General features: G+C 59.7%; 46 protein-coding genes and 3 pseudogenes (1 of these 49 running past the window's edge). 24 read left to right on the forward strand and 25 right to left on the reverse strand.

What is annotated here, in order from left to right:
* Positions 1-126: 126 nt before the first annotated feature.
* Positions 127-315: pseudogene (locus tag AC19YQ_RS15865) on the forward strand (hypothetical protein); the annotation flags it as partial.
* Positions 316-518: 203 nt separating this feature from the next.
* On the opposite strand, the gene AC19YQ_RS15870 reads toward AC19YQ_RS15865, so the two are convergent.
* From AC19YQ_RS15870 to AC19YQ_RS15895, 6 genes are all read right to left on the reverse strand, one after another.
* Complete coding sequence (locus AC19YQ_RS15870; RefSeq protein ID WP_326397943.1) at positions 519-824, reverse strand: YkgJ family cysteine cluster protein; 306 nt, start codon at positions 822-824, stop codon at positions 519-521.
* A 96-nt stretch (positions 825-920) separates the two neighbouring features.
* Positions 921-1,949 (reverse strand): hypothetical protein, encoded by a 1,029-nt coding sequence (locus AC19YQ_RS15875; RefSeq protein WP_133076820.1) that lies wholly within the window; start codon positions 1,947-1,949, stop codon positions 921-923.
* Positions 1,950-1,960: 11 nt separating this feature from the next.
* Complete coding sequence (locus tag AC19YQ_RS15880) at positions 1,961-2,584, reverse strand: hypothetical protein (protein ID WP_133076821.1); 624 nt, start codon at positions 2,582-2,584, stop codon at positions 1,961-1,963.
* Between the two features lie 48 nt (positions 2,585-2,632).
* Positions 2,633-4,189: a hypothetical protein gene (locus AC19YQ_RS15885; RefSeq protein WP_133076822.1), complete on the reverse strand. Its 1,557-nt coding sequence runs from the start codon at positions 4,187-4,189 to the stop codon at positions 2,633-2,635.
* 1 nt (position 4,190) lies between these two features.
* Complete coding sequence (locus AC19YQ_RS15890) at positions 4,191-5,240, reverse strand: helix-turn-helix transcriptional regulator (RefSeq protein WP_133076823.1); 1,050 nt, start codon at positions 5,238-5,240, stop codon at positions 4,191-4,193.
* 127 nt (positions 5,241-5,367) lie between these two features.
* Positions 5,368-5,511, reverse strand: coding sequence for a hypothetical protein (locus AC19YQ_RS15895; RefSeq protein WP_326397944.1), 144 nt, complete (start codon positions 5,509-5,511; stop codon positions 5,368-5,370).
* A 263-nt stretch (positions 5,512-5,774) separates the two neighbouring features.
* Here AC19YQ_RS15895 and AC19YQ_RS15900 point away from each other — a divergent pair, with 263 nt between their 5' ends.
* The 8 genes from AC19YQ_RS15900 to AC19YQ_RS15935 all read left to right on the forward strand — a co-directional run bounded on the left by AC19YQ_RS15900 (position 5,775) and on the right by AC19YQ_RS15935 (position 13,554).
* Entirely contained in the window at positions 5,775-6,272 is a 498-nt protein-coding gene (locus AC19YQ_RS15900; protein WP_133076824.1) for a GNAT family N-acetyltransferase, read from the forward strand.
* A gap of 162 nt (positions 6,273-6,434) precedes the next feature.
* On the forward strand, positions 6,435-7,295 hold the full coding sequence (locus tag AC19YQ_RS15905) for a MurR/RpiR family transcriptional regulator (protein ID WP_133076825.1): 861 nt from the start codon (positions 6,435-6,437) through the stop codon (positions 7,293-7,295).
* 38 nt (positions 7,296-7,333) lie between these two features.
* Complete coding sequence (gene ddpX, locus AC19YQ_RS15910; protein ID WP_133076826.1) at positions 7,334-7,885, forward strand: D-alanyl-D-alanine dipeptidase; 552 nt, start codon at positions 7,334-7,336, stop codon at positions 7,883-7,885.
* Between the two features lie 150 nt (positions 7,886-8,035).
* A complete protein-coding gene (locus AC19YQ_RS15915) occupies positions 8,036-9,616 on the forward strand; it encodes an ABC transporter substrate-binding protein (protein WP_133076827.1) in 1,581 nt (526 codons plus the stop codon).
* Between the two features lie 75 nt (positions 9,617-9,691).
* Positions 9,692-10,708 (forward strand): ABC transporter permease, encoded by a 1,017-nt coding sequence (locus tag AC19YQ_RS15920; RefSeq protein WP_133076828.1) that lies wholly within the window; start codon positions 9,692-9,694, stop codon positions 10,706-10,708.
* Between the two features lies 1 nt (position 10,709).
* Positions 10,710-11,591 (forward strand): D,D-dipeptide ABC transporter permease, encoded by an 882-nt coding sequence (ddpC, locus tag AC19YQ_RS15925; protein ID WP_326397945.1) that lies wholly within the window; start codon positions 10,710-10,712, stop codon positions 11,589-11,591.
* 2 nt (positions 11,592-11,593) lie between these two features.
* Positions 11,594-12,583, forward strand: coding sequence for an oligopeptide/dipeptide ABC transporter ATP-binding protein (locus AC19YQ_RS15930; RefSeq protein ID WP_133076830.1), 990 nt, complete (start codon positions 11,594-11,596; stop codon positions 12,581-12,583).
* Positions 12,583-13,554, forward strand: a complete 972-nt coding sequence (locus AC19YQ_RS15935; RefSeq protein ID WP_133076831.1) for an oligopeptide/dipeptide ABC transporter ATP-binding protein — start codon at positions 12,583-12,585, stop codon at positions 13,552-13,554. The genes AC19YQ_RS15930 and AC19YQ_RS15935 overlap by 1 nt, the downstream gene beginning before the upstream one ends.
* Positions 13,555-14,023: 469 nt before the next feature.
* On the opposite strand, the gene AC19YQ_RS15940 is transcribed toward AC19YQ_RS15935, so the two are convergent.
* The 3 genes from AC19YQ_RS15940 to AC19YQ_RS15950 all read right to left on the reverse strand — a co-directional run bounded on the left by AC19YQ_RS15940 (position 14,024) and on the right by AC19YQ_RS15950 (position 18,472).
* Complete coding sequence (locus AC19YQ_RS15940) at positions 14,024-16,180, reverse strand: methyl-accepting chemotaxis protein (protein WP_133076832.1); 2,157 nt, start codon at positions 16,178-16,180, stop codon at positions 14,024-14,026.
* 173 nt (positions 16,181-16,353) lie between these two features.
* Positions 16,354-17,055, reverse strand: coding sequence for an FCD domain-containing protein (locus tag AC19YQ_RS15945; protein WP_133076833.1), 702 nt, complete (start codon positions 17,053-17,055; stop codon positions 16,354-16,356).
* Between the two features lie 97 nt (positions 17,056-17,152).
* On the reverse strand, positions 17,153-18,472 hold the full coding sequence (locus AC19YQ_RS15950) for an L-fuconate dehydratase (RefSeq protein WP_133076834.1): 1,320 nt from the start codon (positions 18,470-18,472) through the stop codon (positions 17,153-17,155).
* Between the two features lie 152 nt (positions 18,473-18,624).
* On the opposite strand from AC19YQ_RS15950, the gene AC19YQ_RS15955 reads away from it, so the two are divergent.
* The gene (locus tag AC19YQ_RS15955) at positions 18,625-19,581 is read left to right on the forward strand and encodes a LysR family transcriptional regulator (RefSeq protein WP_500595476.1); all 957 of its coding nucleotides are present in this window, start codon (positions 18,625-18,627) and stop codon (positions 19,579-19,581) included.
* On the opposite strand, the pseudogene AC19YQ_RS15960 reads toward AC19YQ_RS15955, so the two are convergent.
* The 10 genes and pseudogenes from AC19YQ_RS15960 to AC19YQ_RS16005 form a co-directional block, all read right to left on the reverse strand.
* A pseudogene (locus AC19YQ_RS15960) lies at positions 19,568-20,911 on the reverse strand (MFS transporter). The gene AC19YQ_RS15955 and the pseudogene AC19YQ_RS15960 overlap by 14 nt on opposite strands.
* Positions 20,912-20,981: 70 nt before the next feature.
* Positions 20,982-21,941 carry a sugar kinase gene (locus AC19YQ_RS15965; RefSeq protein WP_133076837.1) on the reverse strand — a complete coding sequence of 320 codons (960 nt, stop codon included), beginning with the start codon at positions 21,939-21,941 and terminating at the stop codon, positions 20,982-20,984.
* A gap of 1 nt (position 21,942) precedes the next feature.
* Positions 21,943-23,472 carry a UxaA family hydrolase gene (locus AC19YQ_RS15970; RefSeq protein WP_500595477.1) on the reverse strand — a complete coding sequence of 510 codons (1,530 nt, stop codon included), beginning with the start codon at positions 23,470-23,472 and terminating at the stop codon, positions 21,943-21,945.
* Positions 23,473-23,502: 30 nt separating this feature from the next.
* Positions 23,503-24,642, reverse strand: a complete 1,140-nt coding sequence (locus AC19YQ_RS15975) for a mannitol dehydrogenase family protein (RefSeq protein ID WP_326397946.1) — start codon at positions 24,640-24,642, stop codon at positions 23,503-23,505.
* A 10-nt stretch (positions 24,643-24,652) separates the two neighbouring features.
* Positions 24,653-25,663, reverse strand: a complete 1,011-nt coding sequence (locus AC19YQ_RS15980; protein WP_133076840.1) for a zinc-binding alcohol dehydrogenase family protein — start codon at positions 25,661-25,663, stop codon at positions 24,653-24,655.
* A 250-nt stretch (positions 25,664-25,913) separates the two neighbouring features.
* Positions 25,914-26,711, reverse strand: coding sequence for an ABC transporter ATP-binding protein (locus AC19YQ_RS15985; RefSeq protein ID WP_500595478.1), 798 nt, complete (start codon positions 26,709-26,711; stop codon positions 25,914-25,916).
* Positions 26,708-27,769 carry a FecCD family ABC transporter permease gene (locus tag AC19YQ_RS15990; protein ID WP_133076842.1) on the reverse strand — a complete coding sequence of 354 codons (1,062 nt, stop codon included), beginning with the start codon at positions 27,767-27,769 and terminating at the stop codon, positions 26,708-26,710. The genes AC19YQ_RS15985 and AC19YQ_RS15990 overlap by 4 nt, the downstream gene beginning before the upstream one ends.
* Positions 27,766-28,839 carry an ABC transporter substrate-binding protein gene (locus tag AC19YQ_RS15995; RefSeq protein ID WP_405046750.1) on the reverse strand — a complete coding sequence of 358 codons (1,074 nt, stop codon included), beginning with the start codon at positions 28,837-28,839 and terminating at the stop codon, positions 27,766-27,768. Before AC19YQ_RS15995 ends, AC19YQ_RS15990 begins: the two co-directional genes overlap by 4 nt.
* 71 nt (positions 28,840-28,910) lie before the next feature.
* The gene (locus tag AC19YQ_RS16000) at positions 28,911-29,591 is read right to left on the reverse strand and encodes a Fe2+-dependent dioxygenase (protein ID WP_133076843.1); all 681 of its coding nucleotides are present in this window, start codon (positions 29,589-29,591) and stop codon (positions 28,911-28,913) included.
* A 24-nt stretch (positions 29,592-29,615) separates the two neighbouring features.
* Entirely contained in the window at positions 29,616-31,994 is a 2,379-nt protein-coding gene (locus AC19YQ_RS16005; RefSeq protein ID WP_133076844.1) for a TonB-dependent receptor, read from the reverse strand.
* A 211-nt stretch (positions 31,995-32,205) separates the two neighbouring features.
* Between AC19YQ_RS16005 and AC19YQ_RS16010 the strand changes: the two genes are divergently transcribed.
* The 3 genes and pseudogenes from AC19YQ_RS16010 (at position 32,206) to AC19YQ_RS16020 (ending at position 35,131) form a co-directional block, all read left to right on the forward strand.
* Positions 32,206-32,916: a response regulator gene (locus AC19YQ_RS16010; RefSeq protein WP_133076845.1), complete on the forward strand. Its 711-nt coding sequence runs from the start codon at positions 32,206-32,208 to the stop codon at positions 32,914-32,916.
* A pseudogene (locus AC19YQ_RS16015) lies at positions 32,913-34,299 on the forward strand (ATP-binding protein). The gene AC19YQ_RS16010 and the pseudogene AC19YQ_RS16015 overlap by 4 nt, the downstream one beginning before the upstream one ends.
* A 151-nt stretch (positions 34,300-34,450) precedes the next feature.
* Entirely contained in the window at positions 34,451-35,131 is a 681-nt protein-coding gene (locus AC19YQ_RS16020; RefSeq protein WP_133076847.1) for a GntR family transcriptional regulator, read from the forward strand.
* 663 nt (positions 35,132-35,794) lie between these two features.
* Here AC19YQ_RS16020 and AC19YQ_RS16025 read toward each other — a convergent pair.
* Positions 35,795-37,108, reverse strand: coding sequence for an oligosaccharide MFS transporter (locus AC19YQ_RS16025; RefSeq protein ID WP_133076848.1), 1,314 nt, complete (start codon positions 37,106-37,108; stop codon positions 35,795-35,797).
* 176 nt (positions 37,109-37,284) lie between these two features.
* Positions 37,285-38,610, reverse strand: coding sequence for an alpha-glucosidase/alpha-galactosidase (locus AC19YQ_RS16030; protein ID WP_500595479.1), 1,326 nt, complete (start codon positions 38,608-38,610; stop codon positions 37,285-37,287).
* Positions 38,611-38,757: 147 nt separating this feature from the next.
* On the opposite strand from AC19YQ_RS16030, the gene AC19YQ_RS16035 reads away from it, so the two are divergent.
* The 8 genes from AC19YQ_RS16035 to AC19YQ_RS16070 all read left to right on the forward strand — a co-directional run bounded on the left by AC19YQ_RS16035 (position 38,758) and on the right by AC19YQ_RS16070 (position 46,707).
* A complete protein-coding gene (locus AC19YQ_RS16035; protein WP_500595480.1) occupies positions 38,758-39,690 on the forward strand; it encodes an AraC family transcriptional regulator in 933 nt (310 codons plus the stop codon).
* Positions 39,691-39,973: 283 nt separating this feature from the next.
* Positions 39,974-40,792 carry an ABC transporter substrate-binding protein gene (locus AC19YQ_RS16040; protein WP_133076851.1) on the forward strand — a complete coding sequence of 273 codons (819 nt, stop codon included), beginning with the start codon at positions 39,974-39,976 and terminating at the stop codon, positions 40,790-40,792.
* Between the two features lie 10 nt (positions 40,793-40,802).
* Positions 40,803-42,575, forward strand: a complete 1,773-nt coding sequence (gene lhpI, locus AC19YQ_RS16045; protein WP_500595481.1) for a cis-3-hydroxy-L-proline dehydratase — start codon at positions 40,803-40,805, stop codon at positions 42,573-42,575.
* A complete protein-coding gene (locus AC19YQ_RS16050) occupies positions 42,568-43,233 on the forward strand; it encodes an amino acid ABC transporter permease (RefSeq protein ID WP_133076853.1) in 666 nt (221 codons plus the stop codon). Before lhpI ends, AC19YQ_RS16050 begins: the two co-directional genes overlap by 8 nt.
* A 10-nt stretch (positions 43,234-43,243) precedes the next feature.
* Positions 43,244-43,894: an amino acid ABC transporter permease gene (locus AC19YQ_RS16055; RefSeq protein WP_133076854.1), complete on the forward strand. Its 651-nt coding sequence runs from the start codon at positions 43,244-43,246 to the stop codon at positions 43,892-43,894.
* A complete protein-coding gene (locus tag AC19YQ_RS16060) occupies positions 43,887-44,609 on the forward strand; it encodes an amino acid ABC transporter ATP-binding protein (RefSeq protein ID WP_133076855.1) in 723 nt (240 codons plus the stop codon). The genes AC19YQ_RS16055 and AC19YQ_RS16060 overlap by 8 nt, the downstream gene beginning before the upstream one ends.
* Positions 44,610-44,675: 66 nt before the next feature.
* Complete coding sequence (locus tag AC19YQ_RS16065) at positions 44,676-45,704, forward strand: trans-3-hydroxy-L-proline dehydratase (RefSeq protein ID WP_500595482.1); 1,029 nt, start codon at positions 44,676-44,678, stop codon at positions 45,702-45,704.
* Positions 45,705-45,789: 85 nt separating this feature from the next.
* Complete coding sequence (locus AC19YQ_RS16070; protein ID WP_019827259.1) at positions 45,790-46,707, forward strand: dihydrodipicolinate synthase family protein; 918 nt, start codon at positions 45,790-45,792, stop codon at positions 46,705-46,707.
* A gap of 242 nt (positions 46,708-46,949) precedes the next feature.
* Here AC19YQ_RS16070 and AC19YQ_RS16075 read toward each other — a convergent pair whose 3' ends face one another.
* From AC19YQ_RS16075 to AC19YQ_RS16090, 4 genes are all read right to left on the reverse strand, one after another.
* Positions 46,950-47,957, reverse strand: a complete 1,008-nt coding sequence (locus AC19YQ_RS16075; RefSeq protein WP_133076857.1) for an Ldh family oxidoreductase — start codon at positions 47,955-47,957, stop codon at positions 46,950-46,952.
* Between the two features lie 128 nt (positions 47,958-48,085).
* Positions 48,086-48,505: a hypothetical protein gene (locus AC19YQ_RS16080; RefSeq protein WP_133076858.1), complete on the reverse strand. Its 420-nt coding sequence runs from the start codon at positions 48,503-48,505 to the stop codon at positions 48,086-48,088.
* Positions 48,506-48,585: 80 nt separating this feature from the next.
* Positions 48,586-50,706: a bifunctional mannitol-1-phosphate dehydrogenase/phosphatase gene (mtlD, locus tag AC19YQ_RS16085; RefSeq protein ID WP_500595484.1), complete on the reverse strand. Its 2,121-nt coding sequence runs from the start codon at positions 50,704-50,706 to the stop codon at positions 48,586-48,588.
* A 500-nt stretch (positions 50,707-51,206) separates the two neighbouring features.
* On the reverse strand, positions 51,207-52,553 hold the full coding sequence (locus AC19YQ_RS16090) for a hypothetical protein (protein ID WP_500595485.1): 1,347 nt from the start codon (positions 52,551-52,553) through the stop codon (positions 51,207-51,209).
* 155 nt (positions 52,554-52,708) lie between these two features.
* Between AC19YQ_RS16090 and AC19YQ_RS16095 the strand changes: the two genes are divergently transcribed.
* The 3 genes from AC19YQ_RS16095 to AC19YQ_RS16105 form a co-directional block, all read left to right on the forward strand.
* Positions 52,709-54,898, forward strand: a complete 2,190-nt coding sequence (locus AC19YQ_RS16095) for a TonB-dependent siderophore receptor (protein WP_133076860.1) — start codon at positions 52,709-52,711, stop codon at positions 54,896-54,898.
* A gap of 879 nt (positions 54,899-55,777) precedes the next feature.
* Positions 55,778-57,022, forward strand: coding sequence for a multidrug efflux RND transporter periplasmic adaptor subunit MexE (gene mexE / locus AC19YQ_RS16100; RefSeq protein WP_326397954.1), 1,245 nt, complete (start codon positions 55,778-55,780; stop codon positions 57,020-57,022).
* A 15-nt stretch (positions 57,023-57,037) separates the two neighbouring features.
* Positions 57,038-57,671 carry the start of an efflux RND transporter permease subunit gene (locus AC19YQ_RS16105; protein ID WP_133076862.1) on the forward strand. It continues 2,546 nt past the right edge of the window, so the window shows 634 of its 3,180 coding nt (coding positions 1-634); it begins with the start codon at positions 57,038-57,040; its stop codon lies off the right edge, out of view.

Below are 57,671 nucleotides of genomic sequence, written 5' to 3' on the forward strand. Positions count from 1 at the left end.
AGAACGGCTGCCACTGGCGACCTCGGTTGAAGATTACGAAGCGCTGTTGCCGTGGAACTGCTCGCTGGTGTCGCCTAACTAGGCGCGTTACCCATCTTTAAGTTGGTGGGGTTTATGGAGCGCTTACTGCTCACCTACGGCGCCAGCCCGATGGTGATGATTGCCAGCGCAGTGCTCGGCGCCTTGATCGCTCCGCCCCTGGCGTGCGCCATCGCCCGGCGGGTGCCCGGTTACATGCACTCCTATATCGGCAATGTCTTGTCGATGGCAATCAGCACCTTGCTGATCGTGCCGGTGATTGGCGTACTGGTGTAGTCCACCGCGACAGGTTTCACCCCCGATAGCCGGGAATTTCCATTGGTTGGAATGGCTTTCGGGGGGGGGAGACTGCGGGCTCCAGTACTCGCAGCCAAATCTTTAAGTCTTGCACGCGGCGCTAGCAGAACTTGAGTTGTACTGTGCATCACCCCAAATACTTGTGCTCCCTGCCGGGAGTACAGGGCCAGAAATGGCTAGCCCTAAACAGACCGTACTTTAATGCGCTGCAGAGCCGCCTGCTCCTCTTTCGCCTGTAGAACACCACACACGTGCAGGTTCATTTCAACAAAAGACTCCCAGGTAAACTGTTTGGCGTAATGGATCGCGTATTGCAGGTCCACACGGCAAATGTCCGGGCGTTCGTTGTAAATGCTGCAGCCCTTGCGCCCGGCATCGTAATGCCTGCATGTACCGTCGCCCCGATCCAGAAACCGGGTTTCAGCGGCCATGTGCACATGCTGGCAGCACAAACCGCATTGGGTACAAGGGAAGACTGAAGTGGACATGGGCAGACTCTTGGTTGTGAAGTTTCATCGCGCAGGATGGCCCCAAACCTGTTGGCCTTTGCACAGTTGCCCGCACAGTGCGCGGGCAACTGCTTGTCATGCGGCCGGTGTATCCAGGGTTTCTTTTTGTCCACTGGCAACGGCTGCAACGTCTTCGATGCGCTTTTGCGTGGCCAGGATCAAATTGCCGTCTTTATCCAGAATCGCAGTATCGATCATGGCTTTGAGCAGTTGTACCAGCTTGACCGAGCGGAACACCACGCCCTTGCTTTCAACCGAGAATGTCGGGTAATCAACACCGTGGTTGTCGATCACTTTCTTCAATTCACCCACGCTGCGACGCAGCTGTGAACTGGTCGTCGAGAAAGTGCTGTTCGCCAGTGAAGTAACTTGCTCGATCGCTCGCAGTTTACCTGCCATCAAGTCGGCTTGATCACGGAGGGTTACGGCCTGTTCCATATTGCTATTGGCGATGTTAAGGGCTTCTTCACCCTTGTTGCCCAGTACATGACCAAAAATTGCCAGTGCAGGACCGGCGACGATACCGCCCAGTACCATCATGCCCCCTGCCATACCCCATCCACCGGCAGCCAGGGAGCCACCACCCAGCCAGGCCAATGTGGCGTTGGTGGCTGCAACGCCGCTGAGCGATGAGATGGCTGTACCCGTGCTGGCGGTCGCCAACAGCATCGTGCCGTTATAGGCGCCAAACGCCAGTGCGGCACCGCCACCCACTCCTGTCCCCAATCCAAGACCGGCGTCTTTGAGCGCTTGATAATCTTGACGCAAACCGGCAAGCGCCTTGTTGGAAAAATCCCCTGCCGTGAGTTTGTCCAGTTCAGGGTTCTGGGACAGTTCGACGTTTTTCAGACGCTCGAATGTTTCAATGAACTCGACAATCACACCGTTGAAAGCACGTAATTTGCGCTGACCATAATCTTCCAGCGTAGTGTTGGTAGCCTGACGCTGTTTTTCAACTTTCTGATTGGCTGAATTGACCAGAGCAGCGGCGTCATTATTGACGTCTTTGGCGTTACTGTGGTCCATCGCACCACTCACGCCTTTGGTTGCACCATACAACGCGGCAGCGGCGGCAACACCACCAATAATCAAGGGGATAGGCATGGTCTTGCTCCTTACTCAAGAATAATGGAAATGGTTTTGTTGACTTCCCGGTTGAGCGTCTCGGCACGCTCCAGCAAATCATCGAAAATGAAGTCATCCAGTTGGTGGTGTTGCTGAAACTCCTTGAGCAGAGCCCACTCGATATTGGAGATATTCCCATCGCGCAAAGCAATCAACAGCAACTCGAACAACACGACCTTCGGCGTTGCCGGCAGCTCGAACTTCTTGTCCTTGAGCAACTCTTTCAGCACCACAATCGCGGCTTGCACACGGCCTTCTGGTCTTTTGATTTTGATCAGCGGAAACGATTTCAGAACATCAATAAGCCGTGATTCAACATCCACGGACGATGGCACTGTCGACGTTCCAGATGAAGATGAAAACATGGACGTAAACATGGACGAAGAGACCGTGGCCGATATCGTCGGAGGATCGCCGGCTGAGCGTTCCAGCTCCCTGATAATTTCAACTTCCGACTCACCCTTTTGAATGGACAAGTTGTTTAAGTTGGTATTAACGGTGAACTCATCAGGTGTTTGCCCATCCCAGAGCAGTGGTTTGTCGGCTAAAGCCATCAGTTTCGCCAGGGCAACCAGATGGTGTTTGTCCGCAGCGGACAGGAGCTTGATTAGCATGAACGTATCGTCCTTTTATGTTTTTGAGCATCGAGGCAAACTGAAAAATCACAGCGACAGCGGACTGTCACTGCTCATGAAATCGTTGAACTCATCGATTGAATGGAACTGCAATTGTTTACCCAGCAAGGTGGCGTATTGATTGATAGCCGCTGCAAAACAATCAGCACTGTTGGCTCCCGGCGCATTCACAATAGAAAACAGATGCAGGGTTTCTCGCTGCAGTTGGGGGATTTCACGGCGGGTAAAATCATCCAGTTGTGCTTGCTCTTGAGCGATACGGTCACGGGCTGCGGCTTCAATGAATCGGGTGCGTGCCAACTGCTCACGGGAAAGCTCTGCGCCACGCGCAGCGTCCAATGCACTTTGGTAAAACAGCGATGACAGGGTGTAGCCGATCATTGCCCCAATAGCAGCACCGACAAAGGGCACAGGAATGGCCAATTGCCCAAGAGCGGCCATCATGCTGCTGGAGAGCATGCCTGCCCCCTTCTCGCCCACTTCGCTCAGCAATTGCGCCTCGCTGATCTCGCCGCAGACATAGCGGTTGATGGAACTGGCCAGCGACAAACAGATATTGACCGCCAGGGCTGGAGCCGAGGTACCCGCGAGCGAGCGCAGCGTAGAGTTGCCCGACTGCTGAAGGCTGCCTTTGATCGCTGCCCCGACAAACGCCGTGCCATAACCAAGCGCCCCTGCCTTGAGCGTATCTACGGCCACGTTCTGGGCCGCCTCACCCATCTCTTTCTGGCCCTGCGCAGTCGCCAACAGGTTTTGCAGCAGCGAAATGCTGCCGCCAATTGCCGCTCCGTATTGGGCGCCCTGCAGCCCGGCACGATGGCTGGTGCGAGCAATGTCCATCGCCGTCGCCATCTTCGGGTGTGTACGGTAAAAAATTGCCTGATCTGTGGTCAGGCCACTGTCACTCAGGTGATCCGCAAGCTGCTCATAATTGTCTGCTTCGTGGCGCAGCTTTTTGGCAACATTGTCTTTGCCCAGTTGCTCGACCTTGGCAGCCTGATCCCGCAGTTGCTGGGCCTTGTCACGACAAAACGACTCAGCACCCACGTATTGTTCAGAAGGCAGCTCAAGCGTCACACCGCGATAGCGAGTGAACTCTCCATCCTCCTTTGCAATTTTGGCGAACAACTCGTCGCGCTTACCGACAAATTTCATCTGTGTTTGTGTGCCCTGAATGATTTCCCCATCCAGAAGCTGTACCCGATCCACAACAGTGTGATTCTTGCCGTACTCCGGCAAGTCGTCACTGCGTGAAACACGGATTTTTGAGCCGTTGATAATGGATTCAGCATTGTCGCGACTCGTCGCCGCAACTTCGGCGCTGTAGCCTGCCTGCTGCTTGATGTTTTGCTCGGCATACCTGGGGTCGGCATTGACCTTGTGCTTGGCAATACCCGCCAGGCCCTTGGCAAACTTCTGCTGAGTTTCGTTATCAACGCCACTGTAACCTTTGAGGTATTCAGCGTTAGCACTGCCGAAACGGCTGACAACCTCACTGGTAGAAAGCGAGATTGTCGTGTTGATGCCATCTCGTGCAATTTCATCTCTGTTGCTTTTTTCAGGGCTGTCCTGGTCGTCGAACATATCAAGCCTCCTCGCAGGCATTTGCGCAATGCAGTTTGGGTCGTGTGTACAACCCTTGGATTTTGTTAAGTCTGACCAGGATTTCATCCACCCAGCCTTGCGGTTCATACAGCCTCAGGCTCTCTCCCACACCAAATACCCACCAGAGTGTCTCCTGGTCGTTTGGCACGCGGGCATTCAGGCGTTGCCAGTCACTGTCTGGCAATTGTTTCAGTGTCTGTTGCGACCCGAGGGGCGTTTCGCTCAAGAGCCAGGCAATTTGAGGCGAGACATCAGCAACCAGATCCACGAACTCGACGGGGCCAGGATTGTTGAACCCCCCGCTATGGACGTACTGATCTATATCGAAATCGGCCTGCTCGCGGACTGGCGCATCCAGACAGACTGCATGCTTGATTCGATGCAGGGCGAACTGGCGATAATCCGAATAACCTTCAACAGTACCAATCAGATAGCTCACGCAATGGCGCGAAACCATCCCTGCTGGATGAACGCGTAGGTTCTTGTTCTCACCTTTGCTGCGACTCAGGTAGACCATCTCCAGTTGGCGCGCTTCCAGCAATGCGGTGGCCACCGGAGACCAGATACTCGCTTGCACTTCAGCAGGCTGCAGTGCCTTGCCGTTGGGCACGGCACGTACACAGTTGAGCCAGTGCACCAATTTATTGTGCTCCAGCCCCTGAAGCTGCCTCTGCGCCAGGTCGAAATGGGGGGCCAATAGCTCAAGCACACTCGGTGGCAGCAACTTGCCCAGATGGCTTTGCGCGAGTGCAAAAGCCAAGGCAGTTGGCGTATCCAGCGCGGGGAAATCAAAACGCGGAGTGTCTTTCGGGAAGCTCCACAGATAAGGGCGCCGACTCTCGTCACACAGCAAAGGGAAATCCAGCGCAAGGCGGCCACTCAGGTCACGCTGCAAGGTCCGCGAATCAATGTTGAACTCTTCAGCTTTGAGCTTTTTTTGCAGCTCACTCGTCGAAATGCTTTTGGGCGCACGAGGGATGTGGCGCAAAAGGGCCAGGTGTCTGAACAACCGGTCTTTGGGATCTGACATGAGGGCAGTTAACTCGTATCGGCCTTGATCTTGATGGTTCGCCAGCATCAAGCCGCTGGCGAACATTCCAATAGTGGCTTTTTAGCACTATATGATATTAAAAAGCCATTTTTGATTGCCTGCTGCCTCATGTCTGACCGGCACTGAAAGCTGTGCTGTTACGACATTTTTCCCGATCCAGCTCCTTCTTCAACTCGTTGATTGCCTGGCTTTTTTTCATCATCACGACGCCAACTACTACACCGATTGCAAAACAGACTAATTCTTTCATGAGGACACTCCGGGCACATTGATTGTGGCGTTGGGACACATCCTCCATCAGGCATGCGACATTCTGTGTCGCAGCCACACACCCACGTCAGATCGCGGAATCCGCGCCTGAAATAAACACACAGCTTTTAGTGAAGGGAGTTCGTAAACTGGGCCAATGCCAAGCGAGCACCAACGGTAACTATCCAATCTCAGCAAGCCCGGTCGCCTGATAGCTGGCTGAACACCCCCTCCAAAACTCACCCCATCCCCAGAGAGCAGCCCATGGTTCTACCACCCCCCCTATTCAGACACGCGACCCCACAGGACGCGGAGCGCTGCTACCAGATCGAAATTTCAGCCTATGAAGGCGATGAAGCCGCCACTCTGGAAAAGATTCGTACACGGATCGCCCAGTATCCCCAGGGGTTTCTGATCCTTGAGCAGGCCAGCCAGGTGGTGGGTTTCATCAATAGCGGCTGTGCCCACGACGTGGTCATGTCGGATGAGGCCTTCAAGGAACTGATCGGGCACGACCCAGCGGCGCCCAATGTGGTGATCATGTCCGTGGTGGTGTCCCCTGAACATCAGGGCAAGGGCTTTTCAACGCTGCTGATGCACGAGTTTGTCGAGCAGATGCGCAGCCTCGGAAAAAAAACCATCCACCTGATGTGCAAAGAACAGCACGTCGGGCTCTACACCCGGCTGGGTTATCAGTACGTTCAGCCATCCCCCTCCGAACATGGCGGCATGGCCTGGCATGAGATGGTCATGGCTGTCTGAGTATCTGTGCGAGCGCCCAAGGCGCTCGTGATACCCGCAAAAAACACTTCACTGCACACGCTTCAGAAAAGGCGTTGTGTTGCCGTGAAAACAAATGTTATGTTGCTAACACGAAGCAAACAAATGACATACCAATAACAACCACAGTGTCGGCGCGCTCTTATGTCCTTGGAAAAAAACAGCTTTCTTCAGTTGCTGGAACAAGAGTTCTCCAACCTGACACCCACCGGCAAGCGTATTGCCAGTTACTTGTTGGGCAATCCGCAACAGTTGCCCTTCGAGTCCGCTGACAGCATTGCGCAGCAAACCTCTACCACGGGCATTTCCGTGGGCCGTTTCCTGCGTTCCCTGGGTTATCAGAACCTGGATGAGGTCAAGCAGAGCCTGCGCGGTGAAGCCCCTACCTCGTGGTTGATCACCGACCGTATCGGCGCCTTCCGCGCCGAAAACAGCTGCGATGATGCACTGGACCGTTCCCTGCACCGTGAAATCGAGGCCATCCAGCAGGTCTATGAACTGGCCCGCAGCGAAACCTTTGCCCGGATCGTGCAACGCATTCACGAAGCCGATGCCGTGTTTATCCTCGGCATCCAGTCCACCCGCGGCATCCTGACTGCTTTTCACAGTCACCTTGAGTACATCCGCCCCAAGGTCTACTACGTTGACGGCCTGTCGGGCATCTACGCCGAAACCCTGAACTCCGGTTTCGCCAATCCGTACGCAATCATTGCCGACTTCCGGGCGTACTCCAGCGTGACCCAGACCTTCTGCGACGCGGCCAGCGACAACGATTTGCCCCTGGCCCTGATCACCGACCTGCAATGCCCCTGGGCCCGGGATTACCCGCTGGACCTGCTGCAGATCAAGACCGACGTCGGGCAGTTCTGGGATTCCCCGGCTCCCCTGGCATGCCTGCTGAACCTGATGGTGTCGGCCGTGGCAGAAAAATACGGCGAGCATCTGGATGTACGCCTGGCAAAAAATCGTCAGTTGCAAAAAGCCTTCGGCCAGTTCGAAGGCTGAGCCGATCGCCTCAAACAAATCACAAATGGAGTGTTTGTGTGAACCAATGCGTTGCCAACCCAAGCCCGCTCGTTGAAATCGATGTCGAGCAGTACCAGGTGCAGATCGAAATGATCTACGCCACTGCCGACAACCTGGCCGGCAAAATCATCTACCCGACGGCCCGTTGCCAGTTGCACCGCGATGCAGCCGTCTGTTTGCGCAAGGCCAGCCAGCTGGCGAATCTGGCGGGCTACAGCCTGCTCATCTATGACGCCTATCGCCCGCCCTATGCCCAGTTTTTGCTATGGGAGGCATTGCCCAACGGCGACTACGTGCGCGATCCGCATCTGGGCTCTCACCACAGTCGCGGTGTTGCCGTGGACCTGACCCTTGTGGACGACAACGGCCAGCCGCTGGACATGGGCACCGCGTTCGACGCGATGGAAGACAAGTCCCACCAGTTCTACCCCGACCTGCCGGTCAACGTGCAGCGCAATCGCCTGCTGTTACTGGGCATCATGCTGGGCGCGGGCTTCCAGGCGATCCCTACGGAGTGGTGGCATTTCGAGCTGCCCAACGCAGACGATTACCCCTTGCTCCACGAGTAATCCGGCCACGAAACCATAGAGTTTCGATGCCAGTGACACCGCTTTACGACAACAAAAAAAACGTTTCAAACATGCTTCATCTGCTACTGCCCGGTTATAGATTCCAAAAATAAACCTACTTCCAGACATCGAATGTTGAAGGAAACCGGCATGACCCTCATCAAGACCGTGAACCGCTCCACCGCTTCCCGTACCCTGAAACTGTTGCCTGGCTTGCTCTGCGCAGCCTTGAGCCTTGGCGCCTGGCAAGCGGCGACAGCAGCCACCGCACAGGACACGCTAGTCATCGGCAAACCCGCCGACCCGCAGACCCTCGACCCGGCCGTGACGTTTGACAACAACGACTGGACCATCACCTACCCGTCTTACCAGCGGCTGGTGGGCTACAAGACCGACGGCGACAAGAGCAGCACCGAAGTCCAGGGAGACCTGGCCGAGAGCTGGACTGTTTCCCCGGACAATCTGGTCTGGGAATTCAAACTCAAGCCCGGCAACAAGTTCGATGACGGCACGGGCGTAGACGCTGCGGCCGTCAAGTTTTCCTTCGACCGTCTGATGACCCTCAAGCAAGGGCCGTCCGGTGCATTCCCGGAAGACATGGTGGTGGAGGTGATCGACCCGCAGACCGTGCGTTTCACCCTCAAGACACCGTTCGCGCCCTTCCTGTTCACACTGGCCCACAACGGTGCCTCGATCGTCAATCCGCTGGTGGCCAACAAAGGCGCAGAGGCCAATGCCTGGCTGTCCAGCCACACCGCAGGTTCTGGCCCTTACCGCCTGAGCAACTGGCAGAAAGGCCAGTCGCTGACCATGGAACCGAACCCCCATTACGCCGGTGCCAAACCTGCGCTCAAGACCGTCGTGCTCAAGATCATCGCCGAGCCTTCGGTACGCCGCCTGCAACTGGAGCGCGGTGATCTGGACATTATCGAAGACATGCCTGAAGACCAACTGGGCTCTCTGGCCAGCAAACCGGGCGTCGTGGTCAAGGAGTTCCCGTCGCTGCGGGTCACCTACCTGTACCTGAACAACAAGCAAGGCCCCCTGACCAACGTCGATGCGCGCCGTGCAATCACCGAAGCCGTGGACTACAACGGCATCGTCAAAGGCATCCTGAAGGGCAAGGCCGAACTGCTGAACGGACCGATCCCGGACGGCATGTGGGCCTACGACAGCTCGCTGCCCAACATGAAGCAGGACATGCCTGCGGCCATGGCCAGCCTGGCCAAGGTGCCAAAGAAAATCACCAACCTGAGCTATATGTACTCCGACAAGGACGCCAACTGGGAGCCGATCGGCCTGACCCTGCAAGCCGCCCTCGCCCCTCTGGGCATCAACCTCAAGCTGGAGAAAACCGCCAACGCCACCCTGCGTGAGCGCGTTGGTCAGGCCGACTACGACATCGCCGTCGGCACCTGGAGCCCGGACTTCGCCGACCCGTACATGTTCATGAACTTCTGGTTCGACTCCAAGATGCAGGGCCTGCAGGGCAATCGTTCGTTCTACAGCAACCCGCAGGTCGATACCCTGATCCGCGAAGCCGCCACCACCAGCGACACCGCCAAACGCACCGAGCTGTACCAGCAGGCGCAGAAAGTGGTGCTCAACGACAGCGCCTACGTTTACCTCTATCAGAAGAGCTACACCCTGCCGATGCGTGATTCGGTCAAGGGCTACGTGTTCAACCCGATGCTCGAACAGGTGTTCAACCTGGGCAGCATGAGCAAGTAAACCTGCTGCTGCGTGCGCGCCAGCAATGGCGCGCATGGCGTTGGATTTCTGTCGTTAGAGTGACTGAGGTGCCCTATGGCCTTCCTGACGTTGTTGCGCAAGCGCCTGCTTGGCCTGTTACTGGTCGTGTTCGGTGTCTCGCTGATTACCTTTACCATCTCCCACCTGATTCCCGGCGACCCCGCCCGGTTGATCGCCGGTGACCGTGCCAGCGATGCGCTGGTCGCCGGTATCCGCCATCAACTGGGGCTGGACTTGCCCCTGTACCAGCAATACGGCCGCTACGTGCTGGACCTGGTCCAGGGTGATCTCGGCACATCGATCCGTACCAACCGCCCGGTACTGGAAGATCTACAGGCGTTCTTCCCGGCGACCCTGGAACTGGCCCTGGTGGCGTTGTTCTTCGCCATCCTGGTCGGCGTGCCGCTGGGCGTGCTGTCGGCGGTCTACCACAACCGCGCCATCGATCAGATCGCACGCACACTGGCCGTGACCGGCATTTCTACTCCGGCGTTCTGGCTCGGCCTGGGCGCCATCGTGCTGTTTTATGGCCACCTTGGCTGGCTGCCCGGCGGTGGTCGCCTGTCCGAAGGGCTCACGCCACCGACGACCATCACCGGCTTCTACCTGATCGACTCCCTGCTGGCCGGTAACTTCACCCTGTTTTTCGATGCACTCAAGCACTTGATCCTGCCCGCGGCCACCCTCGGTTTCGTGACCCTAGGCGTCATCTCGCGGCAGATCCGCTCCGCCATGCTCGATCAACTGGGCGAGGACTATATCCGTACCGCCCGGGCCTATGGCCTGTCGCGCTGGACCGTGATCCTGCGCCACGCCCTGCCCAATGCGCTGATTCCGTCAGTAACCGTTCTGGGCCTGACCCTGGGCGACCTGCTCTACGGCGCAGTCCTGACCGAAACCGTATTTGCCTGGCCGGGCATGGGTGCCTATGTCGTCAAGTCGATCCAGTCCCTGGATTTCCCGGCGGTGATGGGCTTCGCCATCCTGGTGTCGTTTATCTATGTACTGCTGAACATGGCCATCGATCTGCTGTACCGCGTGATCGATCCACGCATTGGCGAGGTGAATTGAAATGTCGGTCCCCCTTAGCGCAACACACGGCCCGCAATGGCGTGAAAAACTGACCTACCTGGCCTATCAGGTCCGCCGCAGCCCGCTGACCATGGCGGGCCTGGTGATCACCTTGATGGTCGTGGCGTCCATGATCTTCGCCCCCTGGCTGGCCAGCCACGACCCCAACGCCCTGAACCTGGCCGAGCGTCTGGCACCACCGTCCGCCGAGCACTGGTTCGGCACCGATGAAGTGGGCCGGGACCTGTTCAGCCGAGTGCTTTACGGCAGCCAGCAGTCAGTGGGGGTTGGCCTGTTCGTGGCCTTTTCATCGTGTTTCATCGGCGGCCTGCTGGGTTGTTTTTCCGGAGTGATCGGCGGGCGCTTTGACGCCCTGACCATGCGCTTGATGGACATCATGCTCTCGGTCCCATCACTGGTGCTGATCATGGCCCTAGCCGCCGCACTGGGTGCCAGCCTGTTCAATGCCATGCTGGCAATCACCCTGGTGCGAATTCCCTCCTATGTCCGCCTGGCACGCGGCCAGGCGCTGGGCATCCGCCAGATGGGCTACGTGAAGGCCGCCGAGACGTTCGGCGCCAGGCGCTGGCACATGGTGCACTGGCACGTCGCCCGCAACGCCATGCCGCCCTTGCTGGTGCAACTGAGCCTGGACATCGGCAGCGCCATCCTGATGGCTTCAGCCCTGGGTTTTATTGGCCTGGGCGCACAGCAGCCTACGGCTGAATGGGGCGCAATGGTCGCCACGGGACGCAACTACATCCTGGATAACTGGTGGTACTCCACCTTTCCGGGGCTGGCGATATTGATCACCGCCACCGGTTTCAACTTGCTGGGCGATGGCGTGCGCGATCTGCTCGACCCACGCCAACAGGGGAAATGACCATGACTACGTGCAATCCTGTGCTGGCCATCGACAACTTGAGCCTTGAGTTCCCTGCCTACAAGAGCAGCGTCAAGGCGCTGAACGGTGTGTCCCTGCACGTCAACCCCGGCGAAATAGTCGGCGTGGTCGGCGAGTCCGGATCGGGCAAGTCCGTGACCGCGATGCTGAGCATGCGGCTGCTTCCCGAACGCAGCTATCGCATCACCTCCGGCAGCCTGAGCATGCTCAACCGCGACATGCTCAGCGCACCTGAAAAAGACTTGCTGAAAATTCGTGGTCGCGATGCGGCCATGATCTTCCAGGAGCCGATGACCGCCCTGAATCCGACCCGTCGAATTGGCCGGCAAATGCTCGACGTCATCATTCACCACCAGAAGATCAGCATCAGTGCTGCCCACGCCAAGGCGGTCGCCCTGCTGCGCGACATGCACATCGCCAGCCCCGAGCAGGTGCTGGAAAGCTACCCGTTCGAACTGTCCGGTGGCATGCGCCAGCGGGTGATGATTGCGCTGGCGTTCTCGTGCGAGCCGCAACTGCTGATCGCCGATGAGCCCACCACCGCCCTCGACGTGACGGTGCAACGCCAGGTGCTGTTGTTGCTGCGCGAAAAGGCCCGGCAAAAAGGCACGGCCATCCTGTTGATCACCCACGACATGGCGCTGGTGTCGCAGTTCTGCGACCGGGTCTACGTGATGTACACCGGGGCAGTGGTAGAACAGGGCCTGACCGCCGAGGTCATGAGCAATCCCCGTCACCCTTACACCCAGGGTTTGCTCAGTGGCCTGCCCGAGATGGTCGAGCCTGGACAGCCACTCATGACCATTCCCGGACAAGTCCCCAACCTTTCACAACTGCCCACCGGTTGCACCTTCGCCGAGCGCTGCACACAGGCCATGCCGGTGTGCGCAAAACGCCCGGTGCTGACCGCCATCAACCGGGATGAGCAACGCAAGAGCGCGTGCTGGCTGGCGCAAGAGGAGCTTTCGTGATGAACAGTGCGCTGATTTACCCTGCAATCGACACGGGACCCGAGATTCTCAAGCTGACCGACGTTCGCGTGCGCTTCCCCGTCAGCAATGACTGGCTGGGCCGTCCCCGGGGCTACGCCCACGCACTCAACGGCATCGACCTTCAAGTCCGGGCCGGGGAAACCCTGGGCATCGTTGGCGAGTCGGGGTGCGGCAAAAGCACCCTGGCCCAATTGCTCATGGGCCTGCTCAAGCCCAGCAGCGGTGAACTGAGCTGGGCCAACGGACAAAATGGCGAGGGCAGCAGTAACGTCCAGATCGTGTTCCAGGACCCGCAATCGTCCCTGAACCCTCGCCTGCCCATCTGGCGCATCATCACCGAACCGCTGTACGCCCGAGGCATGCGCTCACGCGAGCAGATGCGCAGCATTGCCGCCAAAGTCGCTGCCCAGGTGGGCATCCGCCCGGAATACCTGGACCGTTTTGCGCACCAGTTTTCCGGTGGCCAGCGCCAGCGCATTGCGATCGCCAGGGCCTTGTCATCAGACCCTGACATCATCGTCCTCGACGAACCGACCTCTGCCCTGGACATCTCGGTGCAGGCCCAGATCCTCAACTTGCTGGCCGAACTGCAGCAGGCGCGCAACCTGACCTACATCCTGATTTCCCACAACGTTTCGGTCGTACGCCATATGGCTGATCGGGTGGCGGTCATGTACCTGGGACAGATCGTCGAACTGGGCAGTGCCGCCCAGGTTCTGGAGCAGCCGCGTCACCCTTACACACGCCTGCTGTTCGAAGCCGTGCCGCGACTGGGTGTACCGTTGCTTGCCGAGCAAGTGGCGGCACCTACCGAGTTGCCGGGCAACAGGAACCTGCCCGAGGGTTGTTTTTTCCTTGAGCGCTGTGGTTTGAACAGAGAGGGCTGCAAGCAGCCTCAAGTGATGCGCGGAGGTCAACACCAGCAAGTCAGGTGCCACGTACAGGACTGACTGCACTCCTTGTAGCCGCTGGCGAAGGAACGAGGCTGAGTTCGTGTGGGCAGCGGTCGCGAGACCGGTACATGCGGTGTGCCAGATTGACCGTGAAAGCCGATTTTACGACTGCTTCGCAGCCGGACGCAGCCTCGCACGGCTCGTCAGCGACTACAGATTCGCCACCCATCCCGCGTGTACCGCGTGTAGCCGCTGACGAGTAGAACGAGGCTGCGATCGAGCGCGAAGCGGTCGCAAGACCAGTACACGCGGTGTGCCAGATTGACCGTGAAAGCCGACTTTACGACTGCTTCGCAGCCGGACGCAGCCTCGCACGGCTCGTCAGCGACTACAGGCTTCGGCACCCATCCCGGGTATACCGCGTGTAGTCGCTGACGAGTAGAACGAGGCTGCGATCGAGCGCGCAGCGGTCGCAAAACCGGTACACACGGTGTGCCTGACTGACCGTCCGCCCCCCCCCCAATTATTAAGCCTTCACCAGCACTCGACTCACTTCAAACTGCCCCACCAGTTTTTGCAGTTTATTGGCATTGAGCCGCACGGTTTCAGCACTGTTTTGCAGCATCACAACAGTCTGGCGCATTTGCGTGGAGCTATGGTCGACCTGCTTGATCGTCCTGCCATAATCGAGGCTGCGCATGTTGAGTTGCTGGATGATCGCAAACATGCTTTCAACCGCCTGGTGCAGGTGTACGTTTTCCGAGGACGCATCTTCGGCCAGGCGCAAGCTGTTATCGACGTCCTTGACGCCCTCTTCCATGAAGCTGACCGCTCTTTGCGTTTCGCTCTGCAAACCTTCGACCATGTGCCTGATGTCTTCTGCCGCGCGCGATGTGCGTGAGGCCAGGCTTCGCACTTCATCGGCAACCACCGCAAATCCCCGCCCATGCTCCCCCGCTCGCGCAGCTTCAATGGCAGCATTGAGCGCCAGCAGATTGGTCTGATGGGTGATGGCGCTGATCAGACCGGTGATGTTGCCAATCTGAGTCATCTTGCTGTCGAGCAACTGCACGCTCGAAGATGAACGCTCAACCACATCCCTGATGGACTGCGTGCCTTCCTGTACGGCAAGAAACTGTTCGCGGGCACGTGCGACAACTTCATCCATTGCCTGCTTCATGTGCTCGGCACTGGCCGAGGCCTGCTGGATCTCGCCCAATTGGTCTTCGACGATAATCATCATGCGATGAACCGCTTCGCCGACCTCGGCAGACGTCACACTGGCTTGCTGGCTACGCCCCAGCATCATCCGGTTGGTGCTGCCGACCGTGCTGCTGGCTTTCACCACCTGGCCGACCACCGAGTCCAGATGGTCGATGAAGCTGTTGATCCAGCGCCCCATGTCCCCGGTTTCGTCATTGGCCATTTTCGTGGTGTCCAGTCGCTGGCGCAGGTTGCCCTCACCCTCGGCGATGGTCATGATCACGCCCGTCATCACGTTCAACCTGGCAGCCAGTCTTTTTGGCCCCCACCGACTGAACAGCACTGCCGCACACACCATGCTCAGAATTTCGGCGGCATCAATCATGTCCTGGCCCAGGCCACTGTAATGCCGGACCACGTAGTTGCAGGCAAACAGGCCTGCCATGGTCGCAAGGTACGGCTTCATCAAGCCATAACTGAGGGAGCGCCGACGATAGACTTCCTCCAGGTCGGCCTCGCACATCATGCCCCAGCGATCCGGTGAACCCGGCAACTGAAACGTGACGCCCTTGCCCACCACCGGAATGTGCCGGTAGTCCGAATAACCGGGATAGGTCACGAACAGGTTGGAACCCGTACGGATGGTCTCGCGAACACCTGCGTGCAGTTGCTGCGTGGCAGGGTCGGTGAAGCGCAGTTCCAGCTCGGTATGGCGCTGTATCTGGACGGTTCTCCAGGGCGTTTGCACCCCGCTTTTGAGGTTTTCTCCATGGGTGAATGTACCGTCCTCGAAGCGCGATCGGGACAAGGCGGTCCCTGGCGCAATGGCCGGGTCAAAACGGGACTGGGCCATGAACAGGTAGTTGTCACCGGACTCGGCAAAGATGTGCCCGGCCTCGCGCTGGATCAGATCACCCAGCACATCGTTGGGTACGCGACCGCACAGGCAGCCCAGCACGGTGGCGCCGACCTTGATCGGCTGATAGAACATCAACGTCACTTCATCGTGAAAGCGGGAAGAAGACGGGCCGATCTGCAAGGTCAGCGGGTCGCAGTAAGGCCCCTGCAGAAACGGCGCCTTCAAGCCTTCTGCCAATGCCCGTGCATGTTCCAGACTGGTGCTCGCGCGCCGACTCCAGGTCGAGGCCAGGACATTGGCGCGGGTATCCAGCACAAATAATTCTGAAAAGTCTTCTGCCTGAGCGAGCTTGTCCGTCAGCGAAGTGCTATCGAGTTGGGCAAAGTCACCGGCCAGGCTTTCTGCCAGTTCAGCCAGGTGCTCCCATTGCTCGCGAGTCCAGTTTTGCAACAACTGCACACGGGTTTCTGCGATGGCTTCGAATGTCTGTTCAATCACAGGGTAAGCCGCACGATTAAGCCAGCACGACCAGCCCATCATGATTTTTCCGGTTTTGCCGAACCAGGGTAGCCAGTGCTTCTCTCGAGAGGACAGCGTCATGGAACTGCTGGATAGCGGCATTCAATACACTCTCAATGACATAAATGATGTCAAATTGATAGCAACTACCAGGCCAACTCGAAGCCGCCCTCACGGCCATGCCTTGCAAGGGTGGAACGCGACAGCTCACGCCTCAAGCCGGTGCACCCGGGGCAATACGCTCCATTATGGCGCCCCCTCGCGGGGGCCAGATATCACTCCGCCTCCAGCGCCCCCAGCCAACGGGCTTCTGAGCGCAGCAAATGCTGGCGGATGGCTGTCTGCGCAGCGATCACGTCCTTGCACTCCAGGGCGTGCAGGATCGATTCGTGCTCGATCACGGCGGCATCCCAGGTCCCGGGGTTTTCGGAGTGTTCGCTAAGGTGCGATGAAATCGGGCTGTGGCGCTCGTCGAACAACGACGTAATGATCCGCACCAGCGCGGAGTTGCCGGTCATTTTCGCCAGGCGATGGTGAAACTTGCGGTCGTCATCCAGAGGCGGCCGATTGGCCTTGATGCTCTCACGCATGGCGTCGATGCAGTCCTTGAGGTAGCGGTAATCGCTTTTCTTCCCGTGCATGCAGGCCAGCACCACGGCCTCGCCTTCGATCAGTGCCCGCGCCTGCATCAGTTCGGTGGGGCTCTCACCCAGGGTCACCGTGCGTGCGCCGCCCTCGGGCACGCGCGCGGCAACATAGACCCCGGAGCCCATCTTGATTTCGATACTGCCTTCTATTTCCAGGGCAATCAGCGCCTCCCTCAACGAAGGCCGTGACACCCCCAGCAACTGCGTCAAGTCGCGTTCAGGAGGCAAGCGCGAGCCGACCTTGAAGTCGCCCTGAACGATGTATTCACGAAGCCTGTCGGCGATTTTCTGGTAGAGCTTGCGCTCTGGAGCAGGAAAGGAGGAGACCATCGAGTCTGAGTCCGAGAAATGATGCCAAAGGCTACCACAGAGGCCGAGGTGGACTGGAGAAACCTCGGTGGCAGCCCTGGACACTTCATCTGGCAGATCAGCCCTGATGCTGGTCTTGCCACTCCGGGCCATTGGGGTACTCAAAGTGCTCCAGGGACGATTGTTTCATCGTCACGCTGTATCCCGGCTGTTGGGGCGGCATGTAACGTCCGCGGCGTATCACGATCGGTTCGAGGAAGTTTTCGTGCAGGTGATCCACGTATTCCAGCACGCGTTTCTCCAGCGACGCCGAGACCGCGATGTAATCGAACAGCACAATGTTTTGCGAGTACTGGCACAAGCCGACACCCCCGCCATGGGGACACACGGGCACACCGAACTTGGCGGCCATCAACACCACTGCCAGCACTTCGTTCAGGCCACCCAGGCGCGCCGGGTCGAGCTGACAGAAGTCCAGGGCACCGGCCTGGAAGAACTGCTTGAACATGACCCGGTTGTGCGCATGCTCACCGGTGGCCACGCCGATCGGGTGGATGCGCTGGCGAATCGCCGCGTGACCGAGCACGTCGTCCGGGCTGGTGGGTTCTTCAATCCACCAGGGATCGAACTCGGCCAGACGCCGCATGTTGCTGACCGCCTCGTCCACGTCCCAGGTCTGGTTGGCGTCCATCATCAGTTTGCGATCCCAACCCAGTTCCTCACGCAGGATCTGGGCGCGGCGCATGTCTTGCTCGATATCGGCACCCACCTTCTGCTTGAGATGGGTCCAGCCTGCGTCCACCGCCTCACGAGCCAGGCGGCGCATTTTTTCTTCGGAATAACCCAGCCAGCCGGCAGCGGTGGTATAGCCGGGGTAGCCTTCGCGCAGCATCTGTTGCTCCCGCTCGGCCTTGCCCGGTGCCGCGCGACGCAACATCGCTATGGCTTCCTGTGGCGTCAGGGCATCGGTGATAAACGTGAAGTCGACGCAGCGCACCAGCTCTTCGGGGCTCATGTCGGCAAGCAGCTTCCAGACCGGCTTGCCCTCCTTCTTGGCCCACAGGTCCCACAGCGCGTTGATGATGGCCGCGGTGGCCAGGTGCACCACCCCTTTTTCCGGGCCGACCCAGCGCAGCTGGCAGTCACCGGCAACGATTTCATGCCAGTAGGCCCCGAAGTTGCCGGTGATGCTTTCCAGGGTACGACCGGTGACAAACAGCTTGGCCAGTTCCTTGACCGCGGCAACGCACAAATCGTTACCGCGCCCGATGGTGAATGTCAGGCCGTGCCCTTCCAGGCCGTCGCCCGAATCGGTGTGCAAGGTGACATAGGTGGCTGAGTAGTCCGACGTCGAATTCATCGCATCCGAGCCGTCCATGCTTCTGGAAGTAGGAAAGCGAATATCGCGAACAGCGACCTGGGTAATAAGGGTAGACATGGGGTTATCCTGAAGTTGAAGCTTGCCCCGCCATCTGCGGTGGATGCAGGCTTATTCATGTTATTTTCGTGCCGCACCCGCAGTCTGTCCTGCACGACCCCTCTGCGAAATTGAATGTTTCGACTACACCGATCACTCCAGGTAATCGCCCCATGATCAAGCCGCTTGAACAGTTTCGCAGTCGCCTGCGCATGCGCCACCTGCAACTGCTGTTTGTCCTGTCTGAAGAAGGCTCGCTGCGCAAGACCGCAAACATCATGGCGCTGACCCAGCCTGCAGTGACCAAGGCCCTGCACGAGCTTGAGAGTCTGGTGGGCGAAGCGTTGTTTATCCGCACCCACAAGGGCCTGGTCGCGAACACGCTGGGGGAAGCGGCCATTCGTTATGCGCAGCTGGTATTCGCTGACATGAGCGGCCTGCACGAAGAAATGACGGCCCTGCAATCGGGCAATCTCGGGACATTGCGCATCGCTTCAATGGGGTCACTGGTGGGCGGCCTGTTGCCACGCACCCTGGCGCAATTGACCCAACGCCATCCCAAGCTGAACATCACCGTGGTCATCGACACCAGTGACGTGCTGCTCCAGGCCTTGAGTCTTGATCAACTGGACCTGGTCATCGCCCGAATCACCGATGGCTGGCCGACCGAAGACCTGAACTTCGAAGCGTTCGATGAAGAGGTGATTCAGATCGTCGCGCGCACCGGCCATCCGCAGCAGCACAACAGCGACGTCACCCTGGAAACCCTGGCCTGCTACCCCTGGATCGTGCAATCGCAACCCGCGCCGCTGCGGGAAATCTATCAGCAGATTTTTCGCCAATCCCAGGTGCAGGCTCCTGCCAGCCCACTTGAAACCGCCTCGACCATGCTCACGGTCTCACTGCTCCAGCAAACCGACATGCTCGCCTTGATGCCGCTGTCACTGGTGGAGTACTACAGCGAACTGGGGGTGCTGGCACCGCTGCCGATCAAGGTGGCGGCGCGCTTGATGCCTTTCGGCCTGATCAGCCGCAAAGGACGGGTGCCCACGGCGGCGATGGAAGTGGTCAAGGCCGAACTGCGGGTGCAGGCCGGCCTTGAGGGTACAGGCGGGGTTACGGGCGACTAGACGTCAGGTCGGCAGGCGGCACGTAAGCAGTGGTCGCCGTCGACGGTGTGCGTTTGAGCATCAGCAGCAACAACACACTGACAAAGCACAGCGCTGCCACGACCTGGAAGCCGGTGCTGCTGTTGCCGGTCACCGCATCGGCGTAGGCCTTGATCTGCGGCGAGACAAAGCCGCCCAGGTTACCGATCGAGATGATGAAGGCGATCCCGGTGGCCGCGCTGGTGCCGCCCAAATGACGGGTCGGCAGGCTCCAGAACACGGGCTGACTGGCCACCAGCCCCGGTATGGCGATACAGAACGCCAACAGGGTCAGCACTGGCGTGTTGATCACCGACAGCGATGCAAAGGCCAGCGTGCCAACGGCAAGCATGGAGGATGCGACCAGGCGATGGTTGTTGTGTTTGTCGGCATACACCGTGGCGATACGCATGGCGACGATGGTGCAGAGCCAGGGGATCATCAGCAGCAGGCCGACCGAGGTGTTGACCTGACCACCCAGGGTCGAGGCCAGCTTGGCCGGCAAGTAGAACGCCAGCGGTGCATTACCGATCTGTACGCAAAAGTAAATGGCGATAAACATCAGTACACGCTTGTCTTTGAGTACACCAAAGATCGAGCCGTGGCTGGCGTAGCCCTTGGCCTTTTCTTCGCCTTCAATGACGGTGTTCATGGCGTGTTTTTCTTCAGCGGTCAGCCATTTGGCTTCGCTTGGACGGCTCGCCAGATAAAAGAACGCAATCACCCCGACCACCGAGGCCGCCAGGCCTTCGACCACAAACATCCACTGCCAGTTGGTCAGGCCAAAGGGGTTGCTGGTATCGAGGATGAACCCCGACAACGGGCTGCCGATCAGCATCGCCACCGGTACGCCAAAGTAGAACAGGCCAATGGCGCGGGAACGTTGCTTGGCCGGAAACCACTACGTCAGGTACAGGATGATCCCGGGCATGAAGCCCGCCTCGGACACCCCCAGCAAAAAGCGGATGACGTAGAAGGATGTCTCGCTGGTGGCAAACATCATCGACGCCGAGACCAGCCCCCAGGTGACCATGATCCGAGCCATCCACACCCGTGCGCCCACTCGCTGCAGGATCAGGTTGCTGGGCACTTCAAACAGCGCATAACCGATAAAAAATATCCCCGCACCCAAGGCAAATGCGGCGTCACCGATACCGGTGTCGGCTTGATAGGCGATCTTGGCAAAACCGACGTTGGCGCGGTCGATAAACGCCAGGGCGTACATCAGGGCGAGAAACGGCAATAGCCGGATCGCTGCTTTCTTGACGCCGCTCGCCAGCGCGGGCGAGTCATACAACGCTTGATAACTCATGGAACGTACCTCTTCTTATTGTTGGAGTAGGTGTTATCCAGGATGCACTCAGGCATCTTCACTCTGCGTATCACGTGTGTTCGGCAAACCTCGCCAGTTCTGCGTGTGTCGGTAATCCATCGCTGTCCCCCGGGAAACCCAGCACCCGGGCGCCGATCAGGTTGCCCCTGGCCACGGCCACGGCAACGCTTGAGCCTTCGAGCAAGGCGCTGATGACGCCCACGGCAAAACCGTCGCCCGCGCCCACGGTGTCCACGACGTTGCTCACCGGGTAGCCGGGGCTGTAGCCGCTTTTAGTGGCGCTGGCGTAATAGGCGCCCTCGGCACCGAGCTTGATGACCACCAGGGAGCAGCCTCTGTCCAGGAAGTACCGGGCAATGTCGGCGGGCTGTTCCAGGCCACTGAGCAAGCGGCCTTCGGCAAGACCGGGGAACACCCAGTCGGCCAGCCCGGCCAGATCATTCAGGCAAGCCACCATATGGGCTTGGGACGCCCAGAGCCGTGGCCGCAGGTTGGGGTCGAATGACACGCTGCAGCCTGCGGCACGCATGTCACGGGCCATGTGCACAATCAGCTCGCACACGCTGTCACCCAGTGCCGGGCTGATGCCCGTGATATGCAGATGCCTGGCGCCTCGGCAGTACCCGGCCGGATAATCGGCCAGGCTCAAGTGACTGGCCGCCGAACCTTTGCGGTAGTACTCGATGTCCGGGTCGCCACCGTCCGAACGGCGCGACTTGAACATCAGGCCCGTGGCGTGTTCGCTGTCCTGCACGGTGTGCCGGTGGTCAATACCGTCACGCGCCATGACCTCGCGCAGCCAGTGGCCGAGGGTGTCATCCCCCAGGCGGCTGATATAGCCGACCCGAAAACCAAGGCGTGCCAGGCCGGTGGCCACATTCAGCTCGGCGCCTGCGGCGGCACGCACATACTGTTCGGCCTCATGCAGGCTGCCGTCGGTCATGGCGCTGAACAGGCCCATCGCCTCGCCGCAGGTCACAATGTCGATCGTTTCTGTTGAGTCGCTCATGTCACATCACCGCACCGATTTGCCAAGGCAGGAATTCGTTGTCGCCCATGCCGTTTTCTTCGCTGCAGGTGGGGCGACCCGACGCGGTTGCGAGCATCAACTGGAAGAGCCGCTCACCGGCTTCGGCCACTGACTCTGCACCCTCGACGATCGCACCGGCATTGAAATCCATGTCCAGCGCCATGCGCTCGAACAGTCGGGTATTGGTGGCGATTTTCAGGGACGGCGTCGGTTTGCAGCCGTAGGTCGAACCGCGCCCGGTTGTGAAGCAGATCAGGTTCGCCCCGCCCGCCACCTGGCCGGTTGCGGACACCGGGTCGTAGCCAGGGGTGTCCATGAACACCAGGCCTGTCTGTACGATCGTCTCGCCATACTCGTAAACCCCCATCAGGCCGGTGGCACCCGCCTTGGCCACTGCGCCCAGGGATTTTTCAAGGATGGTGGTAATGCCACCGGCCTTGTTCCCCGGTGACGGGTTGTTGTTCATGTCTCCGTCGTGATGACGCACGTAGTCTTCCCACCAATGAATCCGGCTCATCAATTTTTCTGCGATCTGCGGTGTAGCGGCACGGGCGGTCAGCAAGTGCTCGGCACCATAAATCTCGGGAGTTTCCGACAAAATCGCCGTCCCCCCGTGGCGCACCACCAGGTCCACCGCCGCACCCAGGGCCGGGTTGGCGGTGATCCCCGAATACCCGTCCGAACCGCCGCACTGCAGGCCCACGGTGAGGTGGCGGGCCGATACACGGCTGCGCTGCTGGCTGTTTACGGGCGCCAGCATCGCCTGTACCAGCTCGATCCCCCGCTGCACCGTTTCGCGGGTGCCGCCCGCCTCCTGGATCACCAGACTGGCCTTGAGCGCTGCCGGCCGATCGGCCAGTTGCTCCATCAGCGGGGCCAATTGGTTGACTTCACACCCCAGGCCGATCACCAGTACACCGGCAAAATTCACATGGTCTGCATAGCCGCGAAGGGTTCGCTTGAGGATCTCGATCCCGTCGCCCTTGGCCCCCATGCCACAGCCGCTGCCGTGGGTGATTGCAACCACGCCGTCGACATTGGGGTAATCGCGCAGGTGGGCGGCATCGAACGCCGCAGCAATCTGCTTGCACACGGTGGCCGAACAATTGACGCTGGAAATGACCCCGATGTAATTGCGCGTACCCACACGGCCATCGGCCCGGACATAGCCGTCAAAACTGACGTCGTTGTTGTTGAAAACAGTGGGCTGATAGACGTTGGCCAGGGTGTGGGTGGAACTGCCCGAGGGCATTTCAAGGTTGTGTACATGGACGTAGTCACCGGGCTTCACGTCCGCGGTGGCCTGCCCGATGATTTGACCGTATTTGCGAATCGGCTGCCCGCAAACCAAACCGCGCAGGGCGATCTTGTGGCCCGAGGGAATGTCGGCCCGGGCGATGATGGCCAGGCCGTCGGCATGCAGTACCTGACCTTGGGCGATATCGCCGCGTGCGACCGCGACGTCATCGCCCACAGTCAGTACCAGTAAGGATGAGCTTGCAAGGTTCATGGTGGATCCTCAACGGTTATGGCGCGCCACTCAGTGCTGGCTGAGCAGGACGGCCCGCAACATCGGCTGCTCAAGACCGGGAGCAAGCTGTTCAGCCAGCTCGACCAGGGGCAGCAAACGGCGTGTTTTCTTGTCTTTATGGTTAACCGCAATATCAGCGAGACGGTGTTGCAGGAACGGGTTGCCAAAGCGTTCACGCACGCTGTCGACGTAACGCTGCGCCGCGTCGAACTGGCCGAGGGCAGCGAACACCGGCAACACTTCGCTGGCCCACAGGGCTTCCAGGTCGGCGCGCAAGGCAGGGCTTTGCATGGCCTGGTAGACCGTCTCGGTGGCCGGTCGGCCATCGCTCAACCAGCGCTCGGCCAGATAGCTGTGGCCCAGGTTCAGGGTAAACAGCTTGAGGCGCTCGAAATCGTCCAGGTCATCGGTCAGGACAATGGCCTCATGGCTGCACGGCAGGGTCAGCCCCTCCTGGCGCTCGATCGCCCACAGGGCATAGGGCTCAGCCACCGCGCCCACCGGCTCTAGGGCCTGGGAAACAATGCGGTCGACCAGGGAGTTCGCCCAACGGCAGGTGTGGATCAGGTAGGCCTCGAATGCATCGCCCAGCGCCCAACTACGGGCCAGCGTTACCAGCAGGTCGCGCAGCACGTCGCCGTTACGCGCGACCAGTTCACAGGGGAACAGCGACAAGGTGGACTGGGGGTTGTTTACCCAGCGGTCATGCAACAACACCAACAGCTTGGCCGGGAAGCTGACCGGTGCCGGGGCATCCGCGTCGAGCAACGCTGGCGTATCCCGCGAATCCAGTTGATAACCCCGGTCCCCGGTATTGGACACCACGACTTTGACCTGCTCCACAAAGCCCTTGCGCAGCACCGGCCATTGCTCGGTGGCATGCACCGCGCGGCTGATGGCCGAGGCCCACAGGTTCTGCTCCACCACCTGACCGTTTTCGATGCCCTGGATCAGCACACGGTACGGTGTACCGCTGGCCAGTGCTGCGGTGCGCGCAGTGCTGGCCGGGCTGTCGGTGCTCTGTACCACGGCGATGCGGCCCAGGGCTGCGCCACGCTCCAGGGCTTGGGACACGAACAAGTCAACGTGAGCCTGAAGAAACCGGCTGGTTCCGAACTGCAGGATCGGCGGAAATTGGCTATCGCTCATCACCACCCCCTCAGCACTCGATAATGGCTTTGACCACGCCTTGCTGCGGATCCAGCAGCGTGGTGAATTGGTTCACGACTTCGCTGAGCGGGATACGGTGGGTATTGAGCGCCTGGTCCGGGATCAGGCCATCGCGCAGGCATTGCTCGACGTAGCGGAAGTCTTCGACAGTGGCATTGCGGCTGCCCATCAGGGTGGCTTCGCGCTTGTGGAACTCGGGATCGGAGAAGGTGATCGAGTCACGCACCACGGAAATCATCACGTAGGTGCCGCCGTGGGCGATAAATTCAAAGCCGCGTTCCATGGCCCGGGCGTTGCCGGTGGCGTCGAACACCACGTCATAGAAATCGCCTTCGGTGAGGTCGGCAAGGGCCTCTTTGTCACCCTCGCCAATTTTCACTGCGGCGTGAACATTGAGGTGCTTGCGGCAAAAATCCAGGCGGTCGTCACGGGTATCGAGCACGGTGACGATGGCCCCGCGCAGCCCTGCAAAGATCGCCGCCGCCATGCCGATCGGTCCGGTTCCGACGATCAGCGTGCGCTGCCCGGCCTGGATGTTCGAGCGGCGCACCGCATGGGCGCCGATGGACAGGAACTCGATCATTGCCGCCTGGTCCAGCGACACGCCCTCGGCCTTGTGAATGAATTGATGGGCCACGCTCAGGTATTGGGTAAAGGCGCCGTCGCAATGCACGCCGAGCACCTGAATCCGGGTGCAGCAGTTGGTCTTGCCCTGACGGCAGGCGATGCACGTGCCGCACGAGATATAGGGCATCACGTAGACCACGTCCCCAGCGACCAGACCGCTGCCCTCTTCACTGGTTTCGACGATGCCGGAAAACTCGTGGCCCATGACCCGAGGGTACTCAAGGAACGGCTGGTTGCCGGTGTAAATGTGCAGGTCAGTGCCACACACGCCCACGCGCTTGACCCTGATCAGGGTTTCGCCGGGCTGGCGCTCGGGAATCGGACTTTCGATGGCGGTGAGCGAGCGCGGCTCGTTACAGATCACAGTCAGCATTTTTTATTCTCCGTCGTTAGCCCGGGGGCTACGGGTACAGGCGAGGTGATAGAGGGGTGACAAACAGGGAGGGCTGCAACAACGGAGGGGAAAAGACAGGGCATCTGGATCTCCTCTTATTGTGTGCAGGCTTGAGTGCCGCTTGGATGATCACGCCTCGAAAATTACACGCAGCCAAAAAAATTGGCAAGACCAGTTTTCAAAATAATTGAATTGGCCTTACCAGATTGATGTGCGTTGAATTCAGCCCCTACCCCTGATGTCCGACCTGAATCACCTCCAGCGCACCATCCACCAGAATCTGGATCGTCTGCTGCGAACAGCGTTCAACGCGCGCATTAACCCCATAAACCTCGGCGAAAAGTTGCGGGGTCAGCACCTGCTCCGGGGGACCGAAACCGATCAGCGCGCCCTCGCGCAATACGGCAATCCGGTCTGCGTAACGGGCCGCCAGGCTGATGTCGTGCATGACGATCACGGCAATCAGCCCGTGCTGACGCACCATCGCCCGCACGCATTCCATTACCCGCAGTTGATAGCTCAGGTCCAGCGCACTGGTGGGCTCATCCAGCAGCATCACACGGGGCCTGCGGGCAATCAGTTGTGCCAGGCTGACCAGTTGCCGCTGACCACCGGACAATGCGTTGAGCAGGTTATCGGCCAAGTGCTGGATGCCGATGCGCTGCAAGGCCTCATAGGCTTGCAACAGGTAATCGCCGCCGCCTGCCCCCACCCGCAACGCCGCCATGACGCTTTCGGTCACACTCAACCCCAGTCCGGGTGGCAAGTGCTGGGGCATGTAGGTGATGAGACGGGCGCGCTGGGCCACGGACATCGGCGCCAGTGGCCGACCTTGCAGACTGACGGAACCGGTCATGGGCTCAAGCCCCGCCAGCCCACGCAACAAGGTTGATTTGCCGGCACCGTTGGGCCCGATCAGGGCGGTCAGCGTGCCGGGACGCAGCTCTGGCAACGAGACATCGCCAATCACCACCCGGCACCCGTACTTCACGTGCCCGTGACGGATCAACAACCCCTGCTCACTCATAACTGCCTGCCCCGCTTGTAGACCAGCGCCACAAAAATCGGCACCCCCACCAGCGCGGTGACGATGCCCACCGGCACGATGACGCCCGGCATGATGATTTTGCTGACCACCGAGGACAGCGACAGCAACAACGCGCCCACCAGCGCACTGGCCGGGAACAGAAAGCGCTGGTCCTCTCCGATCAGGATCCGCGCAATATGCGGCCCCACCAGGCCGATAAAGCCAATGGTGCCGACAAACGCCACCGCCGTGGCGGCCAACAGGCTGATGCGCAGCAACGAGAAAAATCGCAGCCGCCGCACATCCACGCCAAAGCTCTGCGCCCGCTCCTCGCCCATGCGCAGCAACGTCATGCGTGAAGCCGCGTGCAGGGAAAACGGCGCAGTCAACGCCACCACCAGGGCCAGAATCCCCAGCTTGTCCCAATTGGCCCGGGCCACGCTGCCCAGGCTCCAGAACACCAGTTGCTGCAGGACGTCTTCAGTGGCCAGCAACTGCAACAGGGCAACCAGTGCGTTGCAACTGAACACCAGCGCAATACCGAACAGCACCAGGGTCTCGACCCCTGCCCCGCGCAGCCGCGACATGCCGTGCAGCAGGAACATCGAGCCGCAGGCAAACACAAAAGCCGACAGGGCCACCAGGGAGTCGCGACTCAACAAGGCGCTGCTAACCGGAAACACGATCACCAGCGAAGCCCCCAGCGCAGCGGCCGACGACACGCCCAGGGTGAACGGGCTGGCCAGCGGGTTATTGAGGATCGCCTGCATTTCCGCACCGGCCAGAGACAGGGCTGCGCCGACCATCACGGCCATCAGCGCATAGGGCAGGCGCACATTCCAGATGATCACGCGGTCAGTCACGTCCAGGGTTTGCGGGTGCAGCAGCCCCTGGATCAAGTCCCCCAGCCCCATGCCTGACGAGCCGGTGGACAGGTCGAGCAGCACGGCACCCACCAGCGCGCAGCCCATCACCAGTAACAGGCAACACCGTCTAGCCAGTAGACGCCGATAACCCTGGCTGGCAGCAATCACTGCCGGGTTGGCGATTGAAGTCATTTCTGCTCACTGATCCAGTACTGGCCCGCCAGCGGCGTGTCGAGGAACTGTCGGTTGATTTCAGCCAGCGTCTGCTGTGGATCAAGGTCGGCAAACCTTTCGGGGTGAATCCACCTGGCCATCGCCTCAATGGCGAGAATGTTGTACGGCGAATTGTAAAAGTCGTGCCACAGGCCATGGACATTACCCTCGCGCACCGCCCGCAGCTCGACAAACTCCGGACGCTTGAGCACGTGCTTGAGCGACGCCCGGGCCGTCTGTTCATCGATGCCCGCGCCCAGCATCACACCGGGCTTTTGATTGCCCGAGAGGATGTACACATCGGGATCGGCCTTGAGCGCGTATTCAACACTGATGTCACCCAGCGCGCCGGGCACCACGCCCTCGGCAATATTGCGCCCGCCCACCAGGCGGATCAGCTCGCCCATGCCGCCCTTGCCGGTGGTATGCCCGGGATTGGCCCAGACCCCGCCCAGCAGTTCCAGAAACACCTTTGGGCGCTGGCTGTCATCGATCGCGCCCAGGGTCTGGGTGATGCGTTCGATGTGCTGGCGGTAGAAATCAAGAAAGGCACTGGCCCGGGCTTCGCGCCCCAACGCCTGGCCCAGTGCTGTCATGCTGTCCTCGGTGCCTTGCATCGGGTTGACCCGGAAATCGACGAACAACACCGCAATCCCGGCTTTTTCCAGCACATCGGCCACCGGGCTGTGATCGGTGGGGCCATGCCCGGAAATACTGAACACCGCCAGATCCGGCTTGAGCGCCAGGATCTGCTCGGCACTGACACTCTGCTCGGAGGCCTGGCCGATCAACGGGATGTCCTTGACCTCGGGGAACTTCGCCACGTAAGCCGCGTAGGTGTTGGGGTCAAGCTTGCGCAGGTCGTTCTGCCAGCCAACGATACGTTTGAACGGCTGATCGCGGTCGAGCAGCGCGAAGGCCGAAATCAGCCGCCCTTCCCCCAGCACCACCCGCTGCACCTGGTCCGGCACCTTGACCACCCGCCCCAAGGCATCAGTGACCTCTTTGGCACTGGCGCACGAAGTCCCCAACGCCACCAGCACCAGCATGGCCCCAAGGCGTACAAAGGCCTGACGCAAAAACACTCTCGACACGGCAAATCTCCCGCTGAATAAAAGGCTCAAACGTCGCTCCAGCGCCGCAAGAGGTTGTGATACACGCCGCTCAGTTGCAGCAGTGATTCGTCATCCGCCTGCTGGGCGGTCAAGCGTTGAATGGCCACGTCCATGTCCAGCAACAGGCTGCGCTGGCTGTCTTCGCGCACCAGGCTTTCGATCCAGAAAAAACTCGCAACACGCTCGCCCCGGGTCACCGGGTTGACCTTGTGCACGCTGCTGCCCGGGTACAGCACCAGATGCCCGGCGGGCAACTTGACGCTGCGCTCGCCAAAGGTGTCGCGGATCACCAGTTCGCCGCCGTCATAACTGTGGGGATCGGCCAGAAACAGGGTCGCGGACACGTCCGTGCGCACCCGCTCACGAACGCCCTTGATGCCGCGAATGGCGTTGTCGATATGAAAACCGAACGACTCGCCTGCGCTGTAGCGGTTGAACAAGGGCGGGTAGATGCGCTTGGGCAACGCGCCAGACATGAACAACGCGTTATCGGACAGCCGCTGCAGAATGCGCTGGCCCAGCAGCAGGCCGACCTCGTTGTCTTCAGCCAGTTGGCGGTTGAACTTGCCCCGCGCCGAACGCACTCCGGCGGTCTGTTTGCCATCGACCCACGGCTGATCGAGCAGCACGCGGCGCATCTCGGTCACTTCCTGCGGGCTGAACAGGTCGGCGATTTCGATCAGCATCTCTCGCTCCGCAACAACCCGGAATCAGAAGTCATAATCGATACTCGCCGTCAGCGTGCGTCCGGCTCCCGGCACGCCATACAGCTGAAAGCCATCTAGCGAGGCGCCGACGCGGCTGAAGTAGAAGGTGTTGAACAGGTTGTCGACATTGAGGTTGACCGTGGTCTGGCGATTGAACCTGTACTGCGCTGCCAGGTAGTGCACCCAGTAGCCGGGGGCCTTTTCCTTGTCCTGGGTGTAGATCGCAAGCACCCCTGAAGGACCGTCGGCATAGCTGCTGTTGTTGTTCAGGCCACCCACGTATTTGTTGTCGGTGTAGCGACGACGACCCACGTAGTTGGCGCCATAGCTCAAGCTCAGGTCATCGGTAAAGGCGTAGGTGGTCCACAGGTTGGCCGTCAGGTCGGGCACGTTCTTGGCCTCTGCGCCTTTGTTGACACCCTTGGTCTGTTCGCTTTTGAGGGCCGAGAAACCGCTGTAGGCCGTCCAGCGATCGGTCAAGGTGCCTTGCAGGCCCAGCTCGACGCCATCGACCCGTTTGGCAGGCAAGGCACGCACCGGCGATGCTTCACCCTCGGCGTATTCCCAGGAGTTGACCAGCTCAGTGCGGAACACCGCCGCGGTCACGCTCATGCCTTTGTCCAGCAGGTCCCACTTGGTGCCAAGCTCGTAAGTCCTGGACTTGGCCGGGGTATAGCGACGGGTACTGGCAGCACCGTAGATCTGGTTGTTGGTCGAGGCACCCAGCGCCGAAGGCTGGGTCGACTCACTGTACGACGCGTAAATCGTGCCGTTGGGTTGTGGCTTGAATACCACCCCGGCGCGACCGCTCCAGGCACCCGAGGTGTCCTTGACATCGTCCTGGCCACGCTGGGTCGTTTCGGCACTCCAGTGGTCATAGCGCAGGGACCCCATGACCTGCCACCACTGATTCAGGGTCAGGGTATCGCCAAAAAACAGCCCGGCGTTGTCGATGCTCGAACGCGGCTCGCCGACGCCCTTGGTGGTGTAGACCGCCGCAAAGTCATGCTGTGGGTCAGCCATGTCGAACGTCATGTTCGGCGCCGGCACCTTGGCGTTGCGCTCAAGGCCACCGTAGGTTTCATGGTAGACATCGAGCCCGGCCACGGCCTTGTGGCTGATGGCGCCGGTGTCGAATTCAAAGCTCAGGTCGGTCTGGTTATCGAGGATGGTGTAGCGTTTGGACAAGCCGAAATCACTGCCCCGCAGTATCCCGTTGGCGGTGCTGCCGGTGTTGGTGTAGTCGGTGTAGACATTGACCCCGTTGACCGTCGATACCGGCCCCACGCCGACATAACCCAGGGTTGCGCAACGGTTGGCGGTACAGGTTTTCGCGCCGTCGGCGCCTGCGGCGGTAAAACGCGCCGGGGACAGCACCGAAAAGTTGTCGGTGCGCTGCCAGCGCACCTGGTTGGTCAGCAACGTCCCATTGTCGAAGTCGTGTTCCAGGCGCCCGGTCAACGAAGTGGTCTCGGTTTGCTGGGTGTACAGGCTGGAGTCGCCGTACCAGTTGCTGCGTTTGACGCCGGGCATGCGCTTGCCATCTGTGCCGCGCAAGATCGGCAGGCCGCCGTCCGGGGTGTTGTCATCCTTCTGGTAGAAAAAATCGACAAAGCCCCGGGTCGGCGTCGACAGCCCCAGGGCCAGCGAGGTGGCAATGCCCCAGCGGTCGTAGTCGACCTCATCGCGTTCAGCCACCTGGCTTTGGTGCTTCATCAGGTTGATGCGCACCGCGCTGGTGTCATTCAACTCATGGTTGATATCAGCGGTCAGGCGTCGATAGCCATCGGTCCCGACACCGGCAGACACCCGATTGGCATCCCCCAGATGGGCTTCCTTGCTCACCAGATTGACGCTGCCGCCCACTGCCGAAATACCCGACTCGATGGCGCCGGTGCCCTTGAACACCTCGGCCTGTTGCAGGTTGAAGGTGTCGTTGCGGCTGGACATGCCCGCATCGCGCACACCATCGACGGTCAGGCTCTGCTCGGAAGAAAACCCGCGGATGGAAAACAGATCACCCCAGCCGAGATTGCCCTCGCCGGACATGAAGGTGATGCCCGGCACGTTGCGCAAGATGTCCTGCAAGCTCTGGGCGTTCTGCTCCTTGAGCACCTGCTGGGGCACGATGGTGATGCTCTGCGGGGCATCCAGCAGCGGCGTCATGACCTTGCGCGATGACACTTCATCGACCTTGAACGGCGAGTCATAAGTGCCCTCCACGTTCGATGCGGGCAGGGTCAGCACCTCTGTCGAGGACTGCGCCGCCTGGCTCGCCGGGCTCAATACGCCGAGGGCCAGCAGGCTGAACACGGGGGCAAGCGTACCGTTCAATGCACAAGGGGTATTGCGAACTACTGCCGCATCGGGTGACGATGGCATCGGGCCTTCCTTAATTACAATGACTCGCATTTAGATTCGCCATTCTAAAGAGCGTCATTGCAGCGGATCGCCTGACTTTGTATTGCCAGTGCATGAAAACAGCACCCACAACATTCCATTACATTTAGCCCGGCTGCGCGCCGTGGAATCGGCTATTTGTGCGGCCCTCCCCGGCTCAATGTTCATCTGACTCAAGGCGTCTGTACTGCCCATGTCCAAGCAAGATCATGTGTTAATCGTCGATGACGACCCCGACATCCGCCAGTTGCTGGCCGACTATCTGCGCGACGCGGGGTATCAGGCGTCCACCGCCTGCGATGGCAAGGAAATGCGCCGCCGCCTGGAATTGAGCGTTATCGACCTGATCGTGCTCGATCTGATGCTGCCCGGTGAAGACGGCCTGAGCCTGTGCCGCACGCTGCGCGGCAGCTCCAATATCCCGGTGATCATGCTGACCGCACGCGCCAGCCTGATAGACCGTATCGTGGGCCTGGAGATCGGTGCGGATGACTATCTGCCCAAGCCCTTCGACCCCCGGGAGTTACTGGTGCGCATCAAAGTGGTGTTGCGCCGGGCGCAGAGTTTTCCGCAGCGTGCCCGGGTCGATGAGGCCACTTATGTGCGCTTTGATGAGTGGCGGCTCGACACCCGCGCCCGGCAAGTGCTGTCCGCCGACGGTCTGGTGATCAGCCTGGGAAACTCCGACTACCGCGTGCTGCGCTTGCTGTTGCAGCACCCCAACCGGCCGTTGAGCCGGGACTTTTTGCTCAACCATGTGTTCGACAAGGACAGCACGCCCTTCGACCGATCCATTGATGTCTGCGTCAGCCGTTTGCGCCAGCAATTGGCGCCCGGCCTGATCAAGACCGTGCGCAATGAGGGCTATATGCTCACCTCGGCCTGCGTGACGAGCGAGTCATGACCCTGTTGCCCCGCACCCTCTATGGGCGGCTGGTGGTGATTCTGGTCAGCGGCATGCTGGCAGCCCAAGTGCTGACCAGCAGCATCTGGTATGACGTGCGCCACAGCCAGGTACTGGAAATCCCCACGCGCCTGATCGCCAGTCGCCTGGCCGATATTGTCCGCGTGGCAACGACCGATCCCCGGCGCACCGGGCTTTTGCTGCAAAGCTTGAGCACCCCCCGCCTTCAACCTTGAACTGCGTAATGCCCCCAGTGCCGAACGTGCGCCGCTCACGGCCCAGGATCGGGCAACCGAGTCGCTGCTGCGCAGCCTGATCAATGAAAAGACGGCAACGCAAACACCCTTGAACCTGCTCAACCTGACCCTGCTCGACAATCAGGGGCACAAGGCCGGGATCGATACGCTGTTCGGTTCAAGCCCCGCCGCCGGTCAATTTACCCTTGAGCTGCGCCTGGCCGATGGCCGATGGCTGCATGTACAAGCCCGCGAGGATCAGGGCTGGACCAGCCTGGCGCCGGCGGATGTGATGATCGATTACTTTCTGCGCATTTATCTGGTGCGGATCATCGTAGTGGCCATCATTGTCTTGCTCGCGGTGCGCCTGGCCGTTCGCCCGCTCAATCAACTGGCACAGGCTGCCCAGGCGCTGGGCCAGGACATCCGGCGCCAGCCGCTGCCCATCAAGGGGCCGGTGGAAGTGCAACGTGCAGCCCAGGCGTTCAACCTGATGCAACAACGCCTGCTGGCCAGCCTGGCCGAGCGCACGCGTTTTCTGGCGGCGGTGTCCCATGACTTGCGCTCGCCCATCACGCGCCTGCGACTGCGCACCGAGATGCTCGACAACGAGCCGCTCAAGGAGCGTTTTCGCAAAGACCTGACCGATATGGAGGGGCTGGTGTCCACCACTCTGGACTTCGTCAGCAGCGGTGAAATCAACGAGCCCCGCCAGAGCATCGATATCAACGCATTGCTGCAAAGCCTTCAGGCCGACCTGCAGGATGTGGGTGAACACATCACCCTCACCGGCCGGGCTACCCGACCGTTCTCGGGTTATGCCCGCAGCCTGAAACGCTGCGTCCAGAACCTGCTGGAAAATGCCGTGCGGTATGCCCGCGACGTGCACGTGATCGTCGACGAGCAGCCCGCCAGCCTGACCATCACGGTCAGGGACAGCGGCCCGGGGATTGCGCCCGAACAGCTGACCCAGGTTCTGGAACCGTTCTATCGCCTGGAGTCATCGCGCAACAGCAGCACCGGTGGCTATGGCCTGGGACTGAGCATCGCCCAGACCGTCGCGGCGGCCCACGGTGGAACACTGGAACTGCACAATCGACCCGACGGCGGGCTGGATGCCGTGCTCAGGTTTGAAAACAGCTGCTAAATCAGGGGTTAACGGCGGTGCAACCGATCGCCGGATTACCCTGCCAACCCGCCAATCACTCAAAAACAGCCAGCCCACCAGGCCTGGCCGACCATCGGCACAAGGAATACCTTTCGACTTTCGTATACCATATCTTTTTTACCAGTGAACGATGACGACCGTGGCCCACCCAAAATTCAATGCTCCCGACCTGGGCAACTCACCGTCCACCTCGGAAATCATCACCTTGCATCTGCGCGATGCCATCGTCGCCGGGCACTTTGCCGAGGATGAGCCGATTCGTCAGGACGAAATCGCCCGCCAGTTCAATGTCAGCAAAATTCCTGTACGCGAAGCCCTCAAGCGTCTGGAGGCTGAAGGCCTGGTGATGTTCCAGCGTAATCGCGGGGCCATGGTCACGCGGATTTCCGAGGCCGAGCTGGCCCAGATGTTTGAAGTGCGCATGCTGCTCGAAGACAAATTGCTGCGCCTGGCCATCCCCAACATGACCGCGGACACCTTCGCTCGCGCCGAACGCATCTGTAAGGAGTTTGTCGGCGAGGATGACGTGGGTCGCTGGGCCGAACTCAACTGGGAACTTCACGCCTGCCTCTACGAGCCGGCGCAGCGGCCCTTCATGATCAGCCTGATCCGCTCAGTCAACGACAAGCTTGAACGCTATCTGCGTATCCAGATGAGTTTGTCGGCAGGCAAGCACCGCGCAGATCACGAACACCGGGAGATACTCGATGCTTGCCGCGCCGGTGATGTGGAGCGGGCCGTCGGGCTGCTGGATGAACATATCGCCGGGGTGTGCAAAACCCTGTTCGAGCATTTGCCGCAAAGCCACTGATCCCGCAATCAACGCTATTTTCCACTCGGACGGGCACGGGTAACGGTTAACCACCTGCCCGACGGCTCAGTCGACCTGTAAGGGTTTTATCCGGTGATCAAGGCTGATCCACGTGGCGAGCAACTGGACCCCGGCCGCAGCCCCCCAATATTGTTCACTTAAACGATTTCTGCCCCTGTGGGAGCGGGCTTGCTCGCGATGGTCTTCAGAACGCCGAATTGATTCAGTCATTACGCGTCATCGTTAACGATCATCGCGAGCAAGCCCGCTCCCACACTCGAGCAGCGTTGCTCTCAAGTGAACAGCATTGCGACCAGATCCTGATTAACCCCGCGTACTAAGCTGTTAACGGCTGACCAGGACCCCTGCACACGATTTCGGCCTCTGTGGGAGCGTTGCTCTCAAGTGAACAGCATTGCGACCAGATCCTGATTAACCCTGCGTACTATGGCTGTTAACGGCTGACCAAGACCCCGATACACGATTTCTGCCTCTGTGGGAGCGGGCTTGCTCGCGATGGTCTTCAGAACGCCGGATTGACTCAGTCATTACGCGTCATCGTTAACGATCATCGCGAGCAAGCCCGCTCCCACACTCGAGCAGCGTTGCTTTGAAGTGAACAGCACTAGAACAGACTGCGCACCCGGCTGCAGGACTTTAGCCTTACTTTGCAACCACCGGCTGCCTCATGACCTGAGGCTTGACCACCGCCGAGCGCGACTTGCGCAAGTCCAGCCGGGCAGGCTTCCTGTGTTTGCCACTGTCGAGGCTGAACATTGAAATGATGGTGAACAACAAGGCCGAGCTGCCCAGCACGATATAGGTGTGCCGGAAGCCGAAGACTTCGTACATGTGCCCTGCCAGCGGTGAAATGAACGTCGCCCCTACTCCCTTGGCAAACACAAACCCCACCATGTAAATCGTTGCCGACAAACGCGTACCGAAGACATCCTCGATGTACTTGAACATGCCGATAAACACCAGTGGCACTTCCAGGGCATGGAGCATCTTCAACGCCACCATTTCATACGGCGTGGTTGCGAGCCCCGAACCGGTAATGCGCAGCCACATCACCAGCCCCGCAATGATCAGGGCATTTTTGCCACCGATACGGTTCAGCACGCCCGGGATCAGGAACATGCCCAATGCAACCATGCACTCCGTCAGCGTGGTGACAAACCCGAACACTTGCATGCCCTGCTGCGGCGATTCGAAAAAACCACGGAAGTAGTTCACAAACTGCTGGTCGAAAATGTCGTACAGGCATGCGACTCCGACGACGTAGAGCACCAGAAACCAGAAACGCCGATCCAGCAACAGGCTCCCGATGGCGGCATAGGAAACCGGGGGCGTTTTCTCGGCGCCATCCCCTGTCGGCACAACACCCAGGCACGGCTTGATCCGGTAGACGAGCACGGCCATCAGCACCGCACAGAGCGAGCCCAGCCAGAAAATGGATTCGGGACTGGTGCTGATCAACATCCCGGAAATTGCCGCCGAGAAACCGAAACCAATGGCACCGAACATTCGCACCCGACCGTAGGGAATACGGTTGGCCCGGCAGGCTTTTTCGATGTACACCTCCAACGCCCCGCCGCCAGCGGCGAAGGTAATCCCCAGGTACACGCCGCCCACCAGTGCCGCCAGCATCAGGTGGGTGCGCAGCAGCGGCGCAAATACCCAGTTCATGAAGGGTGCCAACAAAATCAGCAGGCCGATGACCACACACAGCAGGTGTTTGCGATGATCCAGGCGATCACTCAGCACGCCAAAGAGCGGCTGGAACAGCATTGCAAAGACCGCCTGGGAGCCGAACATCAAGCCGATGGCGCCAGCATCCAGCGTGCCGACATCTCCCAGCCACACCGCAAGAAAAGGCGCCGTACCGCCCGTGATGAAGTAGTAGAAAAAGAAGATCATGCCGTATTTGAAAAACGGCAGAACCCCGCCAATTGCAGTACCTAGCGTCACGTTCATAGGTCCACCCTGGACTCATTGTTTTTATGGACAAACGTGCCGTGAGTGCTCACTTGCGCGAGCGTGAGCGCCAGCCCCGGCGGATCTGTTGATCGCGCAGGAACTGGCCGCCCGTCAAGGCCGTTTGACGGGTACTTCGGGTAGAATTTCAGGCTAAGGCAGCAGGTTTTCTGCGCTTAACCCAAGTGCGGCAACCAGCCTTCGTGAGCCTCGATCAAGTCGTCAACCATGGTCGCGATTTCGTCGAGGCTCAGCTCTGCCGCCGCGTGGGGATCAAGCATCACGGCCTGTTTGACATGCTCACGACGACCGCTGGCCAGGGCTTCCACGGTCAGGAGCTGAACATTGATATTGGTTTGCATCAACGCGGCAAGGCCTACCGGCAGATGACCCACACGGGTAGGTTGAATACCGTTGTGGTCAACCACACAGGGTACCTCTACGCAGGCATTATCAGGCAGATTGCTGATCAATCCGGCGTTCATCACGTTGCCGTTGATCACGGTCGGAATACCCGTGAGTTCGGCCTCGATGATTTTTGAAACGTATTCGTGGCTGCGGCACACCTTGAGCCCTTCACCGTTGATCAGCGCCTGCTCCTGCACGCCCCACTCGCTGATCTGCTCCTCGCAGCGGCGCAGGTATTCATCAAGCGGAATATTGAACTGCTCGATCAGGTCCGGGCGATGGCGCTTGATAAACCACGGCACGTACTCGGCCAGATGCTCGGAAGACTCGGTCGCAAAATGGCCGAAGTGCTTGAACACCTCATAACGTACCCGGTTCCAGTCCGGGACCTTTCCTTCATCAAGTACGGCGCGGATACGCGGGTAAAGATCTTCGACGCTGCCATCGGCCAACAGGCGCTCGAACGAGGTGTAGAAGGACATGTGATTGATGCCGGCGCAGCGATAGCGAATTTCTTCGATCGGTACGCCGATGTCCAGGGACAGCTCCTTTGCCGTGCCCTGCACGGAATGGCACAGCCCCACCGTACGCACCTGAGGAACGAAGCGATTGAGCGCCATGCAGTTAATGGCCATCGGGTTGACGTATTGCAGCATCAGGGCACCGGGGCAGAGTTCGCCCATGTCCTTGGCGATGTCCACCAGTACCGGGGCGGTACGCAAGCCACGCATGATGCCGCCGATGCCCAGGGTGTCGCCGATGGTCTGGCGCAGGCCGAAGCGCCTGGGGATCTCGAAATCGGTCACGGTACCCGGTTTGTAGCCTGCGACCTGAATCATCGTGACCACATAATCGGCCCCTTCCAGTGCTCGACGGCGATCGGTCGTCACCTCGAACACGGGGGACACACCCAGGGTCTCGGCGATCTTGCCCGCCACCATCTTCGAGGTTTCCAGGCGATGCAGATCGATATCCATCAACGCAAAATGCGCATTGCGCAACAGCTCGACGTGCAACAGATCGCCCAGCACGTTTTTCATGAATACCGTGGAGCCGGCACCTATCAGGGCAATCTTCGTGGTCTTGAAAGTCATCTGCTTATCCTTGTTCTATTCGCAGTGGACACAGGTAAAAAAATATCAGAGCATCACCGCAGTCCATGCCTGTTGAGGCTGCCTGGGAACCGCTTGATTCCTATGGTAGGAGGCGACCCCCCCCCCTGAATAGACGAGTTTTATGCGATGACGGGTAATTCTGTGCTCAGCGAGATGATGGCAAGAGGGCCGTCAACCACGGTCATTTCACTGCCCCGCGGCAGGCATCAACTGCACACCATGCCCACCAACGCCGGTTACGACCGGGCCCAGGACACCTCCTATTGCTGGGACGGGCGCAGGCGCGGGGACACCCCGTTCGTGATCTTGCAGCACACCCTCGCGGGCGAAGGCAATTTGCGCTTCGAAGGCCGCCACCACCGCCTCCATGCCGGGGACACCATGTTGCTGCTGGTGCCACACGACCATTGCTACTGGCTGGAGGAAGGCAACAGTTGGGAGTTCTTCTGGATTGCCATGTACGGCAAGGAGGCGTTGCGCCTGCAACGGGCACTGCTGGCAGAGCGCGGGCCGGTGCTAAAGCTGAGCAACCAGACCATTGAAGCCCTGGCCACCACCATTGATACCTTGGTCCACACCCCGGAACTCACCGCAGGCCGGGCATCTGCCCTGGCCTATGACGCCCTGATGCTGCTCCATGATGATTTGAGCGTTCAGGACTGCACCCTGCCTACCCGTGGCTCGGGTGTGGTCGCGACTATCCAGAATCATGTGCATGCCTGCCTGAAAACGGGGCCGGACAAACACGCCCACCCCACCGCCACGGACGAACTGGACGTAGCCAGTCTCGCCCGCCTTGCTGGCTTGAGCCGCGCCCATTTCTCCCGGGTGTTCACCCGTACGACCGGCATGTCCCCGGCAGAGTATGTATTGCACGAACGTATGAAACGCGCGGCGCACCTTCTTGAAATGACCGACCTGGCGATCAAGGCAGTGTCATTGTCCGTGGGGATCGGCGACCCCAATTATTTTTCCAAACTGTTCCGCCGTGCGTTCTCCCTGTCCCCCAGCGAGTTTCGCTTGAGCGGCTTTTACGTCAATAACCTGGGCACACCCTGACGGGCAGCGTTTGGCTGCATAGTCGTCGCAAACCCTGGCCGCCTTGCCCCACACAAATGTTTCCTTTCGGGGCATTGCCTGCAGTCATGCTCCCTTCTGTAACACCGCCCCACCCCACAGCACCCCAACGGCTCAAGCCATCTGCGCCTCGCTAACCCGAAATCACCGCCTGCGCACTATTTACGGGCCAGCAGGAAAATCGGCACACGATTTGCTAATTAAATATCGTATACGAAATCCTCAATCTGATTTTCAACAGCACTTCAACGACTCCGAGGCTTCCATGAAAAACCCCGTACTTGCCGTAGCCCTCAGCGCTGTTCTCAGTAGTTCCTTTATCGCCACGGCCCAGGCCGACAAGCTCGACGACATCATTGGATCGGGCAAACTGCGCTGCGCCGTTACCCTGGACTTCCCACCGATGGGCTCGCGTGATGCATCCAACAAGCCGGTAGGCTTCGATGTGGACTACTGCAACGATCTGGCGAAAGTGCTCGGAGTCGATGCCGAAATCGTTGAAACCCCCTTCCCTGACCGTATCCCGGCGCTGGTCTCCGGCCGTGCCGACGTGATCGTGGCCTCCACCTCGGACACCCTGGAACGTGCAAAAACCGTTGGCCTGAGCATCCCTTACTTCGCCTTCCAGATGGTGGTGCTGACCCGCGACGATACCGGCATCAACAACTTCGACGATCTCAAGGGCAAGGCCGTGGGCAATACCAGCGGCACCTATGAAGCCATCGCCCTGGAAAAAGACGTGAAGAGCTGGGGCAGCGGATCGTTCCGTGCCTATCAGTCGCAAAACGACACCCTGCTGGCCGTTGCCCAGGGCCATATCGAAGCCACCGTCGTCACCAACACCGTGGCCGCTGCGACCATTAAGTCTGGCAAGTACAAAAACCTGAAAGTCGCCGGCAACGCACCTTACGTGGTTGATTACGTGTCCCTGGGCGCCAAGCGCAGCGAGTACGGCCTGCTCAATTACCTGAACCTGTTCGTCAACCAGCAAGTACGCACCGGTCGCTACAAGGATCTGTGGGTCAAGTGGGTCGGCACCGAGATTCCACCGGCTGATCTGACCGTACCTCACGTTTACTACTGAGGTATCCAGCATGTCCGGGATAACTTCTCTCTGCGGTCGCAGCCTGGTTGATGGCGCAGCGGTCGGCCCACTGCTCTACGCCGATGTCGGCCTGAGTTTCTGGGGCGGCGTCGACCCGTTCAGCGGTGAGGTGATCGACCGTCACCACCCGCTCAGTGGCGAATGCCTGGCGGGCCGGGTGCTGGCGATCCCCAGCGGGCGCGGCTCCTGCACCGGTAGCAGCGTGCTGATGGAACTGATCAGCAATGGTCATGCCCCCGCAGCCCTGGTGCTGGCTGAGGCCGATGAGATTCTGACCCTTGGCGTGCTGGTCGCCCATACCCTGTTCGAACGCTCCCTGCCGGTGCTCTGCATCGGCAGCGAAGCCTTTGCCGGCTTGCAGCGCAAGGCGTTCGCCAGTGTCGACGGCACACACCTGAGCCTGTTTGATACAGCGCCTGACGACACCGCACCAACATCGATCAGCGATACCCCCACTGCAGACCCAGGCACCGGAATCGAGCTGACCGAGCACGATAGGGCACTGCTCGATGGCAGCTACGGCAAGGCCGCCCAGGTCGCGATGCAAATCGTTTTGCGCATGGCGCAATTGCAAGGGGCCGCACAACTGATCGACATCACCCAGGCGCATATCGACGGCTGCATCTATACCGGGCCTGCGAGCCTGCGCTTTGCCCAACAACTGGTTGAATGGGGCGCCCGGGTCCGGGTGCCCACTACCCTCAATTCGATTTCCGTAGACCAGCGCCGCTGGCGTGAACTGGGTATCGACCCTGTGCTCGGCGTACCGGCCAGTGCTCTGGGCGATGCCTACATGGCCATGGGTGCACAGCTGAGTTTCACCTGCGCGCCTTATCTGCTGGACAGCGCGCCCAAGGCGGGTGAGCAGATCGTCTGGGCAGAGTCCAACGCGGTGGTGTACGCCAACAGCGTGCTCGGCGCACGCACACTCAAATACCCTGATTATCTGGATATCTGCATTGCCCTCACCGGCCGTGCGCCGTTGATTGGCTGCCATCTGGAGAGTCAGCGCAAAGCCCGTTTACACGTTCAGGTGCCGCAACTGGCTGACCTCGACGACGCCTTTTATCCCCTGCTCGGCTACCACATCGGTGCCCTGGCCGGGAGCCATATCCCGCTGGTGTCGGGGCTGGAACACCATCACCCGGACCGGGACGATCTCAAGGCATTCGGTGCGGCTTTTGCCACCACCAGCGCGGCGCCTTTGTTCCATATTGCCGGGGTAACACCTGAAGCGCTGAATCCGGCACAGGTCCTGGATCAAGACCTGGCGGTGATCAAGATCAATGTGCAGGACCTGCTGCTCAGCTGGCAGGAACTCAACAGTGCCCGTGATTCCAGGGTGGATGTGGTCTCCTTGGGCAACCCGCACTTTTCCCTGACCGAGTTCGCTCATTTGGCGCGCCTGTGCCAGGGCCGGCATCGCCACCCTGATGTGGTACTGGCGATCACCTGTGGCCGTGCCGTACTGGAGCAGGCACGCAACGCCGGGCATATCGCCGTACTCGAAGCCTTCGGCGTCACGCTGGTCACTGATACCTGCTGGTGCATGCTGGGTGAGCCGGTGATCCCGCCGTCCGCCAGGAACCTGATGACCAACTCGGGCAAATACGCCCACTACGCACCCGGCCTTGTGGGGCGCAAGGTTCACTTCGCCAGCCTCGCCGAGTGTGTGGATGCGGCGTGCAGCGCCACGGCCAGCGGTCGCTTGCCGCTGTGGCTGCAAACCGCTGCCTCACTGGAGAACTACGCCCATGTTTGACTACACCTTCCAATGGCGATCGGCAATGCGCGCTTTGCCGGACATGCTCGCAGGTGCCCTGGTCACTTTTGAGACCGCTGCACTGTCGATGATCTTCGGCGTAGTGATCGCCCTGGCGCTGACCGTGATGCGCGAAACCAGGAACCCGTGGTTGCGCGGCATCGGCAATACCTGGGTATCCATTGCCCGCAACACCCCGTCGCTGTTTCAAATCTATATTTTGTACTTCGGCCTGGGCTCCATGGGCCTGCATGTCAGTTCATGGGTGGCCCTGCTGGCCGGGATCACGTTCAACAACGCCGGCTACCTGGCCGAAAACTTTCGTGGCGGCCTCAAAGCCGTGCCCGAAACCCAGGTCCGTGCTGCTCGCTCGCTGGGCATGAGTGCATTCCAGACCTACCGCATGATCGTCGTCCCGCAGCTGCTGCGCATTGTGTTCTACCCGCTGACCAACCAGATGGTCTGGGCCGTACTGATGACGTCCCTGGGCGTGATCGTGGGCCTGAACAATGACCTCACCGGCGTGACCCAGGACTACAACGTCAAAACGTTCCGCACCTTCGAATACTTCGCCATGGCCGCGGTGCTGTATTACCTGATTGCCAAAGCAATCGTTGCAGTAGCCCGGCTGTTGGCCTGGCGACTGTTTCGTTACTGAGGACTGACCCATGTTTTCAACCAGTTTTACCTGGAACGACTTTTTGTTTTTGCTGGACGGGGCCTGGGTCACCCTGCAACTGACCACCTGGGCGATTTTGCTGGGTACTGTTGCAGGACTGCTGTTCGGCCTGATGCGCGCTTTGCTGCCGCGGGCCAGTCTGCCGCTGGCCTGGGTGCTGGACGTGTTTCGCAGCGTACCGTTGCTGATCCAGTTTGTGCTGTTCAACTCGCTCAAGAGCATTGTCGGCCTGAACATCAGCGCCTTCACCGTCGGCTGCATCGTGCTTGGGGTCTACGCTGCCGCGTACTTCACCGAGATCGTGCGCAGTGGCGTGCTCGCCGTGCCATTTACCACACGCCGGGCCAGTCGCTCCCTGGGCCTGAGCTACTTGCAGGACCTGCGCTATATCGTGCTGCCCATCGCCATGCGAGTGGCCTTCCCCGGCTGGCTCAACCTGGTGCTCAGTGTGATGAAGGACACCGCCCTGGTGATGTGGATCGGCATTGTTGAATTGTTGCGTGCCTCGCAAATCGTCGTCACCCGCATCCAGGAACCGATGCTGGTGCTGTGCATCGCAGGCCTTATCTATTACGTCATGAGCCTGGTGGTTGCCCGCCTTGGCGCTCGCCTGGAAAAAAGGTGGCAAGAAAATGATTGAGATCGTCAACGTACACAAATCCTTCGGCGACCTTGAAGTGGTCAAGGGCGTTAGCCTGACCGTGAACAAGGGCGAAGTGGTTTCAATTATCGGCGGCTCCGGCTCCGGCAAGTCGACCCTGCTGATGTGCATCAACGGTCTGGAACCGATCCAGAAGGGCCACATTCGCGTCGACGGCATCGAAGTCCATGACCGCGCCACTAACCTCAACCACCTGCGGCAGAAAATCGGCATCGTGTTCCAGCAATGGAACGCCTTCCCGCACCTCACCGTGCTCGAAAACGTGATGCTTGCACCGCGCAAGGTGCTCGGCAAAAGCAAGGCCGAAGCCGAGGCCCTGGCGGTGCAGCAACTGACCCATGTGGGCCTTGGCGACAAGCTCAAGGCATTCCCCGGCAAGCTGTCCGGCGGTCAGCAACAGCGCATGGCCATTGCCCGTGCCCTGGCCATGTCGCCGGACTACATGCTGTTTGACGAAGCCACCTCGGCCCTCGACCCGCAACTGGTCGGCGAAGTGCTGGACACCATGCGCATGCTCGCCGAAGACGGCATGACCATGGTCCTGGTGACCCACGAAATCCGTTTTGCGCGGGATGTATCCGACCGTGTGGCGTTCTTTCGCAACGGCCTGGTGCACGAAATCGGCTCCCCCGATCAAGTCATCGGCAACCCGGTGCACGCGGAAACGGCGGCCTTCCTCAAGTCGGTCAAATAACCCCCAGTCACTGTGGGCGCGGGCATGCTCGCGACAAGGCCCACCTCAACACAACAGGAGCAAGCCATGCGGTCATCGAAAATCGTTCATGTGGTCAGTTGTCACGCCGAGGGAGAGGTCGGCGACGTGATTGTAGGTGGCGTGGCCCCGCCGCCGGGTGCCACCGTGTGGGAACAGTCGCGGTGGATTGCCCAGGACGAAACCCTGCGCAACTTCGTCCTCAACGAACCCCGTGGCGGCGTGTTCCGCCACGTCAACCTGCTGGTTCCGGCCAAGGATCCACGGGCACAAATGGCCTGGATCATCATGGAGCCGGCCGACACGCCGCCGATGTCGGGCTCCAACTCGATATGCGTCTCCACGGTGTTGCTCGACAGCGGCATTTTGCCGATGACCGAACCGCAAACCCGACTGGTGCTCGAAGCCCCGGGCGGACTGATCGAAGCCGTGGCCGATTGCCGGGACGGCAAGGTGCAACGGGTCGAGATCAAGAACGTACCGTCATTCGCGGACCGTCTGGATGCCTGGATCGAAGTTGAAGGCCTTGGCTCGCTCAAGGTCGACACCGCCTATGGCGGCGACAGTTTCGTGCTCGCCGATGCCCGGGAACTGGGGTTTTCGATCAGCCCGGACGAAGCGAAAGACATCGTTGAAATCGGCTTGAAAATCACCCGTGCGGCCAACGAGCAATTGGGCTTCGTCCACCCGCTGAACCCCGACAGGTCGCATATCTCCTTTTGCCAGATTGCAGCCCCCGTGGAGTACCAGAACGGGATTGCCAGTGGGGCCAACGCGGTGGTGATCCGTCCGGGCAAGATCGATCGTTCGCCCTGCGGCACCGGCTGCTCGGCGCGCATGGCGGTATTGCAGGCCAAGGGCGTGCTCAAGGTGGGTGATCGCTTTATCGGGCGCTCGATCATCGGTTCCGAGTTCCATTGCCGCATCGACTCCATGACCGAAGTCGCCGGACGCACCGCGATCTACCCGTGCATCTCTGGCCGGGCCTGGATCACCGGCACCCATCAGTTACTGCTGGACCCAAGCGACCCGTGGCCACAGGGCTATCGCCTGTCGGATACCTGGCCGGGTGCCTAACCCCCCCCACAGCGCTGATACGAAGGCCTTTTTTTGAATTTAATCGTATACGAAATACCATCAATGTAACCGGAGGCAATAAACAATGAGCAAGCGCATCAACTGGAGTGGCGTCTTCCCTGCGGTGACCACTCAATTCAACGATGACTTCACCATCAACCTGGACAAGACCCATCAGGTGATTTCCAACGTTATTCGCGACGGCGTCTCGGGGCTGGTGGTGTGCGGATCGGTGGGGGAAAACACCTCGTTGACCGCTGAAGAAAAAATCGCCGTGACCGAAGTCGCGGTGGATGCCTCTCGCGGTCGTGTACCGGTGATCTGTGGCGTGGCCGAGTTCACCAGCGTGCAAGCCGCCAAGGTAGCCAATGCCGTGCGCAAGGTCGGGGTTGACGGGGTGATGTTGATGCCCGCGCTGGTCTACGGCTCAAAGCCTTTTGAAACGGCCGAACATTATCGTTACGTGGCCAAAAACGCCGACGTACCGCTGATGGTCTACAACAACCCGCCGATCTACAAAAATGACGTCACCCCAGAAATCCTGATTTCCCTGGCCGATTGCGACAACGTGGTGTGCTTCAAGGACTCTTCGGGCGACACCCGGCGCTTTATCGACATTCGCAATGAAGTCGGCGACCGTTTTGTGCTGTTTGCTGGTCTGGACGACGTGGTGCTCGAAAGCATCGCCGTGGGTGCCGAGGGTTGGGTATCGGGCATGTCCAACGTATTCCCCAAAGAAGGCGAAACCATCTTCCGCCTGGCCAAGGCCGGGCGTTTTGCCGAGGCCATGCCGATCTATGAGTGGTTGATGCCGATTTTGCACCTGGACGCCCGCGCCGACCTGGTGCAGTGCATCAAGTTGTGTGAGGCCATTGCCGGTCGCGGCAGCGCCCTGACCCGCCCACCGCGCCTGGCCTTGCCCCGGGAAGACCGTGAATTTGTCGAGCGGATCATGGCCAAGGCCCTGGCCAACCGTCCGCAGTTGCCCGATGTCGGTTTGTAGCCGGTGAGGCGTTCGTAGTCGCTGTCGAGTAGAACGAGGCTGCGATCGGCGGTGTAGCGGTCGTAAACCGGCGCACGGGGTATGCCTGACTAACCGTGGGAACCGATTTTACGACGGCTACGTCGGGGTGCCGCATCACGCCGATCGCAGCCTCGCACGGCTCGTCAGCGACTACAGATTCGTCACCAACTCCGTGCTGAAGTCGCTGCGATCGAGAGGGTTTCACCGCCCGCACAATGTCCTTAATTCAACAATGCCCGCAGATCGTTGTACAACGCCTGCGGGATCTGCACCCCTTCCACCTGGCTTCGCGCCCGCGCATCGTAACGGCGTTGCGACGGCAAACGGGCGCCCTGCCCTTCGATACTCTCAAACAACACTTCTGCCCGTGCCAGATGCTGATCAGTTGCAGCCCCCAGAAAGCGCTGCGGATCGAACGCGATAATCAACTCGCCATGGTATGGCGACGACTTGCTGCCCGCGTCGTAAGCCAAGGATTCGGCACTGGTCAAATCACCGATCAAGGGACCGGCAATCAATTCCACCATCGCGGCCAGCGCCGAGCCCTTGTGCCCGCCGAACGTCAGCATCGCGCCCGTATCCAGCACGACATTGGCGTCGGTGCTCGGCAACCCCTGAGCGTCAACCCCCCAGCCTTCAGGTATCGACTTGCCTGCCCGGCGATGCAACTCGATGTCGCCACGGGCAATCGCACTGGTGGCAAAGTCAAAGACAAAAGGATCACGCCCCGCCCGTGGCCAGCCAAACGCAATCGGGTTGGTGCCAAAGACCGGCTGGCTGCCGCCGGCTGGCGCAACCCAGGCATGACTCGGGTTGCAGGCCAATGCCACCAGACCGGCCGCCGTCAATTGTTCGATCTCTACCCACAATGCCGAAAAATGCACACACCGATTGATCGCCAACGCCGCAATACCGTTAGCCCGGGTTTTGTCCTGCAGTATCGGCAAACCCGCCTGGAAGGCCAGCTGGGAAAAACCGCCCCCCGCATCCACCCGCACAATCGAAGGCGCCTGATCGATCACCTGGGGCACGGCGTCGGCCGAGACCTTGCCCGCGCGCAGCGAATTGACACAGCCCAGCACCCGGTACAAGCCGTGGGAGGCGCAACCATCACGCTCCCCGGCCAGCACCGTTTCACTCACCGCGCGGGCATGGGCCGGATTGAAACCGTTATGCAACAAGATCGATTCGGCCAGCTCGTAAGCCTGGGCCAGGGTCAGTCGGATCATGATCAGCTCCTTGAACAGACCTTACAGACTGGACCATGACAGGCTCCACGGCTTGATCGGTTCAAGCCGGTTGCATGACGAATTCAGCACAGCTCAGGGTTGCTGCCGGGCGCAGCCTTCGTTCCTCCTCAACTACTGGCATACACCGTGATACAGAGATCAATCCCCAATATCTGCATACGCGCCAGCATGTCGATCGAAATCGGGTGGCTTACGCTACGCGGTACATCACCGCTTTCGTAACCAATATCCAGGGTCCTTTTTGAACAGGCTTGCCACGCTGGCTCCATCGATTGCGGGAGGTGTTCAATCGCATTCAGCAAGGCCTGGATGCTCTCCTGCGGGGTGAAGTAACTCCCGTCAGGGCCAAAGGCTTCAAAGTGCGCCTGATACCCGGACTCGTCACGCCCGATATGCAAACAACTGACGCACCCATCGGCCTCAGACTGCCCAATCAACGCCGCAGCCAACAAACCCAAATCAATCGGCGCAGCCAGTAGCAGGTCGGTATTGATGTAGTGCACGGTATTTTCAGCATCGTCAGGCATTGGGCTATCCGCTTGTGAATCAGTATCCCGACATACTGCTGCATACAAACGCCCTCGCCAATCTCCCCTGGACTTACACCCTAAGCACTGAGCCGCAGCTCTTGCCCAATCTGGTGAAAGTGCCCGACAATGGCCTCGATCAATGCAGCATCAGTGACCGGATCCAGCCCCGAGTAGGGTTGGCCGTGGTAGTTGCCGGTCCAGGTCAGTACCGCCTCGATGCTGGCGCTGTCCTGATACAGCCGGCGCATCTGCTGGCACTCCTGATCCTTGCTGTCGATTGCGCCCAGGGCATAGTGCAGCGCCAGCGCTGTGCCGTACTCCAGGGCGCTGCTGTCGATCCCGTGTTTTTTGGCCAGATCGATACTGCGAAAAATCCGCTCGTTGCGTTGCAGTTTACGCAGCGGGTCACGCCCTACACGGGCACAGGGATCCTTGAAGGAGGTGTTGCAACGCTCCAGAAAGGTAGCCGAAAAGCCGGCCACGGCGTCCGCCATATGGGGGTTTTCGGCCACCAGGGCCGGGCCGACAGCCTCGCCGATCAAGCGCCGGGCCAACGCACTCACACGGGGATCGCCCATGCCCTGCCCCAACCACGAATACCCGAGCAGGCTGGCGTACCAGGCAATGATCGCGTGGGGACCATTCCATAGCAGATTCTTGATCACCTGGGTCTGGGTGATGTCGTCCACCGTCTTCACCTGGCGCAATCGCTCAAGCAGGTTGCTGCACCGCTGCGCATACAGGGGCATGTCCGGCTCGCTGTTGAACAGGATCAGGTGCAACTGGCTCAGGGCGTTACTGGGCTGGGCAAAAGGTCGAAAGCGACTGATCAGGCGCTCATATTCGGGCACCGGTGTGCGGGTTTCGGCCTTCGGGGTATCGACCTCGTCACTCAAGCTGTTCTGGAATATCTTCGACTTGATCCGCAACTGGCGCACCAGGGCTTCGTTGGACAATTTGGAGACGATGCGACTGACCACTGTCTCAACGAAATGGGTGTTGTCCAGAATCTGTTGGCACAGCTGGGGGGAAACCAGCAGTTCGAGTTGCGCCTGCACATGCCGGCGCACAAAGTCCGCACCGCCGACCTTGTTCAGCACGATCAGGATCGTCAACTCCCGACCCCGGCGTTCGTAGCGACGGATCAGGCCCTTGGCAATCACCCCCGCCTGCTTGCGGATCGCCGTTTCCGGAAGGCTCAACCCGACAATTTCCGCCACGTCGTACATCCGGATCACCGCTTCGGCGTCATCCATGTCGATCATGCTGAGGTTGTCGATGGTCTGGTCGAAGGACGTGGCGGTGTAGCGCACGCTGAAGCGGCCAAACGCCTGGATGGTCTCGCGCAGCATCCGCGAGCGGGTGGCGGCGATGATCTCGCAGGGGCGCGTGTAGCCATCCCAGTGGGAGAAAATTTGCGTCAGGTAGCCACCTCCCATCGCGCCAAAACCATGAATCCCGGCACTGAACTGGTTGAGTGTCGGCGGGAAGCTCTCGGTCAGCGCCGGGGTGCCCAGGTCGGGCATGCACTCATTCAGGTCACCCAGAAAACCGTGCATGGTCTGGTACGCCATGAGTGCTCCGGCCTTGACCTCGGGTGCCGGAGGCTTGATGTCTTCGATCAGGATCGGCTGCCCGTCGGCGCGGATCGCCGACAGCAGGCCGTTTTCCGAATCCTCCAGCATCAGGCAATGCTGTGGCAGGCAATTCAGGGCACTGGCCGCCTTGAGGAATATCTCGGGGTGGGGTTTGCCCTGGCTAACTTCATCGCCACACACCGTGACGTCGAAATACTTGAGCACGTTGGCATTGATCAGGTATTCCTCGGCGATGGCCCGGCGACTCGACGTGGCCACGGCCATGGTCAGACCGTACTTGCGCAAACGCTCCAGCACTTCCAGCAGGCCGTCCTTGATCGGCACGCCCTGATTGCGCACATGGGCCAGTTCAAGCTCATCGGCACGCTGGCGGACTTGCGCATACGGGAAGTCTTCGCCGTGATTGGCCTTGGCCAGCGCCTCGGCTTTTTTGGCGCTCAAGCCCAGTGACCCCATCAGTGTTTCTTCACTGAGCGGCGTGCCGTGAATCTCGAGGGCTGCCTGTTTGAGGGTTTTAAAGCGCAAGCGCTCGGTGTCAAACATGGTGCCGTCCATATCGAAGATGGCACTGAAAATTCGTTTACCCTGAAAATAAATCATGAGCACAGCTCCTTGTAAGGCGAGGCTTTTGGCTTCGCTCGCTGAAACGCTTCGGATCAAAAAGTGGTTTCAAATACAAATGCCGGGCAGCAGGACGCACCATTGAAAGCGGGGCGTGAGCGCACCGGAACGGCGAGTGGTCAGCAATAATCAGGTGGGGGGACGTAACAATGGCGCCAGTTGGCGCAGCTGCCCGGAAAGCAGGGCCTGAGCAGAGGTAATGCGGTGTGTGCAAGAAGGCGGGAAACAAACCCTGTGACTGCATGACTGCAGCATTTGACGTGAGGCCCACAACTCGCAATCAGGGATGCGAAGTGTGAGCCGAACCGGCGATTGATACGTGTGATTCCATCCATAAGGGCGTTGAAATTTCCTGTAATGCGATTGGATACCTTTTTAGCTATAACCCATGTAGCGCGTCTAAATCAAGGTTGGCGTCAGCTCGCAAGGATGGCTGATGCCATTGCGAGCCCCTCTGCGCCTGCTCCACGATTGCCTCACTAAAAATTGATTTCGCTGTCTGAAATAACCGTGATGGTGCCTCTGTACGTGCTGCCCGAATGATCATTGAGCATGCTTTGCATCTGATCCTGGGGCACTTCAAAGTGCAGTTTCGCTTGACCGTTATCTACGTAGTAGCTGGGGGAATAGACGGCAGGCGTGGTGCTTAGCAGTTGGCGGTTCACCGGTTGATCCGAGGCGTCGCGCAAGCCATTTGGCAGTGTCAATCGAGTTTCGACTACCACCGTGTGACCCGTTGGGTTTCGTATCCCGCACAGGGTGCCCACCAGGTATTCGCATTGCAGCGCCATGCTGAACGGGGTAGACGACGAGATGTTGAAACCCTGATCAGCCCAGAGCCTTTGCGGCCGACGCCCCTGGTTCAACCATTGCTGCCAGCCGCCGCCAGGTATCAGCTCAATACGACTGCTGTTGGCCGGAAACTGAAACCTGAGGGTGTGTTGAACGTCCAGGGTGAAATTGAGGGTGACACTGGTGTCGGTGGGGAGCAGATTGTCGCCGAAATCGAAGTCCCCGCCCGGCCCCACAGAATAGGTGATCGAGCCACGATAAGTGCCCGTTTCCATTCGCAGAGGATCAGGTGCGGTCATCAGGTACGACACGCTGATATTGGCCATTCGCAGATTGTCGATCTCATACGCCGGAGAAACGCCACAGGGCACGGGCTGCGGCGTAAACCAAAAGAAATTGCCGGCCGTGTAAGAAGGCCCCATCGCAGCCCCCCGCGGGCAAGCCGCTGGCGAACTCCAACCCCACTGGAACCCGCCCCAAAGATGGCTCTGAGCGGTAGTTGCACTGGATGTCGGTATGCCAGTCATCAGCCTGACGTCACGGGTCCAGTTGGTTCCAGCCAGGGCCGAAATGGAAAACTGCACCTGCGCCACCTGCCCACGGGAGCTGGTCACTTGAACGGGCCTCGGTTCGGCCGGGACCTTGAACATCGCACCGTCTCTGACATTGGCGTGGTTAGCCAGAATCGGTCTCTGTGAAATTGCATCGAGCCCAGTTAAACCGATGCTGAAGTAACCCCTGGGAATACATGTACCGGGGTAGATGGCGCAAATACCGGAATTAGGCGTGGTGTTTTTGAACTGGTTGACCTGAGGGTTGCCCGGATCGGGGTTGAAAACAGCAGTGATCTCAGCCGTCAATGCTTGAGCTTGGGGGGCAAAAAACACTGTTAGAAAGAGCAGAAACCCACACAATAAAAAGCTTGCCAATGCACCAGCGGGTGACTGCACTTTATTACATGTTTTCATGGTAGAAGACGCAAAATTTGCCGAAGGGCGACCATTCAGCTCGAGAATTAAATTATTATCCACCATATTTTACCACAAATTATGTCAACATAAAAGACCCGGCTGTACGCTTCGGGCCTGGCAAATGCATCACAACGGTGCGTTTCTCAGCGGATCTGTATGATGGCGCGTTTGTTAAACAGGCATCACTGACACGCCTGTCCATCGTTCAGGAGTTGTGCATGAAAAGGCTTTACCGCACGTTCAACCAGACTGGGGCCGATCCGCGGTTGCGGTTCGGTTTGCTCAGCCTAGGCGTGCTGCTGGGCAGCGCCATGCCTGCGGCACACGCAGCCCGAACCGAACTGCCTGCCACTGCCGTCACCGCCGAGGATAACGGGGCTTACCAGGCAGACAACGCCTGGGTGGGTGGTTTTGAAGCGGCGCCATTGCTCGACACCCCCGCAGCGATCTCGGTGTTTACCGATGCGTTGATTGAAGATCAACAAGCCCGCCTGCTCAGTGATGTGCTGAAAAATGATGCCTCCGTGGGCGAGAGTTATGCCCCGGTCGGCTATTACGAGAATTTCGTGGTGCGCGGTTTCTCGCTCAATTCGGCCAGCAGCTACAAGATCAATGGCCGCACCATCACCGGCGAGCAAAATGTCGGGCTGGAAAACAAGCAGCAGGTGGAGTTGCTCAAAGGGCTTTCGGGCTTGCAAAGCGGGGTTTCGGAGCCCGGCGGTGTGGTCAATTACGTGACCAAGCGCGCAGCCGATGTGCGTTCGGTCACTGTCTCGACCGACGACCGCGGCAGCGGTTATCTGGCCGCCGATGTGGGTGGTTGGTTCGGCAGCGAACAGCAGTTCGGCCTGCGCGCCAACGTCGCCCACGAAGATATTCACTCCTGGGTCGAACACGCCAATGGCCAGCGTGATTTTGCATCCGTGGCATTCGACTGGAACATCAGCCCCGATGCGCTGCTGCAACTGGACGTGGAGTATCAAAACAAGGAACAGCGTTCGGTTCCGGGCTATCAATTGCTCGGCGGCACCGAGCTGCCGCACCACGCCTCCCCGAAAAAACTGCTGGCACACCAGAGCGGCTCCAAGCCGGTGACCATTGACTCGCTCAATATCAACGGCAACTTTGAGTACCGCTTCAGTGACAGCTGGAAGGGTAGCCTCAGTGCATCGCGCAGCAAGGTGGTGATTGACGATTACAGTTCGTTTGCCTGGGGCTGCTATGGCTCCGCCAGTTGCTCCAGCGCGCCAGTACCCAATTACTTCAGCCCTGAAGGCAATTACGACATCTATGACTTCCGAAGCCCCGACGATACCCGGCGCAACGATGAAGTTCAGGCGGCACTTAGCGGCAAGTTTGATACCGCCAGCATCGGCCACGAGCTGACAGTGGGCACCAGTGCCTTTCGACGCGTGGTCGATCAGCGCGAGTTGATCAACGAAATGATCGGCACCGGCAATATTGATAGCGAACCGGAGCAATTTGCGCGCTACCAGGGTCCCGTCAAAGACAGCTATCGCCGCCTGGACAGTCGCCAGTACGAGGTGTTTTTCAATGACCTGATCAGCTTTAACGAGCAGTGGCAGACCATGATCGGCGGGCGCGAAGTGCGTCTGGACGAAAGGACTTTCGACAGCAATGGCGACACCACCCGGCACACCCAGCGCTATGAGTTCCTGCCCCAGGCCGCGCTGATCTACAAACCGGTGCAAAACATGACGCTGTATACGCGCTACAGCAAGGGCCTGTCCCTGGGCGGCGCGGCGCCGTGGTTTGCGACTAATTCCCCTGAAATCCTGCCACCCACCGTATCGCGGCAGATCGAAGCCGGGATCAAGTATGACTGGCAGCGCATCAGCCTGAGCGCCACGCTGTTTCAGATCCGCCAGGCATACCAGTACTCCGAGCCCCAGAGCGACGGCTCATTCATCTTCGTACAACAGGGGCAACAAAAGAACACCGGGCTGGAGCTGGCAGCCAACGGCTGGGCCAGCGAACGCCTGCAGGTGGGTGCGAGTGTGGCGGCGATCCGGTCAAGGGTCACGGGTAGCGGGACACCGGACTATGAGGGCCATCAAACCATCAACGTCCCTACCCTGCGCGCCAGCCTTCATGGTGATTACGCCCTGCCCTGGATCGATGGCCTGGCACTGCTCGGCGGCGTTCAATACAGCGGCAAGAAATACGCCAGCCAATTGGGTCAGACCCAGGCTGATGCTTACGCCATTTTCAATATCGGCAGCCGCTACAGCACCCGTATCGACGGTTACGACACCGTCTTTCGCCTGACGGTCGATAACCTGTTCGACAAGCGCTACTGGCGGGATGTGGGGGAATACATGGGCGACAACTATGTGTTCCAGGGGGCGCCGTTGACGGCAAGACTGAGTGCTTCGATCAATTTCTAGGGTTGGTTTCGTTAGTCCCGGGCTTAGCCCCTGCCCGGCTTTTTGTAGGCGTTGACGAGCCGTGCGAGGCTACGTTCGAGCGCTAAGAGGTCGCAGAGCCGGTACACGCGGTATGCCTGATTAACCGGGGAAGCCGCTTCGCAGCCGGACGCAGCCTCGCACGGCTCGTCAGCGACTACAGATTCGCCACCCACCCGCGTGTAGTCGCTGACGAGTAGAACGAGGCTGCGATCGAGCGCGAAGCGGTCGCAAAACCGGGACACGCGGCATGCCTGATTAACCGTGGAAGACGACTTTACGACTGCTGCGCAGCCGGACGCAGCCTCGCACGGCTCGTCAGCGGCTACAGTTCGCAACCTACCCCCTGTAGTCGCTGACGAGTAGAACGAGGCTGCGATCGAGCGCGTAGCGGTCGCAAAACCAGTACACGCGGTTTGCCTGATTAACCGTGGAAGCCGACTTTACGACTGCTTCACAGCCGGACGCAGCCTCGCACGGCTCGTCAGCTGCTACAGATTCGCCACCCACCCGCGTGTAGTCGCTGACGAGTAGAACGAGGCTGCGATCGAGCGCGCAGCGGTCGCAAAACCAGTACACGCGGTTTGCCTGATTAACCGTGGAAGCCGACTTTACGACTGCTCCGCAGCCGGACGCAGCCTCGCACGGCTCGTCAGCGACTACAGATTCGTAGCCGCAACTACTCGCAACAACATTAAGCAAAATTTAATTGATAGCCCCCTAACAAAAAGCGCAGGCTAGAGGGCTTGGTTACGCTTTGTATCATTCCGGATGATATTGATCTTCGCTGGGTTCGATTCGTTCCCCGGCACGCGCGCCAGCATTATCCGCCCATCTCAATAGATTGGCGGACTCCCCCTCATGGAACAGTCACTTAAACATTTGCGCTTCCCACTCGCGGCTTTGGCCATCGTGGTGATGAGTGCATGCGGCAAAACCCCGGACGCGACTGCTCCTGCTCCCGCTGCAAAAGTCAGTGTGGCCAAGGTGCTTGAACAGCCGGTCAATGAATGGGACGAGTTCACCGGTCGCCTTGAAGCTCCGGAAACAGTCGAAATACGTCCACGCGTGTCGGGCCAGATTGATCAGGTCGCCTTTAACGAGGGCGCCCTGGTGAAAAAGGGCGACCTGCTGTTCCAGATCGACCCTCGCCCCTTCCAGGCTGAAGTCCGCCGCCTTGAAGCCGAAGTGCAACAAGCCCGCGCCAACGCCACCCGCACCGAAAATGAAGCCCAGCGCGGTGAGCGCCTGCGCCAGAGCAATGCGATCTCCGCTGAACTGGCCGACTCACGCAGCACCGCAGCCCAGGCTGCACGTGCCGGTGTCGCTGCCATCCAGGCGCAACTGGACCTGGCAAAGCTCAACCTGAGCTTTACCCGCGTAACCTCGCCAATCAGTGGCCGCGTCAGCCGTGCCGACATCACCGCGGGCAACATCGTCACCGCTGATGTCACGCCACTGACCAGCGTGGTGTCTACCGACAAGGTGTACGCCTACTTCGATGCCGACGAGCGCGTGTTCCTCAAATACAACCAGCTTGCCCGTCAGGGTCAACGCGGCCAGAGCACCCCGGTCTATCTCGGCCTGTCCAACGAAGACGGCAACCCGCACCTGGGCCAGATGAACTTCGTCGACAACCAGGTCAACCCGCAGACGGGCACCATCCGTGGTCGCGCGGTGTTCGACAACGCCGACGGCAACTTCACGCCAGGGCTGTATGCACGCCTCAAGCTGGTAGGCAGCGGCACCTACTCCGCCGTGCTGATCAATGAAGAAGCAGTCGGTACCGACCTGGGCAAAAAGTTCGTGCTGGTGATGGGAGCCGACAACAAGTCGGTCTACCGTGCCGTGGATCTGGGTCCGAAAATCGAAGGCTTGCGCATTGTTCGCAGCGGCCTGAGCAAGGACGACACGATCATCGTCAAGGGCTTGCAGAAAGTGCGCCCCGGTTCGCCGGTAGCCCCTGAAGTGATCCCGATGGCCAACGAGCAGACCCTCGCCGCTCTGGCACAACAACGACAAGCCCTGGAAGCCAGCAACCTGCCTCAAATCAAGCCCGCCCCTGGCGCGCCGAAGTTGGCCAGTGTCGCGACTCCTCGCGGTTAAGGGACGATAACTCCGATGAATTTTTCCCAGTTCTTCATTCAGCGGCCGATTTTCGCCGCTGTGCTTTCCTTGCTGATTTTGATTGCGGGCGGCATTTCGCTGTTCCAGTTGCCGATCAGTGAATACCCGGAAGTGGTCCCGCCTACCGTTGTCGTGCGCGCCAACTTCCCCGGCGCCAACCCCAAAGTGATCGGCGAAACCGTCGCTGCGCCACTGGAGCAGGCCATCACCGGTGTTGAAAACATGCTGTACATGTCTTCGCAGTCCACCGCTGACGGCAAGATCACCCTGACCATCACCTTTGCCCTGGGCACTGACCTGGACAACGCCCAGGTGCAGGTGCAAAACCGGGTGACCCGCACCCAGCCCAAGCTGCCCGAGGAAGTGACGCGCATCGGTATTACGGTGGACAAGGCATCGCCCGACCTGACCATGGTTGTGCACTTGACCTCACCGGACCAGCGCTACGACATGCTGTACCTGTCCAACTACGCCATCCTCAACATCAAGGATGAACTGGCGCGGCTCAACGGTATCGGCGATGTGCAGATGTTCGGCATGGGTGACTACTCGCTGCGGGTATGGCTTGATCCCAACAAAACCGCGTCGCGCAACCTGACCGCCACCGATGTGGTGACGGCCATCCGCG

The organism is Pseudomonas sp. MF06569, from assembly GCF_059862735.1.

Bases quoted from the DNA above. Each gene is read 5' to 3' on its own strand.
- AC19YQ_RS16050 (WP_133076853.1), top strand. From the start codon at position 42,568: ATGTTTGACTACACCTTCCAATGGCGATCGGCAATGCGCGCTTTGCCG.
- mexE (WP_326397954.1), top strand. From the start codon at position 55,778: ATGGAACAGTCACTTAAACATTTGCGCTTCCCACTCGCGGCTTTGGCC.
- AC19YQ_RS15985 (WP_500595478.1), bottom strand. From the start codon at position 26,711: ATGAGTGAGCAGGGGTTGTTGATCCGTCACGGGCACGTGAAGTACGGG.
- AC19YQ_RS16065 (WP_500595482.1), top strand. From the start codon at position 44,676: ATGCGGTCATCGAAAATCGTTCATGTGGTCAGTTGTCACGCCGAGGGA.
- AC19YQ_RS15920 (WP_133076828.1), top strand. From the start codon at position 9,692: ATGGCCTTCCTGACGTTGTTGCGCAAGCGCCTGCTTGGCCTGTTACTG.
- AC19YQ_RS16075 (WP_133076857.1), bottom strand. From the start codon at position 47,957: ATGATCCGACTGACCCTGGCCCAGGCTTACGAGCTGGCCGAATCGATC.
- AC19YQ_RS15975 (WP_326397946.1), bottom strand. From the start codon at position 24,642: ATGAGCGATAGCCAATTTCCGCCGATCCTGCAGTTCGGAACCAGCCGG.
- AC19YQ_RS16055 (WP_133076854.1), top strand. From the start codon at position 43,244: ATGTTTTCAACCAGTTTTACCTGGAACGACTTTTTGTTTTTGCTGGAC.
- AC19YQ_RS15995 (WP_405046750.1), bottom strand. From the start codon at position 28,839: ATGCTGGTGCTGGTGGCGTTGGGGACTTCGTGCGCCAGTGCCAAAGAG.
- mtlD (WP_500595484.1), bottom strand. From the start codon at position 50,706: ATGATTTATTTTCAGGGTAAACGAATTTTCAGTGCCATCTTCGATATG.
- AC19YQ_RS16010 (WP_133076845.1), top strand. From the start codon at position 32,206: ATGTCCAAGCAAGATCATGTGTTAATCGTCGATGACGACCCCGACATC.
- AC19YQ_RS15900 (WP_133076824.1), top strand. From the start codon at position 5,775: ATGGTTCTACCACCCCCCCTATTCAGACACGCGACCCCACAGGACGCG.
- AC19YQ_RS16060 (WP_133076855.1), top strand. From the start codon at position 43,887: ATGATTGAGATCGTCAACGTACACAAATCCTTCGGCGACCTTGAAGTG.
- AC19YQ_RS15940 (WP_133076832.1), bottom strand. From the start codon at position 16,180: ATGCCGCTATCCAGCAGTTCCATGACGCTGTCCTCTCGAGAGAAGCAC.
- AC19YQ_RS15955 (WP_500595476.1), top strand. From the start codon at position 18,625: ATGATCAAGCCGCTTGAACAGTTTCGCAGTCGCCTGCGCATGCGCCAC.
- AC19YQ_RS16005 (WP_133076844.1), bottom strand. From the start codon at position 31,994: ATGCCATCGTCACCCGATGCGGCAGTAGTTCGCAATACCCCTTGTGCA.
- AC19YQ_RS16040 (WP_133076851.1), top strand. From the start codon at position 39,974: ATGAAAAACCCCGTACTTGCCGTAGCCCTCAGCGCTGTTCTCAGTAGT.
- AC19YQ_RS15970 (WP_500595477.1), bottom strand. From the start codon at position 23,472: ATGAACCTTGCAAGCTCATCCTTACTGGTACTGACTGTGGGCGATGAC.
- AC19YQ_RS15880 (WP_133076821.1), bottom strand. From the start codon at position 2,584: ATGCTAATCAAGCTCCTGTCCGCTGCGGACAAACACCATCTGGTTGCC.
- AC19YQ_RS16095 (WP_133076860.1), top strand. From the start codon at position 52,709: ATGAAAAGGCTTTACCGCACGTTCAACCAGACTGGGGCCGATCCGCGG.
- AC19YQ_RS15905 (WP_133076825.1), top strand. From the start codon at position 6,435: ATGTCCTTGGAAAAAAACAGCTTTCTTCAGTTGCTGGAACAAGAGTTC.
- AC19YQ_RS15885 (WP_133076822.1), bottom strand. From the start codon at position 4,189: ATGTTCGACGACCAGGACAGCCCTGAAAAAAGCAACAGAGATGAAATT.
- AC19YQ_RS15935 (WP_133076831.1), top strand. From the start codon at position 12,583: ATGAACAGTGCGCTGATTTACCCTGCAATCGACACGGGACCCGAGATT.
- AC19YQ_RS16000 (WP_133076843.1), bottom strand. From the start codon at position 29,591: ATGCTGATCGAAATCGCCGACCTGTTCAGCCCGCAGGAAGTGACCGAG.
- AC19YQ_RS15990 (WP_133076842.1), bottom strand. From the start codon at position 27,769: ATGACTTCAATCGCCAACCCGGCAGTGATTGCTGCCAGCCAGGGTTAT.
- AC19YQ_RS16080 (WP_133076858.1), bottom strand. From the start codon at position 48,505: ATGCCTGACGATGCTGAAAATACCGTGCACTACATCAATACCGACCTG.
- ddpC (WP_326397945.1), top strand. From the start codon at position 10,710: ATGTCGGTCCCCCTTAGCGCAACACACGGCCCGCAATGGCGTGAAAAA.
- AC19YQ_RS16035 (WP_500595480.1), top strand. From the start codon at position 38,758: ATGACGGGTAATTCTGTGCTCAGCGAGATGATGGCAAGAGGGCCGTCA.
- AC19YQ_RS16090 (WP_500595485.1), bottom strand. From the start codon at position 52,553: ATGGTGGATAATAATTTAATTCTCGAGCTGAATGGTCGCCCTTCGGCA.
- AC19YQ_RS15980 (WP_133076840.1), bottom strand. From the start codon at position 25,663: ATGCTGACTGTGATCTGTAACGAGCCGCGCTCGCTCACCGCCATCGAA.
- AC19YQ_RS15890 (WP_133076823.1), bottom strand. From the start codon at position 5,240: ATGTCAGATCCCAAAGACCGGTTGTTCAGACACCTGGCCCTTTTGCGC.
- AC19YQ_RS15870 (WP_326397943.1), bottom strand. From the start codon at position 824: ATGTCCACTTCAGTCTTCCCTTGTACCCAATGCGGTTTGTGCTGCCAG.
- AC19YQ_RS15915 (WP_133076827.1), top strand. From the start codon at position 8,036: ATGACCCTCATCAAGACCGTGAACCGCTCCACCGCTTCCCGTACCCTG.
- AC19YQ_RS15875 (WP_133076820.1), bottom strand. From the start codon at position 1,949: ATGCCTATCCCCTTGATTATTGGTGGTGTTGCCGCCGCTGCCGCGTTG.
- AC19YQ_RS16025 (WP_133076848.1), bottom strand. From the start codon at position 37,108: ATGAACGTGACGCTAGGTACTGCAATTGGCGGGGTTCTGCCGTTTTTC.
- AC19YQ_RS15945 (WP_133076833.1), bottom strand. From the start codon at position 17,055: ATGGTCTCCTCCTTTCCTGCTCCAGAGCGCAAGCTCTACCAGAAAATC.
- AC19YQ_RS15930 (WP_133076830.1), top strand. From the start codon at position 11,594: ATGACTACGTGCAATCCTGTGCTGGCCATCGACAACTTGAGCCTTGAG.
- lhpI (WP_500595481.1), top strand. From the start codon at position 40,803: ATGTCCGGGATAACTTCTCTCTGCGGTCGCAGCCTGGTTGATGGCGCA.
- AC19YQ_RS15950 (WP_133076834.1), bottom strand. From the start codon at position 18,472: ATGTCTACCCTTATTACCCAGGTCGCTGTTCGCGATATTCGCTTTCCT.
- AC19YQ_RS15965 (WP_133076837.1), bottom strand. From the start codon at position 21,941: ATGAGCGACTCAACAGAAACGATCGACATTGTGACCTGCGGCGAGGCG.
- AC19YQ_RS15895 (WP_326397944.1), bottom strand. From the start codon at position 5,511: ATGAAAGAATTAGTCTGTTTTGCAATCGGTGTAGTAGTTGGCGTCGTG.
- AC19YQ_RS16030 (WP_500595479.1), bottom strand. From the start codon at position 38,610: ATGACTTTCAAGACCACGAAGATTGCCCTGATAGGTGCCGGCTCCACG.
- AC19YQ_RS16070 (WP_019827259.1), top strand. From the start codon at position 45,790: ATGAGCAAGCGCATCAACTGGAGTGGCGTCTTCCCTGCGGTGACCACT.
- AC19YQ_RS16020 (WP_133076847.1), top strand. From the start codon at position 34,451: ATGACGACCGTGGCCCACCCAAAATTCAATGCTCCCGACCTGGGCAAC.